This is a genomic window from Paraburkholderia sp. D1E, assembly GCF_052682275.1.
On sequence record NZ_JBQYMB010000001.1, the window covers coordinates 8204209 to 8261879 of the forward strand.

Consider the following 57671-nt stretch of genomic DNA (forward strand, 5'->3'; position numbering starts at 1 on the left):
GGGTTCAGATGAAAGCGCACGATGGCGATCACGAACACCGGGAACAGCAGGTTCGCCGGGAACGCCGCGAGAAACTGCGCGATCGGCTGCATCTTCTCCGCCAGCGCCGGCCGCAGCCCGATCAGCACACCGATCGGCACCCAGATCACCGAGGCGATTGCGATCAGCAGCACCACCCGCAGCAGCGTGATGAGCCCGAGCACGAACACATGCCAGACTTCGTCGAGCGACACGCCGGTTCGCACGTAGGTGATCACGCGAAACACCACATAGACCGTGGCGACCAGCACCAGAATCGCCCAGGTGATGTCTCCGAGACGCGAGGACTTTTCGCGCTGTGGAATATGGAAGCGCGGGCCATGGAATACCGGCAACCGGAACGGCATACGCGCGGCTTTCGCAAACAGCCAGCCGAGCGGCACCAGCAAGCGGTGAATCAACCGGGTGCGGCGGATCAGGTCGAGCAGCCACGACTCCGGCGCATTGCCCGAGCTGGTGGTTTCCATGCGGAATTTGTCGGCCCATGCGACCAGCGGGCGAAACAGAAACTGGTCGTAGGCGAGAATCACGACCGTCATGGCAAGGATCACCCACCCGACCGCATGCAGGTTCTTATCGGAGATCGCCTGCGCAAGGTAGGCGCCGATACCCGGCAGCGTGATCGTATTGTTGCCGACCGTGATGGCTTCCGACGCGACCACGAAGAACCAGCCGCCCGACATCGACATCATCATGTTCCAGATGAGGCCCGGCATTGAGAACGGCACTTCGAGTTTCCAGAAGCGCTGCCATGAAGTCAGATGAAAGCCGCGCGAGACTTCGTCCAGATCACGCGGCACCGTGCGCAGCGACTGGTAGAAGCTGAACGTCATGTTCCACGCCTGGCTCGTGAAGATCGCGAAGATCGCCGCGAGCTCGGCGCCGAGCACACGGCCCGGAAACAACGCGAGGAAGAACGTAACCGTAAACGAAATGTAGCCGAGCACCGGCACCGACTGCAGGATGTCGAGAATTGGCACCAGCACGAGGCCGGCGCGGCGGCTCTTGGCAGCCAGCGTGCCGTACACCAGCGTGAAGGTCAGCGAAGCGACCATTGCCGCCAGCATGCGCAGCGTGGTGCGCATGGCGTATTCGGGCAGATTCGACGGATCGAGCGAAATCGCTTGAGTCTTGAGCGTCGACATCGGCGCCAGGGTCTCGTGGAAGCCGATCGCGGCCATTGCGATGATGCAGATGATCAGCGGAAAGGCGACGAAGTCCCAACGATTGGGCAGCACCCGCCATGCCGATGCATTGGCGGTGCGCTTCAGGTTGAAGCTGAAATCCATCAGACGCTCTCCCTATTCATACAGGCATTCAAACGCACCAAGGGGGCCGCGGCTTCGGCGCGGCGGTCTGAAATTTGGTCCGGAAAGCGGAAATCAGGCATGGCAAAACGCGTGTGCGCGGTAAATCGTTAGCGTTGGAGACACGTGGACCGGTGACGGATGTGTCCGTGGGCGAGCTGCCCGGGACCGCAACCGGCAAGCCGGGCTCCTGTCGCCGCAGGCGCCGCCCGAAGGCTGGCGGGCTTTCCTTGTTTTGGACGGCACGACACTACACCATCCTATGTTTCAGGCACAACCTTTCGCGGCAATTAGCGGCAAATAGCGCTGAACGCCCTGGCAATGGCCTTCGCCAGCCCCAGCCGGTGATGCACGAGTCATCGACTCCCGTGCGCCAGCCACTTTTCCCGCCATCGTGATCGCGGCCCGAGTCGCGTTTCAAACACCCGGAAAACCCGCGCTGCCATTCAGAAAGCTGACACGTTGCCGTTAAGAATCGGATGGACGCGGCGGGCGCACTTCGCATTCCCGCAATAACGGTGGCATCAAGCCCCATGACGGTTAAAATCAAGAGACGGCACATCTCTTCGCGGTTATGCCAGACCACCGCGCGGCCCACACCGAGGGCGTATCGCCGGCCGCTTCCGCAGGGGCGAAACAGCGCCAGCGCGCTGCCACGAATGAGCTAGTTGCATGTCACAGCCAGACGAATCAGAGGGTCGATGAACAGGACAACCTTGCGCCAGGCAACCGGACCGATCAGCTTCGTGCTGATCGTGCTCGTTTGCTGGTTCGTGGCTGGCATGGTCGCGGACCGGATGGTACAGCAAGAGCTGGACGCGGCCTTGCGCACGCAGCGGCAAATGTCCACGTCGATCGTCGACAACATGGCGGAGGTGATCGCCAGCGACCTCGCGATGTCCCGGGCCATCCCCGCAACCATGGCCGAAATGGACGTGATCCAGCACGCGCTGGTGCAATCCCAGAATTATGCCGCGAACAGCGCAGCGGCGGAACCCGCCTTACGCGCCGCGTTGTTAAAAGACCCGCAGATGAGCGCCGTGAGTGATTTCCTGCACGACGCGCAAGGCTTCTCCGGGCTCGACCAGGTCTGGCTCGTCAACGCCAACGGCATCTGCGTCGCTTCGAGCAACTCCATCAATCACCCGCTCGGCGCGGAACACTCCTTCGTCGGCGTCGACATGCGCACGCGCGGTTACCTGACGAATGCTCTGCTCGGCGCGTTTTCGGAAGCCTATGGCGTCGGCCGCAATACCGGCGAGCCTGGCATTTTCATCGCGGCGCCGGTGTACGCCGACGGCCTGCTAGTCGGTGTGGTGGTGGCCAAGGTGGGGATCGCGCGACTGCGCCACTGGGTCGCGCATGCAGGTACCTTCGTCGCCGATGAGAACGGCGTCATCATCATGGCGCACAACAGCGAACTCGAAGGCCACGCGCTGCCGAACTCGCGTGTCGCGCAGATGAGCACAACCGAACGCGTGACCATCTATCGCCGCGAAATCCTCCCCGACATACGGATTCAGGTCGACCCGCAAGTGCGTGAACAGGCGCCCTGGGTGCCCGCAAGCGTCGCCGGACAACTGTTCGGCATGAGCGAGCAACCGGCGCCGGCGCTATATCAGGCACGCAGCGGCTTGAATTCGGGGCTGTCGGCGCATCTGGTCGATCCGCTCGCGGCCTGGCCCGAACTGCTGCGCAATCACAAGCGCGATCATCTGCTGGTGTTTCTGACGCTGGCCGGCACCGTCGCGCTCGCGTGGGTGATCACCGTGTCGTACGTGCGCGAGCGGCGCCACCATCGCGCCACGCGCGATCTTGCGGAGCAATTGCAATCGGCCAACACCCTGCTCTCGGCCGAGGCGCGCCATGACGCGTTGACCGGCGCGCTGTCGCGGCGCTACTTCCTCGATCTGCTGCGCCGCGAGATCGAACATGCGCATACGGCCAACGAGCCGCTGTGCATGGCAATCGCCGACCTCGACCACTTCAAGCAGATCAACGACCGCTTCGGCCACGCCGCCGGCGACCGCGCGCTCGAACATTTCGTCGACACCTGCCGCGCCGAACTGCGCGGCTCCGATGCGGTTGGCCGGCTGGGCGGCGAAGAGTTCGGCTTGCTGCTGCCGGCCACGGACCTGGCCGGCGGCCGCGAAGTCGTCGAACGCCTGCGTCTGCGTCTGAAGGCGGTTCCTTCGCCGAAGTTGCCAGTCTCGGTGGGCTTGAGCGTGAGCATCGGCATCACCGAACTCTCGTCCGACGATCTGCCCGAACGCATCATGAGCCGCGCCGACACCGCGCTTTACGCGGCAAAGACAGGCGGCCGCGACCGCACCGAAGCGCTTCCGCCCGACGACACCGCACCGCCCGCGCGAACGGTGGCCACCGCCTGGTGACACCTGGCGATGCCTGGCGACACCAGGCAGTACGCCGGTCACCGCCGGAAACCCATGCCCGCCTCAGTGCCGTCAGTGCCCCGGTGAGTCAGGTAACTGACGCAAAGCCAGTCACAGCCTCGGGCGTCCCGTAACGAAGCAGGTATCATCAACCCTGACATTGAGGTTGCCGCTACCGCACTAACGGGAGATTCGCATGAAGGGAAATTTGGTCATCGTCTGTCGCGATCACGATGCTGACGCATTCGACCATCTGCTGGCCGAATACGGCGCGTTCCAGACGCGCTTGTCGTCGACCGCGTGGTATCTGAAACTGGCTGTCGCGCCGGAACTGATTCAGGAAGAGATACTCGCGCGTCTTGGCAAATACACCACGCACTACATCTTTGAAGCCGAAACGGTGACGTGGAATACCGTGGATAGTGACGCGGCGAATGCGTTGAACACGCTGTTTTCAGACTAGCGCAACGATTGCCGGACGCCGCATTCCGAACATTGCGTTCGGACGTCGCATTGCAGTATGGATATAGCGGGGCCGGCGCCTGCCGCCCTTGCCCCGCTCAACCTACCAGACGCTTTCCGAGATTGCCAGGACACGCGGCACCACTTCGAACGGAAAGCTCATCAAGACCCGCAAGCCACGGCCGCCGTGGTTGCCAATCTCCCACTCCCCGCCCGCACGCCGCACCAGACGCTCGACGATCGCGAGCCCCAACCCGCTATGGCCGTTGCCGCCACGTGCCGGGTCCAGCCGGACGAACGGCCGGCTGGCATTGATCAGGTCCTGCGCGGCGATACCGCTGCCGTTGTCGCTCACCGTGAGGGTGAAACCCTGCGCTGTGCGCGCCGTGGCAACGACGATCGGCGGTGCGCCGTAGGCATGCGCGTTGTCCAACAGGTTCGACAGGATCCGGTCGAGCGTCGCCGCCGGCAGCAGGAAACCGGGCCCCGCGTTGAGCTCGGTCCGCACGGTGGGCGCACCAGCAGCAACCGCACGGTAACTGCGGACCACGCGCTCGCACTGCGCGTCCACTTCGACCGCTTCGCTGCGATCGGCGCCGTCGTGCGCGAACACCAGAAACTGTTCGACGATATGCGTCATCGAATCGACGTCGCGCACGACGCCGTCGCGCATCTTCACTTCTTCCATCATTTCGGCACGCAGCCGCAAGCGCGCCAACGGCGTTTTCAGGTCGTGCGCGACGCCGGCCAGCATCACGGCCCGGTCGTTTTCAGTACGCGCCACTTCCTGAACCATCTGGTTAAAGCCGTGCGTCAACTGCCGCAACTCGCGCGGACCGCGTTCGGGCACCGGCGGCACGGGCAAGCCGCGGCCGAAGCGCGCCACCGCCTGGGCGAGCGAGCGCAACGGTTGCTGCAACGCCCACGCGGCAAAGAGCGCAGCCATCACCGCGAACGAGAAAATGATCGCGAGCCACAGTACCGTGCGATCGAGCGAACGCGGTGGGCGCAATGGCTGCACCGGCACCACGATCCAGCTGCGATCCGTAGTGGCGCGCACCCACAGCGTGGGTGGACGGCCTGGCTGGCCGACCCGCACTAAAGTGCCGGCGGGCATGCGATCGCGCACGTCCTCAATGAAACGTTCGAGCGGCGGCGGCAGTGTGGTGATATCCGGCGGCACGTCAGGGCTCGCCGGATCGACCAGCCTGACGCGTGACGGCAAGGGCTGATCCGGCGTACGGGCGACGTGCTGGCGCACCGCGTCGACGAGGAAGGTGGCTTCCTCGACTGCGTAGCGCGTTTGCAGCTGGCTGCGCTCGAGCCGCATCAGCGCGTACCACGCGAAATGCGACAGCAGCAGCACCGCAATGACTAGCAGCGCGAGGCGCCCGAAAAGCGAATCAATGGGCCGGCGCATGCTGTTCGCCATCCGGCACGAACACGTAGCCGCGTCCACGCACCGTTTGAATGAAGCGCGGCGTGGACGGGTCGGTTTCGAGAATGCGACGCAAACGCCACACCTGTACATCGATACCGCGGTCGGTGCCGTCGTATTCCGGCCCATGCAGCAGTTCGAGCAGGCGCTCACGTGTGAGCGTGCGCATGGGGTGATTGACAAAAATCTTCAGGAGCGCGAATTCGCTGCCCGACAGCGTGAGCGGCTTGTCTTCGAGATGCAGCGTGCGCGACTGGAAATCCAGCGTGAAGCGGCCGAAGTTGAACGGCTCGCGCTGCTCGGGCGCCGCCGCCGACGGCAGCGTGCGGCGCCGCCGCAGCACCGCCTGCACGCGCGCCAACAGCTCGCGCGGGTTGAACGGCTTGCCGAGATAGTCGTCCGCGCCGAGCTCCAACCCGACGATCCGGTCGACGTCGTCAGCCCGTGCGGTGAGCATGATGACGGGGATATCGTCGCCCGACGCGCGCAGCTTACGCAGCGCGGTCAGCCCGTCTACGCCGGGCATCATCAGGTCGAGCACGATCAGATCCGGACGCTCGCGTTCGAGTCTGCGCTCGAGCGTGCCCGCGTCGTGCAGCACCGAAACTTCGATGCCCTGACGGGCCAGATAGTCGCGCAGCAGATCGCGCAATTCGACGTCGTCGTCAACAACAAGTATTTGAGTAGCCATGGCATGAAGTTTAACGCGCAGCAGGAAGGGTTTTCGATTTCAGACGGCCCGCAAGGGTTACCGGGTGTTACGGTGAAAGGCGTACGTAATGGCCCGTAACAGCCGCATTAACCCACGTAACACAGCGCCGGGCGCAGTTCTCTACGCTGTGACTTACCGAATGCAGGCCGTCCACATTACCGGTTGCATCGTCGGCTATTCCATTACAGGGAGTCTTACATGTCCACCAAAAAAATGTCGCGCGTTCTCGCCGTTGCCGCCACTGCCCTCGCCATTGGCGCAGGCGCTGCCTATGCCGCACAACCCGCCGGTCACGGCGGCCCCGGCGGCTGGCATGGCCACTTCATGAAGGAACTGACGCAACTGCATGACCAGTTGAAGCTGAACGCGGATCAGGAAAAGCAATGGCAAGCCGCGCTCGACACGATGAAGCAGAACCACGAAGCCATGCGCGCCAACCATGAACAGATCAAGAACCAGATGAAGGCCGCGCAGCAGCAGCCGATCCTGGATCTGAACGCCATGGCCGCCGCGCACCAGCAAGTTGAGCAGAAAGACGCGCAACTGCATCAGCAAACCACCGACGCGTGGCTCAAGTTCTATAACGGCTTGAACGACCAGCAGAAGACTACCGTCAGCACCGCGCTGAAGCAGCGTTTTGCGAAGATGGAAGCGCGTCACGAGAAGATGCGCGAGCGCTGGGAACATCGCAAGGGCCCGGCGTCGGCGCCGGCTGCGAATCAGTAAGCGGTACGACGCAGGCGGAAGGCGGCCTGCGCGGCCGTCGTCCGAATGCAAAAACGCCACGGAAGGTCTTCCGTGGCGTTTTTGTTTGCGTACAGCTTGCGCTTCAGGCTGGGGGCTTCGTTGCGCCAGCAACTACCGGTAGCACCCGGCACCCGCCAACCATCGGCGGATGCATGAACGGCCGGTAACGGGCACTTCGCCGCGCTTATCCGTTGAGCGGACCGAGGTCGAACAGCAGCACTTCGGCGTTCTCGCCCTTTTCGAGCGTCACCAGATCGGTCTCACTGAGCCTGGCGGCGTCGCCGGCCTGGAGCGCTTCGCCGTTCACGGTCAGCGCTCCGCGCGCCACGTGCACATACGCCAGCCGGCCTTTCAGCAACGCGAACGCAGCCTGTTCCGCGCCGTCGATCAGCGCGGCGTAGATCGAGGCATCCGCATGAATCGTGACGGAGCCGTCCCGGCCGTCAGGCGAGGCGATCACGCGTAGACGCCCGCGCTTATCGGCATCGTCGAAGCGCTTTTCCTCATAGCCGGGCTGGTCGCCCGCACGTTGCGGGATCACCCAGATCTGCAGCAGGTGCGCCGCCTCGTCCTGCGATGCATTGAACTCGCTGTGCTGCACGCCCGTGCCGGCGCTCATGCGCTGCACGTCGCCGGGACGGATGGTCGAGCCGTTGCCCATGCTGTCGCGGTGCGCGAGCGCGCCTTCCAGCACGTACGTGACGATTTCCATGTCGCGATGGCCGTGCGTGCCAAAGCCCTGGCCGCCGGCGATGCGGTCTTCGTTGATCACCCGCAGCGGTCCGAAATGCACATGTTGCGGGTCGCGGTAGTCAGCAAATGAAAAGCTGTGATACGAGTCGAGCCAGCCGTGATTGGCGTGGCCGCGTTCGTCGGAACGGCGAATCTCGATCATGGGGATCTCCCGGAGAGTAAATAGCGATGCTCAGAATGTATGGGCGCGAAGCACGCTAAACAATCGGCAACAGCGCACCGGATCGTTTCATAAATCCGTGCAATCGGGCGCCGGTCGGGCGCGCGGTACTGCCAGACCGGCTGCTGGCGGCCGTTCTGGCAACACCGGCCACCTGTTCGTCGATCATCAGCCTGAATGGGCGCGTGCCAAGCGCAACCGGACCGCGACCCGGCAACGTCGCGCATCCACAACGCATGCACCCGGCCACCGGCAGGCAGCGGCGTCCGGCACTGGCGCCCCGCCCCTGTTCGGGTAAAATACCGCCCTTTTCGAGACGCGTGGGCGCTCAAGGTGCGCCGGCGGCCCCGGCAACCGGGCCGAGAGGGGGCAGCCACGGGTTTCAGCGCCAGCCAATTTCCCTCGAAAGCGTCGAAAAGACACCGGCGGGACCGAAGCGAACCCCATACGCGGCGCGACAATTTTGACCGCCTAGAATAGCGACGGCCGGCCATGAGCCGGCGGTCGTCGAGATCGGCACACCACGACGATCAGTTTGATCCAGGAGAAACATGAAGAAGGCCGCACTGTGCGTGGCGCTTGCCGTCATGGCCACCAGCGCGATGGCGAAAGAATGGAAAACCGTGCGCATCGGGGTGGACGCCAGCTATCCGCCGTTCGAATCGACGGCGGCAAGCGGCCAGGTCGTCGGCTTCGACGTCGATTTGACGAAAGCGCTGTGCGCCAAAATGAACGTCAAGTGCGTGTGGGTCGAGCAGGATCTGGACGGGATCATCCCGGCATTGAAGGGCAAGAAGTTCGACGCGATCGTGTCGTCGCTGACCGTCACGGACAAGCGCCGCGAGCAGATCGATTTCTCCGACAAGCTGTTTGACGCGCCGGCCCGCATGATCGCCAAAGCCGGCTCCCCGCTGCTGCCCACGGCCGAGTCGCTGAAGGGCAAGCATGTCGGCGTCGAGCAGGGCTCGACTCAGGAGGCCTACGCCAAGGCGTATTGGCAGCCCAAAGGCGTGACCGTGGTGTCCTACCAGAATCAGGATCAGGTGTACGCCGACATCGCGTCGGGGCGTCTCGACGCTGCGTTGCAGGACGAATTGCAAGCCGACGCCGGGTTCCTGAAGACGCCGCGCGGCAAAGGCTTCGCCTGGGCCGGCCCGGAAGTGAAAGACCCCAAGACCATCGGTGAAGGCACGGCCATCGGCCTGCGCAAGGACGACGTCGAGCTGAAAACGATGTTCAACCAGGCGTTGGCGCAGGTGCACCAGGACGGTACGTTCAGGAAACTCGAGAAGCAGTACTTCGACGTCGATATTTATCCGGGTCATTGAGATGGTCACGAACTCGGGGCTCGCCCGCATGGGCTTTCCCGAGGCTTCGTAATACAGTCGCAAGAGATTCAAAAACAGCTTCAACCCCGATTCAGAACGAGAGTCGAAAAGCGCGCTGCAAGACCGGCAACGGTCATGCAGTCATGATTTGCACAGCGGTGCGCTGTGCGCCGCAGGAAACGGCGAGCTCAGGCTCGCGGCAAACGCGGTGCAGAGCTGGCCGCGTCTTTCGCGGTACGTCACACGCGTATCGTCAAGGACCCCATATGTTCCTTCAAGGCTACGGCCCGCTGCTTCTTAACGGCACCTGGCAAACCGTCAAACTGGCGGTGTTGTCGCTGGCGTTCGCTTTTGTGCTGGGCCTGCTCGGCGCGGCGGCGAAACTGTCGAAGAATCGCTTGACCTATAGTGTCGGCACTATCTACACGACGCTCGTGCGCGGCGTGCCCGACCTGGTGCTGATGCTGCTGCTGTTCTACAGCATCCAGATCTGGCTGAATAACCTGACCGACCTGCTCGGCTGGGACCAGATCGACATCGACCCGTTCGTGGCCGGAGTCGCGGTGCTGGGCTTCATCTACGGCGCGTACTTCACCGAGACGTTCCGCGGCGCGTTTCTCGCGGTGCCGCGCGGCCAGCTCGAAGCGGGCTCGGCCTACGGCATGAGCAGCTGGCAGGTGTTCTCGCGAATCATGTTCCCGCAGATGATGCGCTTCGCGCTGCCTGGCATCGGCAATAACTGGCAGGTGATGGTGAAAGCCACCGCGCTGGTGTCGATCATCGGTCTCGCGGATGTGGTCAAGGCCTCGCAGGATGCGGGCAAGGGCACGTTGCGGTTCTTCTTCTTCACCCTGCTCGCAGGGGCGATCTATCTCGTCATCACCACAGTGTCCAACTTCGTGCTGATGTACCTCGAAAAGCGTTACTCGACCGGCGTACGAAAGGCGGATCTATGATCGAGATCATTCAGGAATACTGGCGCAACTATCTTTATAGCGACGGCTACCGCCTCACCGGCGTCGTGATCACGCTGTGGCTGCTGGTGGTGTCGATCGGACTCGGCTTCTGCCTGTCGATCCCCCTCGCGGTCGCGCGCGTGTCGAAGAAGAAGTGGCTGGCCGGCCTGGTGTGGCTGTATACGTATATCTTTCGCGGCACACCGCTCTACGTGCAACTGCTGCTCTGCTACACCGGCCTGTACAGCCTCGAGATCATCCGCAATCACGAGCTGACCAACGCGTTCTTCCGCGACGGCATGCATTGCACGCTGCTCGCGTTCACGCTGAACACCTGCGCGTACACCACCGAAATTTTCGCGGGTGCGATCAAGGCCACGCCTTATGGTGAAATCGAAGCGGCGCGCGCGTATGGCATGTCGTCGTTCACGCTGTACCGGCGCGTGATTCTGCCGTCGGCGCTGCGCCGCGCGTTGCCGTACTACAGCAATGAAGTGATCCTGATGCTGCATGCCACCACCGTCGCGTTCACCGCGACCGTGCCGGACATTCTCAAGATCGCGCGCGACGTGAACTCGGCCACGTATCAGTCGTTCAATGCATTCGGCCTCGCCGCCCTGCTCTATCTGTTGATTTCTTTTGCGCTCGTGTGGCTGTTCCGCCGCGCGGAGCGTCGCTGGCTCGCTTACCTGCGGCCGCAAGGCAAGTAATTAAAAAGGGCACTGCGCCCCCAAGCAAGTAAGCCCGCCAAGGATCCCGATGAACACCAAGAAGCAAAAGCTCTTCGTTGACGAGCTTCACAAACAGTACGGCGACAACGAAGTCCTCAAGGGCGTGTCGCTGAAGGCCAACGCCGGCGACGTAATCAGCGTGATCGGCTCGTCCGGCTCGGGCAAGAGCACGATGCTCCGCTGCATCAACTTCCTCGAACAGCCGAACTCCGGGCGCATCTTTGTCGACGGCGAAGAAGTCCGCACGCAGATCGCCAGGAACGGCGCCTTGCGCGTGTCCGATCCGAAGCAGTTGCAGCGCGTGCGCACCAGACTGTCGATGGTGTTCCAGCACTTCAACCTGTGGTCGCACATGAACGTCCTCGAGAACATCATCGAGGCACCGGTCAACGTGCTGGGTCTGAAGCGCAAGGAGGCCGAAGAGCGCGCGCGTGAATATCTGGAGAAAGTGGGCCTCGCACCGCGCCTGGAAAAGCAGTACCCGTCGCATCTGTCGGGCGGCCAGCAGCAACGTGTCGCGATCGCGCGCGCGCTGGCCATGCATCCGGACGTCATGCTGTTCGACGAACCGACTTCCGCACTCGATCCCGAACTGGTCGGCGAAGTACTCAAGGTCATGCAGACGCTCGCCGAAGAAGGCCGCACTATGATCGTCGTCACCCATGAGATGGCGTTCGCGCGCAACGTGTCGAATCACGTGATGTTCCTGCATCAAGGCCGCGTCGAAGAAGAAGGCCACCCGGACGAAGTCTTCAGGAACACGAAGAGCGAACGGCTCAAGCAGTTCCTCTCCGGCAGCCTCAAATAAGACTGTCGTACAGCCTGGTATTTGGGTTGTAGTCAAAGTAGCATTACAAGGCGCTTACGAGCGCCTTTTTTACTTCGCTCACCTGTGCATTCCGGCGGTTCTGGCCTCGAAAATCGGCTTGAACCACGCCCAAACCACCCTCTTCCCCCCTTACTCTGCCGCATTTGAAGCGTCAATAGTGGCAATCCTTAACGTTGCTCGTCCCAATCCGTGATTCCCTTACGGCATAAGGGTTTCCCGGCTTTTTAGGGACGTTGTAACGCTTCCTCGCGCACATTCGTATTGCAATTTGGAGACACCGGCCCAGGTCGGTACTAATTTCTTCTCCCAGTCAGGGGTATTTTTGATAAATTAGTAACCAAAGTAGCAAAACAAAGTTCATTAAAAGTAGTTTCACTTCAAAGCAACAGAGGAGAACCGGTCGGCGAGGGATCGGCATGACGCAAAGAATAGCCCGTTGAGGCTATCCGTCACGGCAGGAGACCCAATCCACCCGCTAATCTCCCTGGTACCGATTTCTGTTCGGCGCGCTTGCGTCCGAACACCATTCGCAGTACTGGGTTTCACTTTTTGACAGGGTATGGAGGAGAAGATGAAGAAAGCTTTGCTCGCCGCTGCGCTAATGACAGCCGGTGTAGTTGCTCACGCCCAAAGCAGCGTGACGCTGTACGGCCGCCTTGATGCTGGCCTGGAATACATGTCGGGCGTTCCGCAAGGCGTCGGTGCAAATGGTCAGGCAACTGGCAGCACGAACCGTTTCAAGGCAGAAAGCGGCGACTGGGGTACCAGCCTGTGGGGTATGAAGGGCGTTGAGGACATCGGTGGCGGTAACAAGGTCCTGTTCCAGTTGGAAGGCTCCTTCAACACGATGAACGGCACGGGCCCTGGCGGCGGCGGTCTCTTCAATCGTTGGGCGACGGTCGGTATGTCGAACGACGCATTCGGTACGCTGTTGTTGGGTCGCGAACTCTTCATCTCGAATGGCGTGTGGGACTTCGATCCGTTCGGTCAGTCGAACTGGTCGTCGGCGTCGCTGGTGCGTGGCCGCAATTGGCCGCAATCGAGCAACAACATTTCGTACCAGTCGCCGAAGGTCGCAGGCTTTGACTTCTACGGTCAATATGCCCTGTCGAATGCAACGAACTGGAACGGCAACGGCACGACCGCTCAAGGTCGCGAAGCTGGCGCACAGGTCACTTACACGAACTCGCTGTTCCAGGTTCGCGGCCTGTACGACGAAATCCGCAATCCGGGTAACGGCGTCCTGTACGGTCCGGCTGCTGCCACTTCGGCCAATGCGGCTAACATCTCCACCGGCATCTTCGCGGCATCGCGCGAATACTCGGCTCTCGTGAACGTGTTCCTCGGCCAGTTCAAGATTCAGGGCGCATACCAGGCTGTCCGTTCGGCAGGTGCGACGGGCGTTCTGCCAGGCCAGCCGACCACGCTCGATCACGAATGGGGCGGCGTGACGTGGCAAGCAACGCCGGCTGCAGCGCTGATCGCAGCGGTCTATCACGTCAACGGCAACAATGGTGCAGGCAATGCGACGATCTACACGATCGGCGGCTCGTACAACCTGTCCAAGCGCACGCTGCTGGATATCCAGATCGCTACGGCACGCAACAGCAAGAATGCTAACTTCGGCCTGAATGCTGACAATGCCGGCACGTCCACCGCAACGGACAACCCGCTGCCGGGTCACAGCCAGTCGGGTGTGTATGCAGGTATTCAACACTCGTTCTAATCGAACGGTGTGCCCCGGGGGGACTTCCTTCGGGGCGTAGTAACGAGTTCTCCAAGAGAATCTTTTTCACGCTGCTGCGAGAGGCGCGTATCGGTGCGATGTCCGAAAGGGTATCGCACCGTTTTTTATTTGTGCGCGCGGTTTTGCCACCGCCCCGGCGCACCTGATCGGTGCGCGCGTTGCGCGGGTGCCAATACCAGCGCTTTAACTCTGTGTTTTAACAGTGCGGGTCGAACCGCTCAAACCGCGGCTTCGTTTTCCTCGCCCGTACGAATCCGGATCACGCGCTCAACGTCCGCGACGAAAATCTTGCCGTCGCCGATCTTGCCGGTACGCGCCGCGCCGATGATCGCGTCGATCACCTGATCGCACTGGTTGTCCGCGACAACCACTTCGATCTTCACTTTCGGCAGGAAGTCGACCACATACTCTGCACCACGATAGAGCTCAGTGTGGCCTTTTTGCCGGCCGAAGCCTTTGACTTCAGTAACGGTCAACCCCGTGAGGCCGACTTCAGCGAGCGCCTCGCGCACTTCGTCGAGTTTGAACGGTTTGATGACTGCAGTGATGCGCTTCATGGCGGACCTCGTCTCGTGATTGGAAGGTTGAAAGGGAAATGGATGATTTTTATTCTACGCCGCGCCGGATGCGTTGCGGCGATCCGGTGGGTCGGCGATCCGACGCGCGCTTCCGGGCTGCCTCGGGTAAGTCCGCAGCAGCCGTTCGCTTCTCACTGAACCGGTTCGGTGTAGCGCGACGTAATCGGATACCGCCAGTCGCGACCAAACGCGCGATGCGTGACGCGAATGCCGATCGGCGCCTGACGGCGTTTGTACTCGTTGATCTTGATGAGGCGCGTAACGCGTTTCACGTCGTCGACCGCGTAGCCCGCCGCGATGATTTCCGCCAGCGAGCGGTCCTCCTCCATGTACATGCGCATGATCGCGTCGAGCACTTCGTACGGCGGCAAGCTGTCCTGATCGGTCTGGTTATCGCGCAGTTCGGCCGAGGGCGCGCGCGTCAGAATCCGCTCAGGGATAACGTCCTGCTTGCCGAAGGTGGTGGCCTGATTGCGGTAATGGCACAGCTTGTAGACCAGCGTCTTGGCGATGTCCTTGATCACCGCGAAGCCGCCGGCCATGTCGCCGTAGAGCGTGCAGTAGCCCACCGCCATCTCGCTCTTGTTGCCGGTGGTCAGCACGATCGAGCCGAACTTGTTCGACAACGCCATCAGCAAGGTGCCGCGAATGCGAGCCTGAATGTTTTCTTCCGTGGCGTCTTCGGCGCGGCCCGCGAATTCTTCGGCCAGCGAGCCACGGAACGCGTCGAACATCGGCGCGATCGCGATTTCGTCGTAGCGTACGCCGACGCGGCGTGCCATCTCGGCGGCGTCGGTGGTTGAAATGTCCGCGGTATAACGCGACGGCATCATCACCGCGCGCACGCGATCCGCGCCCAGCGCGTCGCACGCAATGGCCAACACCAGCGCCGAATCCACGCCGCCCGACAGGCCGATCAGCGCGCCCGGGAAACCGTTCTTGTTGATATAGTCGCGCACACCCATCACGAGCGCGGCGTACACCTGCGCTTCGAGCGTGAGCTCCGGCGCGATCGCCGTGGGCACCGGCTTGCCAGCATCGAACTCGACAATCGCGTTGCCTTCCTCGAACTGCGCCATCTTCGCGACCAGTTCGCCCTTTTCATCGAGCACGAACGAGCCGCCGTCGAACACCAGTTCGTCCTGCGCGCCGACCATGTTCACGTAGACCATAGGCAGGCCGGTCTCGCGAATCCGCGCCCGCAGAATGTCGAAGCGCACGGCTTCCTTGTTCAGGTGATACGGCGAGCCGTTCGGAATCAGCAGCACTTGCGCGCCCGCCGCCTTCGCCATTTGCGCCGCCGACGCGTGCCACGCGTCTTCGCAAATCACCACGCCGTACTTCACGCCGTCCAGTTCGAACACGAACGGCTTCGGGTCGGAAGCGAAGTAGCGCTTCTCGTCGAACACCTCGGCATTGGGCAAATCCTGCTTGCGATAGGTGCCGGCCACTTTCCCGTCCACGATCAGCGAGGCCGCGTTGAAGGTATCGACCGGCGGGACGCCGCGCTCGATCGGCGCGTTTGCATTACCATGGCCGTGCGCCGCATCGCGCAGCGGATGGCCGACGATCACGTGCAAGCCCGCGAAGGGCTTCAGTTGCGTGGCCAGATCGGCGAGCGCAGCCGCACTCGCGGTGTAGAACGCGGGACGCAGCAACAGATCTTCGGGCGGATAGCCGGACAGCGCGAGTTCAGGTGCGATCAGCAGCTTCGCACCATCGTTGTGCGCAGCGCGCGCGGCAGCGACAATCTTCGCGACATTGCCGGCGAAATCGCCGACGGTGACATTGATTTGAGCAAGAGCGATTCGGGTCTTCATGGCAGGATCGACAGGCAAGCCAGACAGCTTGCAAGCACCGCGGCTGGTTAGCTCGACGGCAACGGACATCGGATAAACGAACGACACATCGCACCACGCATGGGTCGCTCATTGGGAACAGTCACACAGATTGAACCAGGAACGCTTTGATTATCGCACGGGCATTCTGGCGTCACCCTCCGAGGTAGACGCCGCGGAATGGAATGCCCTCCTCGCGCAGCAATCTCAACCCACGCCGTTTCTGCGGCACGAGTTTTTGAGCGCGCTGCACGCGACCCGATGCGCGGTCGCCGATACCGGCTGGGTGCCGCAATTCGTCACGCTCACCGACCCACGCACCGACAAGCTCGTGGCGGCCGCGCCCGTGTATCTGAAGGGACACTCGTACGGCGAATATGTCTTCGATTGGGCCTGGGCCGATGCGTACAAACGCAACGGCCTGCCGTATTACCCGAAGCTGCTGTGCGCCGTGCCGTTCACACCGGTGCAAGGCAACCGGCTGTTGTCGGCGGATACGCATGCCCTCCGGCATCTGGCGGCCACGCTGATGGCGTTCGCCGAGCAAGCCGACGTGTCTTCGCTGCACGTGCTGTTTCCGACCGAAACGGAAGGTGCTGCGCTGACCGACATGGGCATGATGCAGCGCGAGGGCGTGCAATTCCACTGGCTGAACGACGGCTATCGCGACTTCGACGATTTCCTCTCCACGCTCGAACAGAAGAAGCGCAAGAACATCCGCGCGGAGCGCCGCAAGGTTCAGGAGGCCGGCGTGACGATGCGGCGGATTCGCGGCGAAGATATCCAGGACGCCGATTGGCGATTCTTCAGCAAGTGTTATCGGCAAACCTACCGCGAGCACTTTTCGAGTCCGTATCTGAACCTCGATTTCTTCCGGATGATCGGCGCGTCGATGCCGGAAAATCTGCTGCTGGTGATCGCCGAATACGAAGGTAAGCCGATCGCCAGTTCGCTCGTGGTCTATCAGCGCGACGAGAAAACCGGCGGCACGCTGTACGGCCGCTATTGGGGTGCGCTCGAACATGTGCCCTGCCTGCACTTCGAAACCGCGTACTATCAGCCGCTCGAATTCTGCATCGAGGAAAAGCTCGGCGCATTCGAAGGCGGCGCGCAGGGCGAGCATAAAATGGCGCGTGGGTTTTTACCGACTGTGACGCGCTCGGCGCATTGGCTCGCGCATCCGGCCTTCGCCGATGCGGTCGGCCACTTCCTCAACAACGAAAAGAACAGCATCCACGCGTATGTGGACGAGCTGCGCGAACATAACCCGTTCAAAGGCTAAAAGCGTATCCATGGCGTGGTTTCTGTATCTGCTCGAATGCTCGGACGGCAGCGTCTATACCGGCATTGCCACCAACGTGCAGGCGCGCTTTGACAAACACATGAGCGGCGAGGGCGCGCGCTATACGCGTTCACGCAAGCCGGTGCAGGTATTGGCGTCGTTCGAGTTGGCGAACCGTTCGAGTGCGTCAAGTGCGGAATATTGGGTCAAGCGTTTGTCGCCGTCCGAAAAGCGGGCGCTGGCGGGGGGGCTGCGTACGCTCGAGTCGGTGCTGCCTGAGCCCGTACCTGCTGGCGGCGAGGACGCGGAAGAACAAACCAGCGCGTCCTGACAGCATTTTGGCTTCCTCCTGGCGAATTGGCCTCCGCTCACGTATTCGTTTCCTTTAACGCGTTCGCAGTGCAACTGCGCGCAGCCAGGCGGCTGGATACGCTGACCCGCACCACCTAGCCCCTCGCCTCCCGCATCCGTTCAGTCAGTAGCCGATGCATCAGCGCGATTTCCCCCACCGCATCCGCCTCCAGCGATGTCAACTGCTCTCGCACAGGCAGATCGCGCCGTATCGGCCGCAAGGTTCGGTTCAAGGCCGCCTCAATATCGGCACTCGTGGCGGCAAGCCACGCGCCAAGCTCATCGTGCATGCCGCGCCGGTTCGTACTCAAGCGCAGTTGGGTCGCCGTTCCCGCCATTTTTCGCAACACGCTCAGCACAGTCAGCGTCACCGTGTCGACCATCGAGTCCTCGAGCTTTTCGAGTCGAATGCGGCCGATTGCCTCCTCGGCGTTATTGCTGCCCAATCCGGCGGCTCGGCGCAAGCGTTCCATGTCCTTCTCGCTTCGGCCGGGAGATTCCAGTGCCGCCCTCAGATAGCCAAGATTCGCCCGCACCGCCTCGCTCAGATAGGCGCGATAGTCGACTTTTTCCCGCGTCGGCCACAGATAGAACGTTGCCAGCAGCGCCAATACGCAGCCGAGCACATTGTTGCCGAGTCGCGTCAGCGCATAAGCGAATTCGTTCGCGCCGGGCGTCGCAAAGTCGGCCACGAGCACAAAGGTCGGTGTCAGGAACAGAACGAACAGGCTGTAGCTGACGGGACGCAGCGCCATCGTGGCCACCACCAGCGGGAAAACCGCCAATGAAATGCCGAGCGGCGAATGAATCGCATAGCCGATACCGGCCGCCAGCACGCCCCCGACGATGCTCCCGGCAGCGCGCTCGATACTCCTCGGCCAGGTCGCGGCAATGGACGGTTGCAGGATCAGCAGCGTCGCCATGGTGGCCCAATAGCCGAAGGGAAGCCCGAGCGCCCGTATGACCAGAAAGCCCGCCGTCGTCGTGACGCCCACGCGGGCAGCGTGGCGCAAGCCGACCGACTGACTTGAGAGGTTCGCCTTGAGGGTCGACCACGTCCGCGTCAGCAATCTGGCGGCACTGTCCGACCATTTCAGCGGCTCAGCATACGTCGGCGCGAAATCGACCAGTTCGAAGTCCGACTTGAGTGTCACGGGTTCCATCAACGCAGATTCGAGCCGCCTTGCAAGGCGACGCAAACGGCGTTGCAGATCAGCGAGACGATTCCATTGCGCTTCGTTAGTGGCCGCGCCGATTCTGCGCAGCACCTCGCCTATCCCGGTCAACAGACGAGCCGCGCGTCTGACGTGACGTGCGTCTTCCGGGGGTTTTTCGCAAGCACCCGTGACCGCAATCAGATACGCAAAGAGCGCTTCACTTTCGGTTAGCAAGGCGAGGAGATTGCCATAGGTTTCCCGGCCGGCCGTTCTCGAGTCCGGCACGTTCGCCAGCGCCTTGCGCGAGCGCTCAAGCGTTGCCCGCGCATCGGCGCGAAACTTCGCGGCATGCGTGGCCCACTGTCCAGGGGCTGCGCGCTGCTCAAGCAGGCGCGCGCTGTCGAACGCGATGTCGGCCAGACGCAAGTACACCGCACGCAGCGAAGCGCGGCTCGTGCCGAACGGATGAATGCGCCAGACGGTCAGGCTCAGCACGACGGCGAACAGGCACCCGGCCAGGTAGATGCCGAGAAACGCCATGCCTTCCCGAATGTCGCGCATCGGCCGGTCGACCATGACGACACAGGCGGTCGCAGCGAGAATCGTCACCTGCGATGTCGCGGCCCCCCAGATCCTGCCGAACCCGCCGAGCGTTGTGAATATCAGAATGGCAAGCGCTGCAAACACGGTCCCTGCGCCTGACGCGAAGGCGGTCACGCCACCGCACACGGTCGACAGCAACGCAAAGCCCATCATCGAGGCGAAGCGCGCGCGGTTCGAGCCGGCCGCGTCGGCGAGACAGGTCCAGAAAGCGCCGATCGCCGCCCATGCGAAGACCGGGTCGTGCAGCAGATTCCCAAGCACCAGCATCGCGGTGGACGCGCAGGCGGCTCTCAGCCCTTCCGACAGATTGGCCTCGCTGGTCGAAAACGACACCATCCACACCGGCCGTCTGCGGTAGATCGCGGTGACGAGCGCGTACAGGCCCGCGTACAGGCGGCTCGACCAGCGCGGCGACGAAGGGTTGGACTTGCGATTCAGCATCCGGACAGTGGGCTCCCAAAAACGCACATTGGCGCTGCCTCAGCGCATTAATACGCCGACGGCAGGAAACCTGCTGCAGCCGCCGAATGATAAGGGTTAACGCGGAGATATAAAAATTCCTTCGCTTCACCCAGTCGATGCGTTGTGTCTATGCGCTGGAACGAGTGGACGTTCTGGCGGATAGATAGGCAAATGGGCAAATGGGAGATGGCCGGCAAATACGCATTGAACGCGGAGTGGACTCTCCGAAAACGCCACCCATGAAAAAACCGCGCGGCCCTTGCAGGCTCGCGCGGTTTTTATCGACCACCGGTACAACGCAGCTTACTTCTTGAAGTTCACCACGCCTTCGGTGATTTCCTTGTGCGCGGCTTCGATGCCCGCCCAACCCTCGACCTTCACCCACTTACCCTTTTCCAGCGCCTTGTATTGCTCGAAGAAGTGCTTGATCTGGTCTTTCAGGTATGCCGGAACGTCGTCGATCGACTTGAGATCAGCGGTCATCGGGCAGACCTTGTCATGCGCGACGGCGACCAGCTTGGCGTCGACGCCCGATTCGTCGGTCATTTGCAGCATGCCGAGCGCGCGGACGCGGACCACCGAGCCAGCCAGCAGCGGGAACGGCGTGATCACCAGCACGTCGACCGGATCGCCGTCGCCCGACAGCGTTTGCGGAATGTAGCCGTAATTCGCCGGATAGCGCATGCCCGTGCCGATGAAACGGTCGACGTGGAGCAGGCCCGTTTCCTTATCAGCTTCGTACTTCACCGGATCGCTTTGCGCCGGGATTTCGATGATGACGTTGAAATCTTGCGGAAGGTCTTTGCCTGCGGGGACGTGATTGAAGCTCATGAGCGCTCTCTGATCAGATGGAATTCGGAACACGGCGTGCGGCGCGTGAGTTCGATCGGCGTGAATCGTGAAACTCGCCAGAACGAAGTGCCGCGGCCGGACAGTGCGGAATACGCCATTATAGCCAATCGGCCGATGGCACCTCTGGTTGGATCAGCGCGATAATCGTCTGGCGTCTCTCGATTGTGCCTCTCGTTTGTGAACACCGCGTATCCGGACATCGGCTTGAATCGCGGCCTGGACATCGATTGCGCGACACCTCAAGGAGCATGCATGGAAGAAGCCCGGCATTTCATCGGCGGCGAATGGTCCGCTGCATCAGGCGGCGAGACGATCGCCGTGCTCGATCCATCCGACGGCCAGCCGTTCACCCGGCTGGCCCGCGGCACCGCGGCGGATATCGACACCGCCGTTCACGCCGCCCGCCGCGCCTTCGAAGGCGCATGGGGCGAGGCAAGCGCCGCCGAACGCGGCCGCGTACTGTACCGGCTCTCGATGCTGGTGGCCGCCCACCAGGAAGAACTCGCCCAGATCGAAGCCCGCGACACCGGCAAGCCGCTCAAACAGGCGCGCGCCGATTCGGCGGCGCTGGCCCGCTACTTCGAGTTTTACGCCGGCGCAGCGGACAAACTGCACGGCGAAACGCTGCCCTATCAGGCTGGCTACACGGTGCTGACGATCCGTGAGCCGCACGGCGTGACCGGTCATATCGTGCCGTGGAACTATCCGATGCAAATCTTCGGCCGCAGCGTCGGCGCGGCGCTCGCCACCGGCAATGCGTGCGTCGTCAAGCCGGCGGAAGACGCGTGCCTGTCAGTGTTGCGCGTCGCCGAACTGGCGGCCGAGGCGGGTTTGCCAGCCGGCGCGCTGAATATCGTCACCGGGTTTGGGCATGAAGCGGGCGCGGCACTCGCGCGCCATCCCGGCATCGATCACATCTCATTCACCGGCTCGCCTGAAACCGGCAAGCTCGTGACGCAGATGGCCGCCGAGAACCACGTGCCGGTCACGCTCGAACTGGGCGGCAAATCGCCGCAAATCGTTTTCGCCGACGCGGATCTCGACGCGGCCTTGCCCGTGCTGGTGTCGGCGATCGTGCAGAACGCCGGGCAAACCTGCTCGGCGGGCAGCCGCGTGCTGATCGACCGGGCAATTTACGAGCCGCTGCTCGACCGTCTCAGCGGCGCGTTCCACGCGCTGCGGGTCGGACCGTCGCATGCCGATCTCGACTGCGGTCCGCTGATCAACGCGAAGCAGCAACAGCGCGTGTGGGACTTCCTCTCCGACGCGCAACACGACGGTATTGCGATGGCGGCCCACGGCGAAGTGATTCCCGAAGCGCCGGAAAGCGGCTTCTATCAGGCGCCCACACTGCTGCGCGACGTGCCGGCAAACCACCGCCTCGCGCGCGACGAAGTGTTCGGGCCCGTCCTCGCCGCCATGTCGTTCGCCGACGAAGACGAGGCGCTCGCGCTCGCCAACGGCACGCAGTACGGCCTGGTCGCGGGTATCTGGACGCGCGACGGCGCCCGTCAGATGCGCCTCGCGCGGCGCCTGCGCTCCGGTCAGGTATTCATCAACAACTATGGTGCCGGTGGCGGCGTCGAATTACCGTTCGGCGGCGTAAAGCACTCGGGCCATGGACGCGAAAAGGGTTTCGAAGCGCTGTATGGCTTCACGGTGTTGAAGACCATCGCGATCCGTCACGGTTAGGCCGGGTTAGTCAGGCACTCGCATTCCCAGCAGACAGCAACAAACGGCAACAAACAGACGTAGGCGCATCACCATCCACAACAAACAACGGAGACATCATGCGGTTGACAGGTAAAACGGCCATCGTCACGGGTGGCGGCTCGGGTTTCGGCGAAGGTATCGCGAAGACCTACGCGCGCGAAGGCGCGAACGTGGTGATCAACGATCTGAACGGTCCGGCGGCCGAACGCGTGGCGAGCGAAATCGCTCTCGCCGGCGGCAAGGCGATCGCGGTGACCGGCAACGTCACGCAACGCGAAGACTGGCAGAGGCTGCGCGAGGCCGCGCTCGAAGACTTCGGCAGCGTACAGATCGTCGTCAACAATGCCGGCACGACGCATCGCAACAAACCGGTGCTTGACGTGACGGAAGCCGAGTTCGACCGCGTCTATACGGTCAATGTCAAAAGCATCTACTGGAGCGTGCAGGAGTTCGTGCCGTATTTCCGCCAGCAAGGCGGCGGTGTTTTCATCAATATCGCGTCGACGGCCGGCGTCCGGCCGCGACCGGGCCTCATCTGGTACAACGGCAGCAAGGGCGCGGTGATCATCGCCAGCAAGTCGCTCGCCGTCGAGCTGGGCCCGGACCGCATTCGGGTGAACTGTGTGAATCCCGTTATGGGCGAGACGGGGCTGTTGTCGGAATTCATGGGCGTCGAAGATACGCCGGAAAACCGCAAGCGCTTTCTCGCCGGCATTCCGCTCGGGCGTTTCTCGACGCCGCAGGATATCGCCAACGCGGCGCTGTACCTCGCCTCGGACGAGGCGGAGTTCATCACCGGCGTGTGTCTCGAAGTGGACGGCGGGCGCTGCGTGTAAACGCCATGCAAACCAAACCATCCTGCACGGCTAGAATCGCGATCGACGGCGGTACTTCATTTCCACAAGAAAAAAGGAGACACCATGGCTAGTCCCGCAAATCCGCTCCACCACCCCGGCGCGGGGGCGCCACCTTCAACGTTCGAAGAGGCGACCTACCGCAAGGTCACCTGGCGGCTCGCGCCGCTTCTGATGCTCTGCTACGTGGTCGCGTATCTCGACCGCGTCAACGTCGGCTTCGCCAAGCTGCAAATGACCACCGATCTCGGCCTGAGCGACGCGGTTTACGGATTCGGCGCGGGGATTTTCTTCGTCGGCTATTTCATCTTCGAAATTCCGAGCAACGTGATCCTGCACAAAGTGGGCGCACGCGTGTGGATCGCGCGGATCATGGTGTCGTGGGGCGTGATCTCGATGCTGACCATGTTCGTCACCACGCCGGCCATGTTCTACGTCATGCGCTTCCTGCTCGGTCTCGCCGAAGCGGGCTTCTTCCCCGGCATCATCCTGTATCTCACCTACTGGTATCCGTCGCATCGTCGTGGCCGCATGACTACCTGGTTCATGACCGCCATCGCGTTGTCCGGCGTGATCGGCGGCCCGGTGTCGGGCTATATCCTCAAGAGCTTCAACGGCATGAACGGCTGGCATGGCTGGCAGTGGCTGTTTCTGCTCGAAGGGATCCCCTCGGTGATCGTCGGGATCATGGTGTTCCTGATGCTCGACGACCGCGTCTCGAAGGCCAAGTGGCTCACCAGCGAAGAGAAGGAATTGCTCGAACGCCAGGTGTCGGCCGAAGAAGCCACCAAGCACGACATGCCGATTCGTCAGGTGCTCACAAGCGGCCGCGTACTGATGCTGAGCCTCACGTATTTTTCGTTCGTGATGGGCCTGTATGGCGTGAGCTTCTGGCTGCCGACCATCATCAAGGCGACCGGCGTGACAGACTCGTTCATGATCGGCCTGCTGTCCGCAATTCCGTTTGCGGCGGCGGTGGTCGCGATGGTGTTCGTATCGCGCAGCGCGGACCGCCTGCGCGAGCGGCGCTGGCATATCGCATTGCCGGCATTCGCCGGGGCGATTGGCCTCGTGCTCTCCGTGGTATGGGCGCACAACACGGTGCTGGCCATGGCTTCGCTCACGCTCGCGACCATGGGCATCCTGACCACCCTGCCGCTGTTCTGGAGTTTGCCGACGGCGATCCTCGCCGGCACGGGCGCGGCAGCCGGCATCGCGATGATCAATTCGATCGGCAATCTCGCGGGCTTTCTCAGCCCGTACGCGGTCGGCTGGTTGAAGCAGGCAACGGCCGCAAACGACTCCGGCATGTATATGCTGGCGGCGTTCATGATCCTCGGCGGTTTGCTGGCGGTCAGTGTGCCTGCGAAGATGGTCAATAAGTGAGGCGGCTCGCTTCGTGACGTAACGCAGGAAGCGCCGGAAGCGCCGTCAAACACCGCTCGTCACGAGCCATGAGTCGCGGGGCGCGAACGCCGGTTCACGTAATACGCTCCACGCATCACAAACGAAAAAGCCCTCGGCGTCCATCGTCGGGGGCTTTTTTCCATCTACTGCAGCACGCGATCAAACAAACGCCGCAGCGATCAAAGCATCAAACGATATTCATTGCCAACGCGCTCTCACGATAATGCTGGCTCGCCTTATCGGAGTCACCGAGCTGTTCATGCAAACGCGCCAACGCGCGATGCGAACGAATCTTCAGCGTCTCGTTGTCGGCCAGTTTCAGCGCGCGCTCGAGGAACGATTGCGCCTTGCCCCACAACTGCTGATGCAAACACAAGCGGCCTAGGGCGAACATCAGATCCGCGTCTTCCGGGCGATCCTTCTGCCACCCTTCGGCCTTCTGGATCAGCGGCAACGCGTCGCCCCCGGCCGTGTCCGGATAACGGCGCAGCAGACGCGCGTCCCAGTTCTGCGCCAGCGCTTCTTCGACGATCTTGCGTGCTTCCTGCGGACGATTCAGCGACACCAGCAGTTCAGCGGCGAGATCGGCGAGACGCGGCGAATGACGCTCAGTAGCCGACAGCGAATTCCACAACTCCAGCAGCGCATCAGCGTTATGACGCCGGTCGCGCAAGAGGTTTTCCGCCGCGAGCTGACGCAAACGCACCGCCACCGCCGGATGGATCGCTTCCCGTTTTTCCAGCGTCTTGACGAGCTTGAGCACTTCGCCCCAGTTCTTCAATTGCTGTTGCGCGCGCAACGTGATCTGCTGCGCGTGAATCCGCCGGGCGCCCTGCGACTGCATTTCGGTGAGCGCGGTCAGCGCGCCGTCCGCGTCGCGGCCGTCGGCACGCATGTCGGCGGTGGCCATCAGGCGTGCGTCCTGCCAATCGGCTTCGTCGATCTGGGCGAGCCATTCGTCGCGCCGCGCATATTCATGCATGCGATGCGCCGCGGTGGCCGCGATCAAACCGGCCGCACCCTTGTTGTCGCCATTCGTGAGCGAATCTTTCGCGGCTTTTTCAGCGCGCGAGAAACGCCCCGCGTACAGATTGCCGATCGCGTCACGCAATGCAGCGTGCGCCTTCGCGACACGCGCGCGCGCGCGATAGGCAGCCACGCGCTGTGGCATGCGCCAGATATTGCGCACGATGCGCAGCAGCGCATACAGCAGGATGAACAGCACCACCAGCCCGACCACGAACAGATTCAACGAGATGTCGACGCGGTACGGCGGATAGATCAGCAGCACCTGCCCCATGTCGAAGCGCCCGACCACCGCCAGCACCACCGCGATGGCGAACAGCAACGCGAGCCATAGAAGTCCCCGGATTGCCATGATTAGCCTCGGCTCCGGTATTGATTGACGGCCTGCAGGCTGGTGTTCAGATTCGGCAGTTCAACTGCGGCCGAGCCTGCATCCACCTGCTTGACCAGATCGGCCACGGTCTGCGTTTTCTTCGACGTGTTGTCGAAGTAGCGCGTGAGCGCCGCTTGCGCCGCCTGCAGGTCGGACTTCAGCGTGGTCTGGTTGCGCGAGAGCAACGCAAGCCGCGCCGACAGCAAACGCAGCTTCAGATTCTCTCGCACAAAGTAGCCTTGATCGGGCGTGACGAGCATGGCGTCGGCGTTGTCGATACGGCGTACTTGCACGAGACTCGTCAACTGCTGGCCGATGCCGGTCGTGACTTCACGCCACCACACTTTCCAGCGCGGCTCGCCAGTGGCCGCGGCCACCTTTGCCGTGTCGGCCCAGGTGGCGGCCTTCGGCGTGGCATGGGCAATCGGCGCTTCGCCAGAGAGCGGCAGGCTGTCGACCTGGTCGATCGCATTGTCGAGCTTGATCGCCATACCGGTCAGATCCGTGGAAGGCGCGGCCTTCAGCTTGTCGATGTCTTGCGCGATCGCCTTGCGGACGGTGACGGCCTGCGGGCTATCCGAGGCGGCGAGACGCGTGTCCGCGCTTTGCAGCGCGAACAGCGCGAGTTGCGTATTGCCGGTGAGCTGCAACTGCTGGCTCGCGGCCGACAGCATCTGGCCGACCTCAGCCATCGTCCAGTCGTCGCGATTGCGGGCGAGATCGGTGTATTGCTGCTGCAGCGCCTGCTGCGCGGTTTGCGCGTCAGCGAGTTTGCCTTCGAGTTGCGCGACCTGCGAGTCGGACTGATGCACCGTGGCCAGCGCCTGATCGGTCTTGACGCGCAGTTCGCTGGTCTGCGCGTCGTTCGCCTGCTGGCGTTGCACGAGCTGTTGCTCGGTGCGCTCCACCTTGCGATTGAGCGCGTAGCCGCCCACGCCCGCCGCACAAGCAATGATCACGACGACAAACCACAGCAGCGGTCCGCTCGCGCTGCGGCGCTTTTGCGCTTCGTAGGGCGTGAAGGGTGGATTCGGCGGCAACGCGCTGGTTGCGGCCGGCTGGGGTGAAGCGTTCGTGGATGCGTTCGTTTCAGTCATGCGTGATTTAGCCGGTGAATGAGCCGGGTTGGACGGTACCGGTTGAACAACGGTCGGGACGGCGGCAAGCAAGGCGCGGGCAATGCGATCATCGCCCGCACCGGACACCGTAATGCTATCAAAACCCAATGCCCGCGCGGTCTGCGCGATACGGGGATGCGGCGTGACCAGACTGGCGCGCTTCAGTTGCGCGATTTCGCCGGCGGTCAGATGCTCTTGTGCGAGTTCATGCAGATTGCGCACACCTTCGGAACTCGTGAGCAACCAGGCGTGCGGCTCGCCGGCAAGCAATGCGTGCACGCGTGCCCAGCCGCCGATCGACGGTTCCGGTACGAGGCGCCGATAGGCCGCAACCGTCTCGACTTCGGCGCCTGCCTCGCGCAAGCGGTCGGCGAGCCATTCGCGGCCGCCGTCGCCGCGCACGATCAGGACGCGCTTGCCTTCGAGCGCGCCCGCGCCAAGCGCGGTATCGATCGCCGCGAACAGGCCTTCGGAATCGAAACGCGCCGTATCCTCGTCGGCTACGGACGGCGGGCTGATGACGTTGTACGCCGGCGCCGCGACGCCGTGGCGCGCCAGCGCCTGCACACTGCCCGGCCCGACTACACCGATCGGCAGCGCGTGCGGCCAGATCGCATCGCTCTTGGCGAACGCGTGATCGACCGCATTGGGCGAGACGAACACCACCAGTGCATAGCGTTCCAGAGAGGCCAGCGCTGCGCGCAACGGCGCTTCGTCGGTGACAGGCGCGATGTCGATCAGCGGAAAGTCGAGCACGGCAATGCCCGCCGCCGCGAGTTGCGCGATCATGTCGTTCGACTGACCGGCCGGTCGCGTAATCACGACCGTGAACACCGCCTTGCCGGCGGATGAGGATGCGTTGCCCGGGGTATCGGCCGCCATCACTCGCCGGTCGCCGCGCTATCCGCGGCCCCTGCTGCGGGACCGCTGGCCGTGCTCAGCGCGCGGACGATTTCCATCGCGCCTTGCTGTTCGAGTGCGCTCGCCACTTCCTGGCCGAGCGCGATAGCACGTTCGACGGTGGGCGCCGGCGCCGATGCCTGCGCGCTCAAGACACGCTGGCCGTCAGGGGTAGCGACGATGCCGCGCAGATGCAGCGCGCCGTCATGCCAATGCGCATAAGCCGCGAGCGGCACTTCGCAACTGCCGCCGAGGGCGCGCGAGACCATCCGCTCAGCTTCAACGGCCGCAGCCGTATGTTCGTGATGCAGCGGCGCAAGCCATGCCGCGAGGTCCGCGCGATCGGCGCGAATCTCGATGCCGAGCGCGCCCTGACCGGCTGCGGGCAAGCTGTCTTCGGGATCAAGCAGTGCGCGGATGCGCTCGCCGAGACCCAAACGCTTCAAGCCGGCTGCCGCCAGAATGATCGCCGCATAGTCGCCGCGATCGAGTTTCGACAGGCGCGTGTCCAGATTGCCGCGCAACGGCCGCACCACAAGGTGCGGGTAACGCATGCGCAGCATGGCCTCGCGGCGCAGGCTGGAGGTGCCGACCACGGCGCCGGCTGGCAGCGCGGCAAGCGAGTCGTAATCGTTGGACACCAGCGCGTCGCGGGGATCTTCGCGTTCCATGATGGTGGACAGCGCAAAGCCCGCGGGCAATTCCATCGGCACGTCTTTAAGCGAGTGGACGGCCAGGTCGGCGCGGCCGTCGGCCAGCGCGGCTTCCAGTTCCTTGACGAAAAGGCCCTTACCACCAACCTTCGACAAAGTGCGATCGAGAATTTGATCGCCACGTGTCGTCATTCCGAGGATTTTTACGTCACAAGATGGATATAATTTGTGCAGCGCACATCGCACATGCTCCGCCTGCCACATGGCAAGGCGGCTTTCTCGCGACGCAATCACAAGCGTGTGGGGTGGCGTAGAAAACGTCTCGGTGTTCATTAGCTTGCTGATCGAATGACGGGATGTAATAACAATCAATGTTAGCACGCGACCCCGTGTCTCAAAGCACAGCGGAGCGCCGTGCCGGCACGGTATCGATGGAGGAGACGGGCCTCGCGCAGCGCGCGCCTGCCCCATCCCAGCCTGTTCAAGCACGGTCGTTCGCGCACCGGGGCGTGGCATGCGGGATGATGCAATGCGGCGCAACCTGCCCCGGGTGCCTGGCGTGCATGCAATGCGCGTCACGCGGCTCGTGCGTTTTGCGCACCATGCGCGCGGCCACCTCTCCGGCGTATTGCCATCGGCGCATACCGTTTCGCGCAGTTCACGTTGCAGTTCATAGAGCAGTTCCGCAGTAGCAGTTCATCACTCAACAGACCCTGGCTTCCCTGAGGAAACCCATCGTGACGTCTTCCGGATCGGCGCGCCCTGCCCGCCGCAACACTGCATCGCCCAATGCTCAAGCGGCCGACGCCGCCACGGCACCCGCCGCTTCTGCCTCCACAACAACGGCTGCCCAGTCCACACCGGCCAAACGCGCCGGCAAAGCGGCCACGGCAACCCAGGCCGCTCATATCGCCAAAGCCACCAGGTCCGCCAAAGCCTCGTCGCCCGCCAAGGCGGACAAGGCGGTGAAGACGGACAAGGCGGTGAAGGCCGTCAGGACAGGTAAGGCGACGCAAACCGCGAACGCGGCCCAGGCGCTGAAACCGGCCAAAGCCAAGTCCCCGAAGGTTAAGGTCGTCGTGAGCGAAGCCGCGCCGCAAGCCGCCAAAGCGCCCAAGCTGCAAGCCGTTTCACAGAATACGGTCGTGCCCGCGTCGAAAAGCAGCGGCCGCACGCGTGAGGACAAGGACCATCCGCTGTTTCAGGACATCCGCTATCTGGGACGCCTGCTCGGCGACGTGCTGCGCGAACAGGAAGGCGACGCGGTATTCGACGTCGTGGAAACGATCCGCCAGACCGCCGTGCGTTTTCGCCGCGAGGACGACAACGCCGCCGCGCAGACGCTCGACAAGAAACTGCGTTCGCTGAGTCCGGAGCAAACGGTCAGCGTGGTGCGCGCGTTCAGCTACTTCTCGCATCTTGCGAATATCGCTGAAGACCGCCACCGCAATCGCCGCCACCGGATTCACGCGCTGGCCGGCTCCACCTCGCAACCGGGCACCATGGCGCATGCGCTCGAACGGCTCGTCGAAGCGGGTGCCGCTGCAACGCCGGTGCTGCAGCAGTTCTTCAACGACGCGCTGATCGTGCCGGTGCTGACCGCGCACCCAACAGAAGTGCAGCGCAAGAGCATTCTGGACGCGCAGCACGACGTCGCGCGCCTCCTGGCCGAACGTGATCAGCAGTTGACCAACCGCGAACGCGCGCATAACGAAGCCATGCTGCGTGCAAGCGTCACGTCGCTCTGGCAAACGCGGATGCTGCGCGATTCGCGGCTGACCGTTGCCGATGAAATCGAAAACGCGCTGTCGTATTACCGCGCGACCTTCCTCGAAGAAATTCCGGCGCTCTATGCCGATATCGAAGAAGCGCTCGCCGAACATGGCCTCGCGGCGCGTCTGCCGCCGTTCTTCCAGATGGGCAGCTGGATCGGCGGCGATCGCGACGGCAATCCGAACGTCACGGCCGAAACGCTCGAGCACGCGATCACCCGCCAGGCCGCGGTGATCTTCGAACACTATATGGAGCAGGTGCACAAGTTGGGCGCCGAGTTGTCGGTGTCGAACCTGCTGGCCGGCGCAAGCAACGCGTTGAAAGAACTCGCGGCCGCCTCGCCCGACCAGTCGCCGCACCGTACCGACGAACCGTATCGCCGCGCCTTGATCGGCATGTACACACGGCTCGCCGCAAGTGCGCGCGTGCGTCTCGGCGAAGGCAGCGTGCCGGTGCGCAGCGCGGGCCGCGGCGCGGCACCGGTGCGCGCCAAACCGTACGGCGACTCCGCCGAATTCGTGCGCGACCTGCATGTGCTGATCGATTCGCTCGCCGAACATCATGGCGCGCCGCTCGCTACGCCGCGTCTGTCGCCGCTCGCGCGCGCCGCCGAAGTGTTCGGCTTCCATCTGGCAAGTATCGACTTGCGCCAAAGCTCCGACATCCATGAAGCGGTGATCGCCGAGTTGCTGAAACGCGCGGGCGTCGAAGAAAACTACGCGTCACTCTCCGAAGAAGACAAGCTCAAGGTACTGCTCGCCGAACTGGCTCAACCGCGCCCATTGCGTTTGCCGTATGCCGAGTACTCCGATCTCGTGAAGAGCGAACTCGGCGTGCTCGAAGAAGCCCGCATCACGCGCGAGAAGTTCGGCGCGCGCGCGGTGCGCAACTACATCATTTCGCACACCGAGACCGTCAGCGATCTGGTCGAAGTGATGTTGTTGCAAAAGGAAACCGGCCTGCTGCATGGCCGTCTGGGCGACGCGAACGATCCGGCGCGAGCCGGCTTGATGGTGATCCCGCTGTTCGAGACGATCCCCGACTTGCGCAACGCGCCGCACATCATGCGCGATCTGATCGCGCTGCCAGGCGTCGACGCACTGATTGAACATCAGGGCAACGAGCAGGAAGTGATGCTCGGCTATTCGGACAGCAACAAGGACGGCGGCTTCCTGACGTCGAACTGGGAGTTGTACCGCGCCGAACTTGCACTCGTGTCGCTGTTCAACCAACGCGGCGTGACCTTGCGCCTGTTCCATGGACGCGGCGGCACGGTTGGCCGTGGCGGCGGTCCGACCTATCAGGCGATTCTGTCGCAGCCGCCGGGCACCGTCGACGGCCAGATCCGTTTGACCGAGCAAGGCGAAGTGATCGCCAGCAAGTTCGGCAATCCGGAAATCGGTCGGCGCAATCTGGAAACGGTGGTGGCCGCGACGCTCGAAGCCTCGTTGTTGCCACACGGCAATGCGCCCGCGCAACTGCCCGCCTTCGAAGAAACGATGCAGCAATTGTCCGACGCGGCGATGGCGTCGTATCGCGCGCTGGTCTACGAAACGCCGGGCTTCAAGGAGTATTTCTTCGAGTCGACGCCGATCTCGGAGATCGCCGAACTGAACATCGGCAGCCGTCCGGCTTCACGCAAGTTGCAGGACCCGAAGCAACGCAAGATCGAAGACCTGCGCGCGATTCCGTGGGGCTTCTCATGGGGCCAATGCCGTTTGCTGCTGACCGGCTGGTACGGTTTCGGCAGCGCGGTGGCCGCGCATCTGGACAGCGCACCGAGCGACGCCGAGCGCACCCGCCGTCTTGCGCTGCTCAAGAAAATGCACAAGACCTGGCCGTTCTTCGCGAACCTGCTCTCCAACATGGATATGGTGCTGGCAAAGACCGATCTCGCGGTGGCCTCGCGCTACGCACAGCTCGTGTCCGACAAGAAGCTGCGCAAGCACGTGTTCGACCGGATCGTCGCGGAATGGGAGCGTACATCGAAGGTGTTGTCGGAGATTACCGGCAAGAGCGAACGGCTCGCGGAGAATCCGTTGCTCGCGCGTTCGATCAAGAACCGTTTCCCGTATCTCGATCCGTTGAATCACTTGCAAGTTGAATTGCTCAAACGTCACCGTGCGGGCGATACCAACGCGCGCGTGCGGCGCGGGATTCATTTGAGCATCAACGGGATTGCGGCGGGGCTGCGTAATACGGGCTAAGCCAGCGGTTGCAGTTGGTTTCGAGTCTCAGCCGGATAGGGTGAACTAACCCGCGTCCGGCTGAGATTGATGAAAAAAAGAAGCCGGACATGGGTCAGTTGACCGTGCCCGGCTTCAGTTTTTCCGGCGCGGACCGAACCCGGCACCGTTGCCCCGAAACGCCCCCCGGGATCCTGTGCATTATTCGCCGCCGAGTCGCACTTTGCTCACGCGTTGCAACTCGCCGCGTCAACTCATTGAGCCTCGACCATCAGCGCGTCGAGCTTGAACGAGCCATCTTCCTGCACGTCGAAATACTGGCGCACCTCATCGGGCGAATTGCTCCACAGCGAGCGAATCGCCACCACACGCGGCTCCGGCGTGCGCATGCGCGCCACCCACGAGCTGAACTCGATCGCGATGCGCCAACGCTCGCGAATCGATGCCTTGAAACCAGCCGCTTCGAAGAATGCAATCCATTCGTCAGCGCGGTAATCGCGGATATGCGAGCCATCGCGCAATACTTCCACTGCCTGAATATGCGTGTCGAGCAGCGGATGATCGGCGCCGGCGATGTCGATGAACAGCACTTTGCCGGCCGGCTTCAACACGCGCCGCACTTCGGCCAAGGCAAGCGGCACGTCGTGCCAGTGATGCGCGCTCATCCGGCTAATGATCCAGTCGAACGAATCGTTTTCGAACGGCAGCGTTTCAGCCGCGCCCTGTTGCGTGCGGATGTTGGTCAGGCCGCGATCCTTCGCCGCGCCTTCGACCGTCGCCAGCATTTGCGGCGCGATGTCGTACGCGACCACTTCTTTTGCGTGCGGCGCCACCGCGAAACTCGCGTGACCCGCCCCGCAGCCCATGTCGAGCACCTTCGCGTCCGGCGTCACGGCGATCGACGTGGCCAGCGTCTGCAGATCGGCGCCGGTGGCATGCGTCTGACTCGTCAAATACGCGGCTGCGGTCGAGCCGAAGGCGTCGGCAACTTGATCGTGGTGCTTCATGGAAGGCTCCGGTTATCTAGGTGGGCTTGGGCTGGGCTTGGGCCAGGTTGGTCTGGACGGCACTGCACCGCTCCAGCCGTTACAATAGAGCCCGCCGTGTACCAGTACAAGTTAAGCGATTATTCTGGTATCAATAACACCACCCCCACACTGCCCCCTTCCACGCGCTGCCTGACAAGAATGACCACGCCGTCCTCCGCCGACAACCCGCCGCCGCTCGACGCCACGCCTGCCCGCGCGCTCGGCGATTTCATCCGCGCTCACCGCGAACGGCTCACGCCGCAAGCGCTCGGCCTGCCGCCGGGCCCTCGCCGGCGCACGCCCGGCTTGCGCCGCGAGGAGGTCGCGCAGCTGTGTGGCGTGAGCCCGACCTGGTACACGTGGATCGAACAGGGACGCCCCGTCTCCGCTTCTGCCGAGGCGCTGGCGCGGATTGCCGTCGCATTGCAACTGTCGCGCGCGGAGCGGGCCTATCTGTTCGAGCTGGCCGCCCAGCGCGACCCGGCCGAGCCCGATCCGGCCGCCGCCGACGCGCCCGCCACCCTGCTGGAAACGGTGCAACTCGTGAACGCGCCGGCTTACGTGCTCGACCGGCAGTGGAACGCACTCGCCTGGAACGCGCGCGCCGCCGACCTGTTCGTCGGCTGGCTGGACGGCACGCACGACCGTAATCTGCTGCGCTACACCTTCACCGAACCGGCCGCCCGCGCGCTGATCGTCGACTGGGAAACGCGCGCGCGGCGCCTCGCCGCCGAATTCCGCGCCGACTCGATCCGCCATCTGAACGACGCCCCCACCCGCGGGCTGATCGACTCGCTCACCACCGCCAGCGACGCGTTCGCCCGCTTCTGGGCGTCGCAGGACGTGGGCGGCCGCGAGGGCGGCCGGCGCGAATTCAATCATCCGCGCGACGGCCGCATCGTCTACGACCAGATCACCTTCAAGCCCGCCCATCGCGAGGATCTGAAGCTGGTGGTGCTGGTGCGGGAATAGCCCAGTGTTAAAATCACCGTCTTTCTTCGCTTCGGCGGCGCCTTTGCACTGATGCAAACGCCGTCAGCCTCTTCACCGCTCGCTCAACTGCCAAACACCATGACGTCCCAACTGCACAAAAAAGGCGAAGCCTGGTCGGCTCGCTTCTCGGAGCCGATGTCGGAGCTCGTCAAACGCTACACGTCGTCGGTTTTCTTCGACAAGCGTCTGGCGCTCGTCGATATCGAAGGGTCGCTCGCGCACGCCTCGATGCTGGCCGCGCAGAAGATCATTGCCGACGACGACCTCGCCGCGATCCAACGCGGCATGGCGCAGATCAAGGGCGAAATCGAGCGAGGCGAGTTCGAGTGGCAACTCGATCTGGAAGACGTCCACCTGAACATCGAAGCGCGTCTGACCGCGCTGATCGGCGACGCCGGCAAGCGCCTGCACACGGGACGCTCGCGTAACGACCAGGTCGCGACCGACATCCGTCTGTGGCTGCGCGGCGAAATCGACCGCATCGGCGGCCTGCTGACGGAATTGCGCACGGCCCTGCTCGACATGGCGGAAAAGAACGCGTCAACCATCATGCCGGGCTTCACGCACCTGCAAGTCGCGCAACCGGTCACGTTCGGTCATCACCTGATGGCTTACGTTGAAATGTTCTCGCGCGACGCCGAGCGTATGGTGGATTGCCGCAAGCGCGTGAATCGTCTGCCGCTGGGCGCAGCCGCTCTGGCCGGCACCAGCTATCCGATCGACCGTCATGCTGTGGCGAAGACGCTGGGCTTCGACGGCATCTGCGCGAATTCGCTGGACGCGGTGTCCGATCGTGACTTCGCGATCGAATTCACGGCCGCGTCGGCACTGGTCATGACGCACGTGTCGCGCTTCTCCGAAGAACTCGTGCTGTGGGTCAGCCCGCGCGTGGGCTTCATCGATCTGGCCGACCGTTTCTGTACCGGTTCGTCGATCATGCCGCAGAAGAAGAATCCGGACGTGCCCGAACTGGCGCGTGGCAAGACGGGCCGCGTGAACGGCCATCTGATCGCGCTCCTGACCTTGATGAAAGGCCAGCCGCTCGCGTACAACAAGGACAACCAGGAAGACAAGGAGCCGCTGTTCGACACCGTCGATACAGTCGCGGACACGCTGCGCATCTTCGCTGAAATGGTCGCCGGCATCTCGGTCAAGCCGCAAGCCATGCGCGACGCCGCGCTGCAAGGTTTCTCCACAGCAACCGATCTCGCCGACTACCTCGTCAAGCGCGGCTTGCCGTTCCGCGACGCGCACGAGGCGGTGGCGCTAGCGGTTCGCGTGTGTGCCGATCGCGGCTGCGATCTGGCCGACCTGACTCTGGAAGAAATGCGTCAGGAACTGCCGAACGTCGCGCATCTGATCGGCGAAGACGTGTTCTCGTATCTGACGCTCGAAGGTTCGGTGGCGAGCCGCAACCATCCGGGCGGCACGGCGCCCGAGCAGGTGCTCGCGGCGGTCAAGGCTGCGCGGGAAGCGTTGAAGTAAGGCCCGGCGCGCGTGAGCGCGTCCGGCAACGCGTGCCTTACAGGCCGCGTTGCCGCAGGCATCGCTGCAAGCACCAGGCGGCACGCGAAGACAAAGGCGAACTCATCAACGGGTTCGCCTTTTTCGTTTTCGAGCCCGGATTGATTGATTGCGCGAAAGGTCGCGCAAAAAAAAGAAAGCCCGCACGAAGCGGGCTAAATGAAAGACTTCCACCGATGCCTCTCGAAAGAGGCCACTGAAGTGTAGGCTCGTTTTGGCCGCGGACCAATCCGGCTATATTTCAGCCTATTACAAGCGTGCGAACCGCACGGCGCGGGTGAACGACAATTGCATCCTGGCGCTTTTTGACTACCATCAAGTTAGATCCTGTCTGAGTGCTTTCCACGACGATGCTCACCCGCACGCGTCACCTTCACCGCTTGACCGGACGCTTCGCTCCCCGCGTTGGCACGTCCCTGTTGCATGCACGTGGCGTGACTTCGGCGTTGACGGTGGTTTCGGTTTTGGCGCTCGCAGCCGTGGCAGGCTGCACGATCACGCCGCCTCAACGCCCGCTCATTATCGCGCCGGCTGCGGCTCTCAACAGTGCCGCGCTCGATCAGTACCGCAGCGAGGTCGCCAAACGCATCATCGAACGCAGCCCCTCCTATGTGTTGCACGGCACGCCGCAAGCGATGCTGCGCTCGCTGGTCGTGGTGTCGTTCACGGTGAATAGCAATGGCGAGGTGCTGCAGTCGTCGGTGTATCGCACCAACGGCGACGACGAAGCCGAAAGCACCGCACTCGCCACCTTGCGACGCGCCTCGCCGCTGCCGCAGCCGCCCGGTAAATTGCTGAACGGCCGTGGCCAGCTCGAACTGTTCGAAGACTGGCTGTTCAACGACAACGGCAAATTCCAGTTGCGCGAGTTCGCCTCGCCGCAAGCCCAGACCATCGACTGAACGCGGTGCCAACACAGCTTCAAATCGACAGGACGCGAAGCCAGTCTTATCCGCCTTGCTGCGCCGCGCCCGCGCTCGTTATAATTTTCCGATTCCTCAAAGCCGGATCCCTCCGGCACGGCTCACGCCGCCCGCGCCGAGCATGGCTTCAACCGCCAGCGAGACGCGCCGAAGCGCACGAACTTAAACAAAGATGCCGCTTGACCACGCGCCGCCCGCATAAAAAAAGTACGGCGTCCAACGGCATCACGACATAGGGAGACCCTGCATGTCCACTTCGCCGATTTCCGCGGCCCAACCCAATGCGGCTGGGCAGAACAGCAGCGCGCGAATTATCTTCGCGAGCTTCATCGGCACCGCGATCGAGTTCTACGATTTCTACGTCTATGCGACCGCCGCGGCGCTCGTCATCGGCCCGGTGTTTTTCCCGCATGGCTCGGCGACCGCCCAGGCTTTGTCGGCTTTCGTCACGTTCGGCATCGCGTTCGTCGCGCGGCCGATCGGCTCGTTCATCTTTGGTCATTTTGGCGACCGGATCGGGCGTAAATCGACGCTGGTGGCTTCGCTGCTGGTGATGGGGGTGTCGACCACGCTGATCGGCTTCGTGCCGGGCTATGACTCGATCGGCAGCCTTGCGCCGATCCTGCTGTGCGTCCTGCGTTTCGGCCAGGGCATCGGCCTTGGCGGCGAATGGGGCGGCGCGGCACTGCTCGCCACCGAGAACGCGCCGGCCGGCAAACGCGGCTGGTTCGGGATGTTCCCGCAACTGGGGCCGTCGATCGGCTTTCTGGCGTCCAACGGTCTGTTCTTCGCTTTGGCGTTGTCGTTGAGCGACGAACAATTTCGCAGTTGGGGCTGGCGCGTGCCGTTCCTCGTCAGCGCGGTGCTGGTCGCGCTCGGCTTGTACGTGCGCCTGAAAATCGCCGAGACGCCGGCGTTCAAGGCGGCCATCGAACGCGAGGAACGCGTGAAGGTGCCGATCGCCACGCTGTTCTCGCAGCACTGGCTGCCGACCCTCCTCGGCGCGCTGGCGATGGTGGTCTGCTACACGCTGTTCTACAACGCCACGACGTTTTCGCTGTCGTACGGTGTGTCGGTCCTGCATATTCCCCGGCCGACTTTCCTCGGCATGCTGTGCATCGCGGTTGTGTTCATGGCGCTCGCCACGCCGCTGTCGGCCTGGGCGAGCGACCGTTATGGCCGCAAACCGGTGCTGATCGTCGGCATCATCGCGGCGATCCTGTCGGGTTTCACAATGGCGCCGTTGCTCGGCAGCGGACAGACGCCGCTGGTGCTGCTGTTCCTCGTGATCGAACTGTTCCTGATGGGCGTGACTTTCGCCCCGATGGGCGCGCTGCTGCCGGAACTGTTTCCGACTAATGTGCGCTATACCGGTGCAGGCGTGTCGTACAACCTCGGCGGGATTCTCGGTGCCTCGGTCGCGCCGTATATCGCGCAGGTGCTGGCCGCGCACGGCGGACTGCCGTGGGTGGGCGCTTATGTGTCGATTGCGGCGGCCGTCAGCATGATCGGTGTGCTGTGCATGCGTGAAACGCGCGACACACATTTGATGTGAAGGAGCGAAAGGCGCGCTGGTAAATTCCCTGCCTTGCGCGTCTTTTTGACTTGCCTATACTCGAATTAAATAACCCTATGGCAGGCAGGGAGGCTCTGATGAACATTCATCTTCACAACGCGGACATCGTGATGATCATCGCGTTGGCGTTGCTGTGTTCGCTGCTGCTGGCACTGCGCTTTCGTCCCGCAACGTGGAAAGGCATCGTCGTGGAAGCGCTGGCCGCGAACGCGGCTGCCATCGCCGCGGTGATCGCCTTCGAAATGCTGCTCGCCTGAGCCGTCGGCTGGAACGCTGCGGCGCCCCGGTCGGGCGACGCAGCGACGGAAAGCGGCCTGACGTCATCTGAAGCGGTTGCGCGGCTGCCGCGTGCCTCTGCTGGCAAACGAAGAAGCGGCAGCCGTCAGAAAAGGCCCGGCGCCATGCCAGGGCCAGGCGCGTGCCGCAAACCATTACCGGTAGTAGTAGCCGCCGTGATGGTAGTAACCGCCGCCCCCGTAGTAATAGCCAGGCGCCGGCGCAACGATGCAGCCTCCGAGCGCCGTTGCGAGCAACGTGCCTGCGATCAGGGTCAGAATCAAGCGTTTCATATTGTTCTCCTTCGAGTCAGATTCATTCGAGCCGAAACCCCGAATGACTCGATTGAACACGACCCTGCCGCGTGCGAACGTTGCCATTTGTAAGGGAACATCACTGAGGTGTTACACGTCCCTACCTCAAAAGGCGGCCGCGCCCCAAGCATGGCAACGACAGATTCACGTCAGACGAAAACACCACCTATACTGCTTTAAGCATGCGGGTTCCCTCCAAGCCCTGCCCAGGGCGGGCGCGCGGATCAAGGCGCGAATAGCAGGTATGGGGTAGGCGCTTCCATGCGCCATGGATAAGTCAAAGGCCACGCAAAAGAAAACGCGTGTAGCCAATTAGGCACTCAACGAAAAGCGACAGATTTAACAGGCGTGTAATGCGCGATGTTTATCCAAACGCTGAGAGTGGCCATAAAGAGTGGCGGCGGGACGCGGGTGAGCGGCACACGAATCTGCCGGCATTCGCACGGCATGCCTCGATGAATGCACTATTGAACTCGACCGCCCGCGGACGGTCTCTTTAGAACCGAGCCGGCCACTCGATGTGGCCGCTCAGTGCATCAATCCGTTCATGAGTCAGTTTGTTCATTGCAACGATTCCTCTTCGCCCGTAGTTCCCCGACGCGGGCGTTTTTCGAGGCGTTCCGTGGCAGCGCTCGTTTGATTGGGCGACTGTGCGTCGCGCCTCTTTTCTTTTAGCCAAACGATTGCGCGAAAGCGCGAGGAAGCTGCGCTCAGGCTGTGGCCGATCCATGCTGCATGACGACGGCGCGTGGCTCGCTGTGCACGTAATCGATCGCTTCCAGTGCTTCAGCGATCGGCGGCACCGAATGGCCGTCGCCGATCGAAATCGAGCGGAACGGCGCTTCAATGCCGCAATGCGACGGCGAGGTGGCCACAAAGATCATCACCGTGCGCTTCTGCAATGCATGCGCCAGATGCACGAAACCCGTGTCGGTGCCGACCACCAGTGCGCACGCGTCGATCATCTGCGCGATTTCGGTCACGCTTAGCTTCGGCAGGACGGTCGAACCCGGCACCTCCGACGCGATTTGCTCCGCCTCGGCTCGCTCGCCTTCCGAGCCCCACGGCAACACCACTTGAAAACCGCGCTGCGCCAACTCGCGACCGACCGTCACCCAATGGGGCAGCGGCCACTTCTTGTCGTCTTTGGAGGTGGCGTGAAACAGTGCTGCGACCGGCGCGCTGTTAGCCGCGAACGGTGCAACGGCCGGTTCAGGCAGGCGCAGATTGTAGATGGCGGGGCCTTCGACCTCATATCCCAGCGCCTCGCCCGCACTGATACGCATGCCGTGCCATGCACTGCACTGCACTGCGGACGCGGGCCGAAGCGCCCGGTATAGGCAAATGCAGCGCCCCGTTCTCCCAAATCCTGGGACTGGTAGCCAATACGCTTCGACGAGCGTGCCAGAAAGGCGATGATCGCGCTCTTGTACACGCCGTGGATGTCGATGATGAAATCGTAGCGGTAGGCGCGTAATTCGGCGATCGACGCCGCGATTACCCTGAAATCGCCCCAGCGGCGCGCTTTCTTGAAGCGGCGCAGCGGCGCACAAAGCACGCGGTCCACGCTCTCGCTCCAATGCACCACTTCGGCGAATGCCTCGTCTGCGGCCCAGTCCACTTCGACGCCGGGAAACGCGCGTTTGATATCGGCGACGACGGGCAACGCCTCCACGATATCGCCGAGTGAAGTGACCTTGACGATAAGGACTCGCTTCATTGAGGACCTGTTAGTTGTTCCAACATCAAACTATTTTAGCCGACGATTAGAATAATCATCGCCAAACGCCGCAGTAGGCCACGCGCGCCATTAATACAACGCGTTACGTTGACCACTTTACAAACAAGCTTTTTACTATATTTCAAAATACTTTCATACAGTTATGACAATGCGGCACGCTTTATAATCCACCCTTTGCGCCAGCACATCGTCATGTCCCGGGCATTTCTTCCCCTCTCTTCCAGCATCGTGCGGCGCGCCAGACGCCTGTGGCGGCAATATGGCGTCTTCTGGCTCGGCGCGATCGCAGTCGGCCTGGTAGCGGTACTCTATGCAAGGCTGATCGACTGGGGCTACGGCGAATTCCGCGCAATGCAGCAACAGCACGTGTGGGCGCCCTTGATCGTCACGCCCGCGGTCGCGGCGCTCGCCGTCTGGCTCACGCGCAAATTCTTCCGTGGCGCCGAAGGCAGCGGCATTCCGCAAGTCATCGCCACCTTGCATTCCAAGCCCGGCGAATTCGGCGCACGGCTGCTGTCGTTCCGGATTCTGTTCGGCAAGATCGCCGTGTCGTTTCTGGCGATTCTCGGCGGCTTCACGATCGGCCGCGAAGGGCCGACCGTGCAGGTCGGCGCGGCGCTGATGTTCAATCTGCGGCGGCTGTACCCACGCTCGAACGCGCAGATCGAACGGCAACTGGTGCTCGCGGGCGCGGCAGCGGGCTTGTCCGCGGCGTTCAATACACCGCTGGCGGGGATCGTGTTCGCTATCGAGGAACTCACGCGCAGCTTCGAGGCCCGCGCGAGCGGCGTGCTCATTACGGCGATCATCATCGCCGGTGTGATCGCGCTCGGACTGAACGGCAACTACACCTATTTCGGCACCATCCAGATCGGCGCGCACTTCCCCGACCTGCTGGCGGTGGCCGTTCTGCTCACGGCGATCGTTACCGGTATGGCGGGCGGCGTATTCGGCTGGCTGCTGCTGAACACTGCACGCTGGATTCCAGCACCGCTGCGTCAGTTGCACGGCGAGCGGCCAGTCGTATTCGCCGCGCTGTGCGGTTTCGTGATCGCAGTGGTTGGCCTCATCTCCGGTGGCACGACCTTCGGCAGCGGCTATGCCGAAGCGCGCGGACTGCTCGACGGGCACGAGCACCTGTCCGTGTTCTATCCGTTTCTGAAGATGATCTCGATGGTCGGCTCGTATCTGCCGGGCATTCCGGGTGGCATCTTCGCGCCGTCGCTGTCGATCGGCGCGGGCTTCGGCAATCTGCTGCATATGGTGTTCGGCTCGATGCAATTGCCGATGCTGATCGCCCTTGCGATGGTGGGCTATCTGGCCGCCGTCACGCAGTCGCCGATTACGTCGTTCGTGATCGTGATGGAGATGATCGATGGCCATGCACTGGTGATTTCGCTGATGGCCACCGCGTTGATTGCGAGCCGCGTGGCGCGGTTCTTCGCGCCGCCTTTGTATGAGTCGTTGGCGGAGCGCTATATGGCGCCGCTGCCGCATCCGGCCCCCGCACCGGTGCCGGAAGTCCCCGAAGTCGAAGCGCCCGAAGCAGTGGTGGTCGACGAGATCGACGGCGATGCTCCCGCTGAAGACGGCGCTCCGCGTCAGTAGACAACAACCCCCGGCGCGCGCAGATAAAGCGGCCGCGCCGGCACAACTACGCAGCCGGCCAGCATGACCGCCAGTACGGCGATCAGAAGCAGATTCTTTTTCATCATGTGTTCCTGTGAAACACAGGCAAGCGCGACGCCAAGCACGTGGGCGACGCCCGTGTCGTCAAACTGATGGGAGCGGCACGAGCGGGATCAACCACGCCGTGCCGCACACTGCTGAAGCCTGTCGACTTACGCCCAGTGACCCTGGACCCAGCGATAGTTCGGGCCGTGTTCGACCCAATGACCCGGCACCCAGTGGTAGCCGACACGCTCGGCCTGCCAGTGACCCGTGACCCACACATAGCGGCCATGGTCCCAACGCCAATGACCGTGATCCCACACATAACCGACGCGCGGCGCCGGCACGGCTTCGTAACGCACAGCCGGCGGTGCGGACGGCGCGATCACAACGACTTCCTCGGCCGAAGCGGATGCCACAGCGGAAGCGCCAGCAGCGATCAGAACAGCGTTGGCGATCAGCAAGCGAAAGGTCTTGTTCATGTTTTCCCTCTGTAGTTGGACACCGAATACGGCGTTATCCGTTTAATGCGCGAGGGGACAAAAACGCTGACTGCGCTCGTGTAACGGCACACGCTGAAGTGCAACGGATTATTTCGCCATGCATTTCGACGGGCGGCCCGGCAACGTGCGAAGGTGTGCAGGCCGTACACGGCGAAGCAGCGCGTTCGAGCAGAAGGGAAGGACGAAGGGGCAGACAGCGCGTAGAACCCGCATCCGCGCGTCAAATTGAACAGCAGAAGAAACAGCGAGAAGACAGCGCTTACGCGCCCCACCTCGTCACGTCACATCGACGAAACGAAGTAGAGCGCGCAGCACGCTATGCGGAACCAGCCTGCGGTATTTCGATCTTGACCTCGAGCACTTCGAGGTCGTCCTGACGCTCGAGGCTCACGCGAATATCGTCGTTGGAGATCTTCACGTATTTTGAAATCACGGCCACCAGTTCGCGTTGCAACGCAGGCAGGTAATCGGCAGGCGCATGGCCGCCGGCGCGCTCGTGCGCGATGATCAACTGCAGGCGTTCCTTCGCTACCGACGCGGACTTCTTCTTCTCGCCCAGCAAAAACGAAAGAATCGACATGACGTGCGCTCCCCTTACTTGGTGCCGAAGAGGCGCTGCAGCAGCCCTGGCTTCTGGTAATCGGTAAAGCGAAGCGACTTCTGCTCGCCGAGGAAACGCGACACGACATCTTTATAGGCTTCGGCGACATCCGTACCGTCCAGGTGCACAGCCGGCAGCCCCTGGTTCGACGCATGCAGCACCGCTTCCGATTCCGGGATCACGCCGATCAGGTCGATGCGCAGGATTTCCTGGATGTCGGTGAGCGACAGCATCTCGCCTTCGCTCACGCGCTTCGGGTTATAGCGGGTGATCAGCAGGTGTTCCTTGATCGGCTCCTTGCTTTCGATCGCGCGCTTGGTCTTCGACGACAGGATGCCGAGAATACGGTCCGAGTCGCGCACCGACGAGACTTCCGGATTCGTCACGATCAGCGCCTCGTCGGCGAAGTGCATGGCGAGCAGCGCGCCCGATTCGATACCGGCCGGCGAATCGCAGACGATGAATTCGAAGTCCATCGCGATCAGGTCGTTGATGACCTTTTCAACGCCTTCCATGGTCAGCGCGTCTTTGTCACGCGTTTGCGAGGCCGGCAGGATGAACAGGTTCTCGCACTTTTTGTCTTTGATCAGCGCCTGGTTGAGGTTGGCTTCGCCCTGGATCACGTTGATCAGGTCGTACACCACGCGGCGCTCGCAGCCCATGATGAGGTCGAGGTTACGCAGGCCGACGTCGAAGTCGATCACGGCGGTTTTGCTGCCACGCAATGCGAGGGCCGATGCAAAACTCGCGCTCGTGGTCGTCTTGCCCACGCCACCCTTGCCCGAAGTCACCACAATGATTTTTGCCATTACCCTTACCTTGTGTTCGTCAAATTCGTCAATTATGTGCGGCCATATTTGCCGTGGAACGCCGCGTGCCGTGACTGTTCAGGACAGCGCGCGCTTCACGTCGATCAGGTGAGCCGCAGCGGTTCAATCATCAACTTTTCTTCTTCGAGCCAGATCTGTACCGGCTTGCCGAGCACGTCGGCCGGCAGCGGGTTCTCGGTCGTACGATAGATACCCGCGATCGAGATCAGTTCCGGTTCGAGACACGTGCAGAAAATGCGCGCGTCGTGATTGCCCTGCACGCCGGCCAATGCCCGGCCGCGCAGCGGCGCGTAAATATGGATGTTGCCTTCCGCGATCACTTCCGCGCCGTAGCTCACCAGACCGAGCACGACCAGATCGCCCTTTGCGTAGATGCGCTGACCCGAGCGCAACGGCTTGTCGACCACCATGGTCTGCGACGACGTGGCGAGACGCACGGGCTCGGCAGCAGGTGCCGGTTCGACCGCGGCGGCCGTGGCCGGGGTGCCGCTTTCCGGGCGCGTGCCGGCCGGGGTGAGCGCTGCGGCCTCAAACAGATCGGCCGGCGGCGTGGCCGTCGCGGCGGTGGCCGCCGGTACTGCAGCAGCGGCATTGGCGCCCTCCTCGTCGGCTGACTTCGCGGCAGCGCCGCGACGGTCGCGCGCTTCGAGCAAGGGCAGCGCGGATTCGGCCGCCCACGCCTGCTGTGCATTGGCCACCACGCCGACCGGGCGCATCCGCACGCTGTCGAGCAGTTGCGCGATCTCGGCGAGCGGCACGCGTTCATTCTCGGCGAGACGACGCACGTCGATCGCGACGACGTCGTTAGCGAAAAATTCGGGGGTCGCTTCGAAGCGCCGGGTCAGTTCGGCACGCATCGCGTCGAGGTCGGTTGTCTTGACCACAAACAGGAGCGTGTCGACAGAGCCGCTGCGGAGTTCGAAAAAGGGCGATTTCTTGGGCGACATAGCGTTCGGCAAAAAATTTTGCGTATTTTACAGGCGTCCAGACGAGCAGCGAGCTTTTTTGCCGAGAGAGCACGCCGCCACGGCCTGAATACCCATGGCGTGGCCACGCCTCGGCCATTCAGGCCGCGCTTAGGCCGATTATTCGGCCATGAACGCTGTAGCGACGCGGATGGGACTCGAGCGGCATGCTGACGCGCCGCTCGCGGGATCACTGCTGAAATACCTGCGACGTGGTCGGCACGTGGCGCACCAGCAGGCTTTCGGCCTGCTCGGGCGCACGCGCGACGCGCCGATGTTCGCCGGTCGGACCGAAGCCGAGCGCCTCGTAAAAGCGCATCGCATTGCGGTTGGCGTCGGCGACCCACGCGTAGATTTCCGTGGCGCCTTCGCCGGCAAGCCAGCCACTGGCGGTGTCGACCAGCAACTCGCCGCCGCGCAGATGACGCACGGCTGGCGCCACCCACAACTCGCAAACGAACGCGCGAGGCGCCGCGGTATCGTCGAAATAGGCTTCGATCAGCCCTGCCGGATGACCCTCGGTGTAGAGGATGAAACTGGTGGCGATAAACGAAACAGCGTGTTCGGTAGCGGTGGCGTCGAAACTGGCGGCATCCGCAGACAACGCGTCCTCTAGCGTTTCGCCGAAGGCATAGGGCGCCTCCCGCAGTGACGCAGTACGGAGTTCGCGGAAAACGGCGCCCTGATCAGCGGCGATACGGCGAACGGTCAATGACGGACTCATGCAGACGAAAACCCCTTGAAACCCTAAGGCGTAGCTTTAACCGAACCGGCGCGCGAGTCAAATCCTTATTTACCGGATCGGACTGCGGCGCAGACCCAAGCTACAGGAGCTGCGCACCAATGGCACAGCATTTCGCGCACCCACCGCCTTGAAAAGCCGGTTCGTGAGGCGCGCAGACCACCGCCTTCAAGGCGCTTCGTAGTCGCCGGTGCCGTCCGGCCACGGCGTAAGCAGCTCGTAGCCCTCTTCGGTCACGGCGATCATGTGCTCCCATTGCGCCGACAACGAACGGTCTTTGGTGACCACCGTCCAGCCGTCACGCTGCACCGTGGTGCCGGCCCGGCCCGCATTGATCATCGGCTCGATCGTGAAAACCATGCCCGGTTTCAGACGCACGCCCTGCGCCGGCTGACCGTAATGCAACACTTGCGGGTCTTCGTGATAGACACGGCCGATGCCGTGCCCACAGTAATCGCGCACGATCGAGAAGCCGTCGCGCTGCGCAATCTTCTGGATTGCATAGCCAACGTCGCCAAGCGTAGCGCCAGGCTTGACCTCACGGATGCCGGCAAGCATCGCCTCATAGGTCGTGTCGATCAGCTGGCGCGCCACCGTGCTCGGCTGGCCGACGCAATACATGCGGCTGGTGTCGCCGAAATAGCCATCTTTGATGATCGCGACGTCGATATTGATGATGTCGCCATCTCTCAGGATTTCGCTACGGTTGGGAATGCCGTGGCACACCACCTGGTTGACGGACGTGCAGACCGTCTTCGGAAATCCCAGATAGCCGACATTTGCCGGAATCGACTTTTGCGTATTGACAATGTAGTCGTTGCACAGTGCGTCGAGCTCGTCGGTGGAGACACCGGCCTTGACGTGCTCGCCGATCATCGCCAGTACGTCGGCCGCGAGGCGGCCGGAAATGCGCAGCTTGGCGATGTCGTCGGGAGTCTTGTAGGTAATGGCCATGAATTCGGTCGGGGTGAGTCGATGTTGACGATCGGCCAATTGTACAGAGGATCGCCGGACAGCCTCCGCTAGCCGGGCCGGGCCTGCTCCCCGGATGTTTTCCGCCTTGACGCCAGGCGATGTGCAGGAGCCGGCAAAACAGTGTCAGTCGGCCCCATGCTGCGAGCGCACAAAGAAATCTTTTGCGAGGTTTGCATCTGGCAGCGTATTCGCTCCGTAAAGTCGGTTGAGGACTCGCTTCTTCTCCCTTCATCGTTTAGTTCTTCTCTGAAGAACGGGGCCCTCTTTTGCGTCCGCGATTTGCGTACGTGCATCGCGTGAGTAGCCGTTGTCCGCGCGTATGCGTCGCGAGTCCGCGGCATTGGCAGCGAACCATCTGAGGAGCATCGCCATGTCGGAGTCCAGCAATAAATCAGCAGAACTTATCGATGTACTTGACCGCCGGGTTGAACGACGCCTGCAACGCAGACAGTTTTTCCGCAACGCTGGCGGCCTGGGTCTAGGTTTGGTCGGTGGCACGCTGATCAGTGCGTGCGGTGGCGGTTCTGGCTCGAGCGTGTCGGCAGCCAGCGCACCGACCGATGCGGAGATTCTGAACTTCGCGCTGAACCTGGAATACCTCGAATCGCAGTTCTATACGTATGCGACGTCGGGTTCGGGGCTGGCCGCGAGCATGACCACCGGCGTGGGCACGATGGGCATGGTGATCCCGGGGCAGCAAGTGCCGTTCCAGGATCCCGTGGTGCAGGCCTACGCGAACGAGATCGCCAACGACGAACGCGAGCACGTCAACTTCTTGCGCTCCGCGTTGGGCAGCGCAGCGGTGGCGATGCCCTCGATCGACATCGGCGGCACCAATCCGAACGGTGCGTTCTCGAATGCGGCGCGCGCAGCGGGACTCGTCGGCGCGGGCGTCGCCTTCAATCCGTATGCGAACGACAATAACTTTCTGCTTGGCGCATTCATCTTCGAAGACGTCGGCGTGACGGCCTATAAGGGCGCCTCCCCGCTCATCACCAACAAGACCTTCCTCGAAGCGGCAGCCGGCATTCTCGCGGCGGAGGCGTATCACGCAGGCCTCGTACGCACGGTGCTGTTCTCAAAAGGCGTCGACACGGCGAGTATCTACACGGCCGCCAACGCGATCTCCGCCGCGCGCGACAGCCTCGACAACAACGGCCACGACGACCAGGGCATCACCGGCGCGACGGCCGGCTCGTCGAACATCGTGCCGCTCGACAGCAACGGGCTCGCCTTCAGCCGCGGCTATGGCAACGTGCTCAACATCGTGTATCTGACGAGTTCGGTGGCGACCAAGGGCGGCTTCTTCCCGAACGGCGTGAACGGCTCGCTCAATATGAGCGCCTGAAGCACCTCACGTGCAGTGCCAGTTGCACCGGCAGCGGGTTGCCGCGATGACGATCGCGCTCACCCGTTGACCGGCCTTTATCCGCATTGCCTTGAACGCTTGAAGATGGACAGGAGCAGTCATGGACGAAGCGATGAGTCAGGCCGTCGTGCCTCAGACCCTCACCGAGCAGACCTGTTTCGACATCCGCGAGGCGCTGGCCGGACGGCGCCGTGGCTTGCGCACGATACTGCCTTTCGTGGGACCGGCGGTGGTGGCCTCGATCGCATATATGGACCCGGGCAATTTCGCCACTAATATCCAGGCGGGCGCCGGCTACGGCTATACGCTGCTCTGGGTGGTAGCGGTGGCGAACATCGTGGCCATGCTGTTTCAGTCTTTATCCGCCAAGCTTGGGCTCGTGACCGGCCGCAATCTCGCCGAGTTATGCTGCTCGGCACTGCCACGCCGTTGCGTGCGCGCGATGTGGGGCATCAGCGAAATCGCGGCAATGGCGACCGATCTCGCGGAATTCGTCGGCGGCGCAATCGGCGTTTCATTGCTCACGCATCTACCGATGATGCCGAGCATGCTGATCACCGCTGCCGTCACCTATGGCTTGCTGCAGTTCGAGAAGCGTGGCTTCCGCCCGCTCGAACTGGCGATCGCGGCGCTGATCGGCGTGATCGGGCTGTCGTATCTCGCCGAATTGCTGATTGCGCCGGTGCATTGGCCGTCAGTCATCAGGCACACGTTCACGCCGAGCATGCCCGATAGCAATGCGTTGACGATTTCCGTCGGAATCATCGGCGCAACCGTGATGCCGCATGTGCTGTTTCTGCATTCGGGCCTCACGCAGAATCGCGTGAAGCCCCGCAATGAAGGCGAACGCACCAGGCTGCTACGGTTCTCGAATATCGAGGTGGTGGTTGCGCTCGGCGTCGCCGGGCTCATCAACATGGCGATGGTGATCATGGCGGCGAGTGCGTTTCATGCCGGCCATGCGGAAATCGCCAGCATCGAAACAGCGTGGCGCACGCTCACACCGCTGCTCGGCGGCGCCGCGGCAGGTCTCTTTCTTGCAGCATTGATCGCATCTGGCGTGTCGAGTTCGGTGGTCGGCACGATGGCCGGGCAGATGATCATGCAGGGCTTTGTCGGCTTTCATATCCCGGTGTGGGTGCGGCGGCTCATTACGATGGTGCCGGCCTTCGTCGTGGTTGCCTGCGGGGTGGATGCGACGCGTGCGCTGGTGCTGAGCCAGGTGGTGCTGAGCATCGCGCTGCCGGTGCCGATGATCGCGCTGGTGTGGTTCACGTCACGTGGCGATTTGATGGGCCGCTACCGGAATCGCCGCTCAACCACGATTGCGGCGGTGACCGGCACGGTCGTCGTGCTGGCACTCAATATCGTTCTGCTGCTGCAAGTGGCCGGCCTTATGTCGTGACCGCTGTTCCACTCTTGCCGGCTAACTGAGGCTAAGCGCAACCGTTGCCCGCCAGGCAATTGTTTATGCAAGGTCGGCGCGCGTGCCTCTGCACGCCTTACTGCGCCACGCCGAGCAGCTGTTTGCGCAAAGCAGGCGCACGCATATCAGTCCGTCGCCGCGAGCACGAACTGCATCACATCCGTACGTCCTTCGTCGAAGCCGGCTTCGCAGTACGCCAGATACAGTCGCCACGTCCGCACGAAAATCTCATCGAAGCCTTGCGTGTGAATCGTATCGAGCTGTGCCTCGAACCCGCTGCGCCAGCGGCGCAGCGTCTCGGCATAGTCGCGTCCGAACGTCAACGACGTACGCGCCGCGAGCTTGCCACGCCGTGCCGCTTCGATAAAACGCTGCGGACTCGGCAACATGCCGCCTGGGAAAATGAATTCGCGGATGAAGTCACTGGTCGCGCGATAGGCGGCGAAGTGCGAGTCGTCGATCGTGATGGTTTGCACGAGCGCGCGGGCGCCGGGTTGCAGACGCTCGCGCAAAATGCGGAAGTAGGTCGGCCAGAATTTTTCACCAACGGCCTCGAACATTTCGATCGATACGATGCCGTCGTACTGACCGCTCAGCGTACGGTAGTCGCGCAATTCGAGGTGCACCCGGTCGCTCAAGCCTGCTTCGCTCACGCGCTTCTGGGCGAATTCGAGTTGCGCTGGCGAGATCGTTACGCCGTGCACATGTATGCCCTGGCGCGCCGCGTGCATCGCAAAGCCGCCCCACCCGCAGCCGATTTCCAGAATTCGCATGCCTTCGCGCAAACCCAACGTATCGATAATGCGTTGGTACTTCGCATGCTGCGCGTCCTCGAGCGACTGATAGAAATTGCCCTCGAACACCGCACTCGAATACGTGAATGTCGAGTCGAGCCACTGCGCGTAGAAGGCGTTGCCAATGTCGTAGTGCGCGTGAATATTGCGGCGGCTGCCCGACCGCGTGTTGGGCCTCAGTTTATGACGCAGCCCGTACCAGAGTTGCGCGAGCCAGCCGCCGTAGACTGTGCGCTGCAGCGCCCGCTCATTGCGGATTGCAACGCGCAGCAATGCGGCCAGATCGGGCGTATCGACCCAGAACGAACGCCATGCATCGGCGAAACCGATATCGCCTTTGCGCAGAATCGTGCCGCACGCACGCCAGTCGCGCAATTCCAGACGTGCACCCGGTGCCGCGTGCGGATCGCCGAACACGCGCTGCTGACCGTCGGGCGTGATCAACACCAGATGCCCAACCTGAATCCGTTCGAGCAGAGAGAGGAACAGACGGCCCGACGCGGGGACGGTTCGGTGCCCGCTCAGGGTTCTTGAAAGCGCCATGGCTGATCTCCTCAATCGGACGAAATGGGGCGTGCAGCAACGGACGGCTGGCCGGCTGCGGCGTGGTCGGTGGGTGCGTCGGCCGCGCGGCCCGGCGCGGGGTTTTTGCCGTAGAACGGCGCTTTTTTTATAGCGAGGCACAACGCCTGCCAATGAATTCTTGCGACGACACCGACGCTCAACAGCGGCTGACGGATCAGCGCGGCGAGCGCTGTCGAACGCGTTAAGGGCTTCAAGCGGCCACCCAAAGCCGTGCGGATCAGCAAACCGTCAGCGTCTTCGTAGTCGATCGAGACCAACGCATGGTTCGGCGTCTCTCTGACGCGAAATTCGTAACTCCCCTCGACACGGCAAAACGGCGAGACGTGCAGCACTTTGCGGCATTTGAGTTCCGTTTCAGCCGTGATGGGTGCATTGCCCGCACCGCTCAGCAGATAGCTGTGTCGATCGCCGAAGGTATTGCGCACCTCGGCCAGCAGCGCACGCAAATGACCGTCGCGGTCGTGGCAAAACCAGAAACTGACCGGATTGAATGCATAGCCGAACACGCGCGGAAATGCCTGCAACCAGACCTTGCCGTCCGCTTCTTCAATACCCGCCGCTGATAGTTGTGTGCGCATCCATGTGGCGAGATCGCTGCCGTCGCGCGGTCCGTGGTCGCGTTGGTGAAGGCTGAGCGGACGCCAACGGTCGATGCCGAACCAGTTGCTATCGAGCGACGTAAGACGATCCAGATCACAGCGCACGTAGAACACCGGATACGTAAATCGATGATGCTTTGGCCGCAGACGCTCGTGCATCACCTGGCCCATCAAAAGCCACGCGGCAGGATCGACGTTGGCGCGCGCGGGATTCATAGCGTGGCCCATGCCGGCGACACGTCGAAATCGGCGGCCACGCGCAGTGCCGATTTCAGACCGTCCTCGTGGAAACCGTAACCCGTCCATGCGCCCGCGAACCAGGTGCGATGCCTGCCTTGCAGCGACGGCAGACGGTGCTGCGCGTCGATGGCGGCCAGATCGAACAGCGGATGGTCGTAGACGAAGCGGCGCAGTTCGGTGCCCGGCGCCGGCTGCGTCACCGGATTGAGCGTCACGACGAGCGGCGTCTTGAACGGCAGCGGCTGGAGTTGATTGACCAGATAACTGACACACACCGGATGCGTGCCGTCGACGCCACGGTTTCCCAGATAATTCCACGCCGACCACACGCGCTGACGACGCGGCAGCAGATTCGTATCCGTATGCAGCACGGCGACGTTCGGCTGGTAGCGCACGGCGCTCAGTACGCTGCGCTCCTCCTGATCGGCGTCGTGGTCCAGCAGGCGCAGCGAAGTCGGCGCGTGAGTGGCGAGCACCAGCGCGTCGAAGCGCTCCGTGCCCTTGTCCGTGAACACATCGACGCCATCGGCATCGCGCCGCACGCCTCTAACCGCAGCATCGACTCGGACGTCGTCGAGCGTGCCGACAATACGGCGTACGTATTCGCGCCCTCCTCCAACGACCGTCTTCCACTGTGGCCTGCGGTTCACCTGGAGCAGCGCGTGATTCAGGCAGAAGCGAAGGAACGTGGTGGCCGGAAAAGCGAGAATATCGGCGGTCGCGCTCGACCAGATCGCCGCGGCCATCGGCAGCAGGTAGTGGCGCTGGAACGCGCCGCCGTAGCCGCCGGCCGTCAGCAGTTCGCCCATCGACACGCGCGTTTCTATCGCGAGTTCGAGATTGCTTTGCGCACTGCCGTTGAAACGCATGATGTCGCGCAGCATGCCGATGAAGGTGGGTGAGAAGAGATTGCGACGTTGCGCGAACACCGTGTTCAGGCTGGTGCCGGCCCATTCGAGACGGCCCTCGTCGAACGAGACCGAGAAGGTCATTTCGCTCGGATGCGACTCGACGCCCAGTTCGGCAAACAGCGCGATCAGGTTCGGATAGGTACGGTCGTTGAAAATGAGGAAGCCAGTGTCGACGGGATGCGTGTGGCCCTCGAGGGTAACGTCCACGGTATTGGTGTGACCGCCCGCGTAGCCGGCCGACTCGAACAGCGTGACCTGATGATTGCGCGCCAGCAGATAGGCACTGGCTAAGCCCGAGATACCGGCGCCGATGACCGCGACCCGCGAGCCGCGCGGTAGGGGCGAGGTCGGTGCGGAATGGCTCATGGGCGCGTCTCCTGGTCTCGGGGACGCGCGATCGGTTAGTTGGGTGCGGCGGGGGTTGCGCGTCCTTGAGGGGATTTACGCAGCGGGGCCTGAAATGGATGCAAATCTGGCGGATTTTTGGGCGGCGAACGCCTGCACGCGAACCCGGCAAGGTAGGGACAACCGGCTTGCGGCGTGCCCGCGTTGCCGGTCAGCGGTTTTTGTTCCTGCCAGGCACGAGGGCCCGGCAGGAAAACCTACCGCGTCAACGCACGGGAATGATCAGATGCTGGCCGATCAGGATGAGGTTGGGGTTTGGAAGGTTATTGCGCTTCTGCACGTCCACAAATCGTGCACCACTTCCCAACTGACTCGCGGCAATGGCATTCAGCGTGTCGCCGGAGCGGACCACGTAGGTCCTCTCGCCGCCAGTCGCAGCGGTGGTGAGCACCTGGTCGCTGATGAAATATTTACGCAACAGGTCCAGATACGCCGGCGACTGCTTGACCTTCGCGATCGCGGAGTTCAGGTAGATCAGGAGCGCGCTGTCTTCCTTGCGCACGCCGATTTTGTACGCGAGGTTGGAGCCGTCCAGCTTCGTGACCGCGAACGTCAGGTCGGTGCCCTTGATTTCCGATACGCCGAACGGATAGTCGTAGACGATAGCGTCGACCTGATGATCGTCCAGGAAGTGCGACATCCAGGACCGTTGCCCTTCAATGCTCGCATCCGACAGCTCGACGATTTTGCTGTTCGGGAACGCTTTCTGGACAAACGCTTTCACATCCGGGTCACCCTGCAGCACACCAACGGTTTTGCCCGCCAGATCGGCTACGGAGCGGACCGGCGAACCCTTGGCGACGATCAGCGAATAACCGAAGTCCTCGACATAGGGAATCGAATAGACGACGCCACTCGGCGTATTGTCAGGGAACGTCAGGCCGTCCATGGCGACGTCGACGACGGCGTTGCCTTGCTTGTCGGTTTTCGTCAGTTGATCCGGGACCGCGGGATACGTATCCACGCCGTGATGCGTATCGACCGTGATCGTCGGATGGTCGCCAGAGGTGAATTCCTTCTGTGCGAACAGCAGATTCGCGAAGTCGACGTTGAAACCTTGCGGCTTGCCGTTGTCTTCAGAATAAAACGGCCGCGATGGATTCTCGACGCTGACCCGCACGATGCCGTTGCTCAAGATCGACTTCAGCGTGTCCTTGTTGGCCACGAAGCCATCCGGATTGCTCGGGGCCGGCGTTTTGACATCGGCATTGCTGTTGTTGCCGGTGTCTATCCCGTTCACCGTAGCGGTGTCCTTGTCGGCGCTCTGGCCGTAATTAAGGGTTTTGAAGCCGCCTTCGTGGATATACCAACCGGCAGCCAGCAAGATCAGGAAAAGAATCGAACCCAGAATTTTCTTCATTATTTTTCGATCGAGTTGAATGGTCGAGCAGCATACGCCTGATTATTTGGGTGCTGCGGGCGAGCCAAGTTGCTGGGCGGGCGGACTGGCCGCGCTTACTTCGGCGGCGGCAGCCTTGGCTTGCTGCACTTCCGCACTTTCCATCAGCGACGTTTCCATTTCTGAAAATGCCTTGTTCACTGAGTTCATCACGGAGTCGAGCGCGGCATCCGTTTTGATTTGCGCGAAAGTGTCGCTGGATTGCATGCCGGCGATCTTGTTCATGCGTTGCGCGGATTGCGACATATCCCACAGTGCTTTGGCGCGATCGATTGCGTCGGAGAATCGCTTGAGTTCGTCTTGCACCTGCTTATAGCGCCCTTCGCGAAACGCGAGCAGTTTTTTCATCGTCGCGAGTTGAGTCTCGAAACGGTCCGCGTCTTCGGGATATTGTTTTTTGAACTGCGCGGTTTTGTCTTCGAAGTTTTTCACTTCGGTGCGGAAATCTGTGATGCTCTTCTTAAACCGCTCTGCGCCTTCCTGCTTTTCGGCCAATTCGTTGTAGAGCGTTTCGATCGGGTTCGACTTTGCTTCGTTCACGAACATCTTGACCTTCTGGTTCGCGAACTTCATGGCGAGAACAGGGCCGAAGTTGATCGCCGCAAGCCCGATCACCGCCGCGAGGATCAGACCGACCAGCCCTTTGACCAGCAGGATCGCGAGGGGCGCACCGATGGCGATGCACAGCCCGATAATCGACCACTTGATGACTTTGTATCTGGTGCTGCTCGTGGTCGTGTCAACGACCGAATTGCCAACTGACATGTGAATCCCCTTTTGAAGCTTGTTTTACAAAACCTGATTTTGCAAACTGCTCGGGACATCGTTGTGGCTGTGCATTTTCGGTCTGGCTTTTTGGGCTGACGCGAAAACGCTGTATGACTTTACAGGCACTAAGGCGGCGGGGGAAGTGTGTCTTATTTTTGCGGATGGTACGCGGGGAATGAGTATTCGAATTGCCATGGCAGTGGGCGCTGGCGTGGATCGAATTTATGCTCGCCTTTTCCCTGACAACTTTATAACGATATTTTTTCTGGTTGCTTTCAGTTGATTAATTCAACGCTCTGGCGGAAGCACTGCCGAAAAATCCATGCTTGAGCGAAGGATTTGCTTAATAGTTAATTAAGTGTGATCGAAATGGCTCGTACCATCTTCCCGCTCGCGACTTGGGCTTCCGCCAACGGCAGCAATCCGACCAGGGCTTCAGGGCATGGCATGGTTTGACCCGCCATCAGCCGGCCAACTAACGCCACAAGTTACTCGTCGTGCGGTGGGACGTTGATCAGCAAAAACCACAACACGGCTACAACGATAAAGACAGGGATCGAATGCACTTTGAAGTCTTCCGATGGAAATAACTCAAAGGGTAACGATTACGGCGCCCGATATGTGTTTCCGTAGGTATCGGGACATTACGTGTCATAAGTCTCAGGACCTGCACACCGTCGAATCGCTGCGCAGCGTACTTCGTTTGTATCGTGGTAACAAAGCGCAAGTTCGCAGCCGCAGCGAAAACCCTCAACGCGCAACTCTTTTCGTGGGCGGAAACGAAAACAGGCCCCGAAGGGCCTGTTTTCTAAATTTGGCGGAAAGGGTGAGATTCGAACTCACGGTACCCCTAAAGGTACACTGGATTTCGAGTCCAGCGCATTCGACCACTCTGCCACCTTTCCGGGTCTTCCAACTCACAACAGCGGGGTTGCTTAGCTGCTGATGAGTCAGATCCAAGCGGGTCGTTGCTTGGGAGAGAAAGATTATAGAACAGCTGAATCCAATTTCCAAGCCCCTCCTCGAGAAAATTTCGAAGAGACTTGGCGATCGGCAGCGGTATCAGTCAGGCATCAGCCGCACATCAATCAAGCCGCCGGCACTGCCAGCCGCTCCACCCCACCGATGTAAGGACGCAGCGCCACCGGCACCGTCACTGACCCGTCCGCGTTCTGGAAATTCTCCAGCACGGCCACGAGCGTGCGGCCAACCGCCAGGCCCGACCCGTTCAGCGTATGCACCAGTTCCGGCTTACCTTGCGCATTGCGAAAACGCGCCTGCATCCGGCGAGCCTGGAATGACTCCGTATTCGAGCAGCTCGAGATCTCGCGATACGTATTCTGCGCAGGCACCCATACTTCCAGGTCATACGTCTTCGCCGCCGAGAAACCCATATCGCCCGTGCACAACGTAATCACGCGGTACGGCAGTTCGAGTTTCTGCAGAATCGTCTCGGCGTGCCCGACCATTTGCTCCAGCGCGTCATACGACGCTTCCGGCGCGACGATCTGCACCATCTCAACCTTGTCGAACTGATGCTGGCGGATCAGACCACGCGTATCGCGGCCATACGAGCCCGCTTCCGAGCGGAAGCACGGCGAATGCGCAGTCAGTTTGATGGGCAGCGTGCCCGCTTCGACAATGCTGTCGCGCACCGTGTTCGTCAGCGAAATTTCCGACGTGGAAATCAGATACTGCGTGACCGTGTTCTCATCACCGCCCTTCTCGACGCGGAACATATCATCGGCGAACTTCGGCAGTTGGCCGGTGCCGTACAGAATCTCC

Annotated in this window: 47 protein-coding genes, 1 tRNA gene and 1 pseudogene (2 of these 49 only partly in view); 22 read left to right on the top strand and 27 right to left on the bottom strand. The window is 62.3% G+C overall.

The window, feature by feature from the left end; all coding sequences use genetic code 11:
• Window positions 1–1328, bottom strand: partial view of an ABC transporter permease gene (locus ACUN0E_RS36955; RefSeq protein WP_408238482.1) — the 5' portion only. It extends 424 nt beyond the left edge of the window; 1328 of the gene's 1752 nt are visible here — the first part of the coding sequence; the start codon lies at window positions 1326–1328; its stop codon lies beyond the left edge, outside the window.
• Between the two features lie 719 nt (window positions 1329–2047).
• On the opposite strand from ACUN0E_RS36955, the gene ACUN0E_RS36960 reads away from it, so the two are divergent.
• Together ACUN0E_RS36960 and ACUN0E_RS36965 are read left to right on the top strand one after the other, a co-directional pair.
• Complete coding sequence (locus tag ACUN0E_RS36960) at window positions 2048–3739, top strand: sensor domain-containing diguanylate cyclase (RefSeq protein ID WP_408238479.1); 1692 nt, start codon at window positions 2048–2050, stop codon at window positions 3737–3739.
• A gap of 196 nt (window positions 3740–3935) precedes the next feature.
• Window positions 3936–4202 (top strand): hypothetical protein, encoded by a 267-nt coding sequence (locus tag ACUN0E_RS36965; RefSeq protein WP_408238476.1) that lies wholly within the window; start codon window positions 3936–3938, stop codon window positions 4200–4202.
• 102 nt (window positions 4203–4304) lie between these two features.
• On the opposite strand, the gene ACUN0E_RS36970 is transcribed toward ACUN0E_RS36965, so the two are convergent.
• On the bottom strand, window positions 4305–5621 hold the full coding sequence (locus ACUN0E_RS36970; RefSeq protein ID WP_408238473.1) for an ATP-binding protein: 1317 nt from the start codon (window positions 5619–5621) through the stop codon (window positions 4305–4307).
• The gene (locus ACUN0E_RS36975; RefSeq protein WP_054035058.1) at window positions 5605–6330 is read right to left on the bottom strand and encodes a response regulator; all 726 of its coding nucleotides are present in this window, start codon (window positions 6328–6330) and stop codon (window positions 5605–5607) included. Before ACUN0E_RS36975 ends, ACUN0E_RS36970 begins: the two co-directional genes overlap by 17 nt.
• Before the next feature lie 219 nt (window positions 6331–6549).
• Here ACUN0E_RS36975 and ACUN0E_RS36980 point away from each other — a divergent pair, with 219 nt between their 5' ends.
• Window positions 6550–7077: a periplasmic heavy metal sensor gene (locus ACUN0E_RS36980; RefSeq protein ID WP_408238470.1), complete on the top strand. Its 528-nt coding sequence runs from the start codon at window positions 6550–6552 to the stop codon at window positions 7075–7077.
• Window positions 7078–7282: 205 nt separating this feature from the next.
• On the opposite strand, the gene ACUN0E_RS36985 is transcribed toward ACUN0E_RS36980, so the two are convergent.
• Window positions 7283–7993: a pirin family protein gene (locus tag ACUN0E_RS36985; RefSeq protein ID WP_408238467.1), complete on the bottom strand. Its 711-nt coding sequence runs from the start codon at window positions 7991–7993 to the stop codon at window positions 7283–7285.
• Window positions 7994–8562: 569 nt separating this feature from the next.
• Here ACUN0E_RS36985 and ACUN0E_RS36990 point away from each other — a divergent pair.
• The 5 genes from ACUN0E_RS36990 (at window position 8563) to ACUN0E_RS37010 (ending at window position 13581) form a co-directional block, all read left to right on the top strand.
• Window positions 8563–9339 carry an ABC transporter substrate-binding protein gene (locus ACUN0E_RS36990; protein WP_408332851.1) on the top strand — a complete coding sequence of 259 codons (777 nt, stop codon included), beginning with the start codon at window positions 8563–8565 and terminating at the stop codon, window positions 9337–9339.
• Window positions 9340–9605: 266 nt separating this feature from the next.
• Complete coding sequence (locus ACUN0E_RS36995; RefSeq protein WP_408332854.1) at window positions 9606–10295, top strand: ABC transporter permease; 690 nt, start codon at window positions 9606–9608, stop codon at window positions 10293–10295.
• Window positions 10292–11005, top strand: a complete 714-nt coding sequence (locus ACUN0E_RS37000; protein ID WP_408238458.1) for an ABC transporter permease — start codon at window positions 10292–10294, stop codon at window positions 11003–11005. The genes ACUN0E_RS36995 and ACUN0E_RS37000 overlap by 4 nt, the downstream gene beginning before the upstream one ends.
• 49 nt (window positions 11006–11054) lie before the next feature.
• Window positions 11055–11834: an ABC transporter ATP-binding protein gene (locus ACUN0E_RS37005; protein WP_408219276.1), complete on the top strand. Its 780-nt coding sequence runs from the start codon at window positions 11055–11057 to the stop codon at window positions 11832–11834.
• Between the two features lie 592 nt (window positions 11835–12426).
• Entirely contained in the window at window positions 12427–13581 is a 1155-nt protein-coding gene (locus ACUN0E_RS37010) for a porin (RefSeq protein ID WP_408511090.1), read from the top strand.
• A gap of 239 nt (window positions 13582–13820) precedes the next feature.
• On the opposite strand, the gene glnK is transcribed toward ACUN0E_RS37010, so the two are convergent.
• Both glnK and ACUN0E_RS37020 read right to left on the bottom strand, forming a co-directional pair.
• Entirely contained in the window at window positions 13821–14159 is a 339-nt protein-coding gene (glnK, locus tag ACUN0E_RS37015) for a P-II family nitrogen regulator (RefSeq protein WP_006048444.1), read from the bottom strand.
• A 152-nt stretch (window positions 14160–14311) separates the two neighbouring features.
• The gene (locus ACUN0E_RS37020; protein WP_445569720.1) at window positions 14312–16000 is read right to left on the bottom strand and encodes an NAD+ synthase; all 1689 of its coding nucleotides are present in this window, start codon (window positions 15998–16000) and stop codon (window positions 14312–14314) included.
• A gap of 130 nt (window positions 16001–16130) precedes the next feature.
• On the opposite strand from ACUN0E_RS37020, the gene ACUN0E_RS37025 reads away from it, so the two are divergent.
• Together ACUN0E_RS37025 and ACUN0E_RS37030 are read left to right on the top strand one after the other, a co-directional pair.
• Complete coding sequence (locus tag ACUN0E_RS37025; protein ID WP_445569721.1) at window positions 16131–17300, top strand: GNAT family N-acetyltransferase; 1170 nt, start codon at window positions 16131–16133, stop codon at window positions 17298–17300.
• A 10-nt stretch (window positions 17301–17310) separates the two neighbouring features.
• The gene (locus ACUN0E_RS37030; RefSeq protein ID WP_445569722.1) at window positions 17311–17631 is read left to right on the top strand and encodes a GIY-YIG nuclease family protein; all 321 of its coding nucleotides are present in this window, start codon (window positions 17311–17313) and stop codon (window positions 17629–17631) included.
• Between the two features lie 115 nt (window positions 17632–17746).
• Here ACUN0E_RS37030 and ACUN0E_RS37035 read toward each other — a convergent pair whose 3' ends face one another.
• Window positions 17747–19852, bottom strand: coding sequence for an FUSC family protein (locus ACUN0E_RS37035; RefSeq protein ID WP_445569723.1), 2106 nt, complete (start codon window positions 19850–19852; stop codon window positions 17747–17749).
• A gap of 324 nt (window positions 19853–20176) precedes the next feature.
• Window positions 20177–20704 (bottom strand): inorganic diphosphatase, encoded by a 528-nt coding sequence (gene ppa / locus ACUN0E_RS37040; RefSeq protein ID WP_445569724.1) that lies wholly within the window; start codon window positions 20702–20704, stop codon window positions 20177–20179.
• A 273-nt stretch (window positions 20705–20977) separates the two neighbouring features.
• Between ppa and ACUN0E_RS37045 the strand changes: the two genes are divergently transcribed.
• The 3 genes from ACUN0E_RS37045 to ACUN0E_RS37055 all read left to right on the top strand — a co-directional run bounded on the left by ACUN0E_RS37045 (window position 20978) and on the right by ACUN0E_RS37055 (window position 24678).
• Complete coding sequence (locus tag ACUN0E_RS37045) at window positions 20978–22417, top strand: aldehyde dehydrogenase family protein (protein WP_445569725.1); 1440 nt, start codon at window positions 20978–20980, stop codon at window positions 22415–22417.
• Window positions 22418–22515: 98 nt separating this feature from the next.
• Window positions 22516–23274, top strand: a complete 759-nt coding sequence (locus ACUN0E_RS37050) for an SDR family oxidoreductase (protein WP_445569726.1) — start codon at window positions 22516–22518, stop codon at window positions 23272–23274.
• An 84-nt stretch (window positions 23275–23358) separates the two neighbouring features.
• A complete protein-coding gene (locus ACUN0E_RS37055; protein WP_408238434.1) occupies window positions 23359–24678 on the top strand; it encodes an MFS transporter in 1320 nt (439 codons plus the stop codon).
• Between the two features lie 208 nt (window positions 24679–24886).
• Here the strand turns inward: ACUN0E_RS37055 and ACUN0E_RS37060 are convergent, their stop codons facing one another.
• Genes ACUN0E_RS37060 through hemC form a run of 3 tightly spaced genes read right to left on the bottom strand, consistent with a single transcriptional unit; the run spans window position 24887 to window position 29102 of the window.
• The gene (locus tag ACUN0E_RS37060; protein WP_445569727.1) at window positions 24887–26077 is read right to left on the bottom strand and encodes a heme biosynthesis protein HemY; all 1191 of its coding nucleotides are present in this window, start codon (window positions 26075–26077) and stop codon (window positions 24887–24889) included.
• Between the two features lie 2 nt (window positions 26078–26079).
• Window positions 26080–28098, bottom strand: a complete 2019-nt coding sequence (gene hemDX / locus ACUN0E_RS37065; protein WP_445569728.1) for a fused uroporphyrinogen-III synthase HemD/membrane protein HemX — start codon at window positions 28096–28098, stop codon at window positions 26080–26082.
• Entirely contained in the window at window positions 28098–29102 is a 1005-nt protein-coding gene (gene hemC, locus ACUN0E_RS37070; RefSeq protein WP_408238425.1) for a hydroxymethylbilane synthase, read from the bottom strand. Before hemC ends, hemDX begins: the two co-directional genes overlap by 1 nt.
• A gap of 404 nt (window positions 29103–29506) precedes the next feature.
• Here hemC and ppc point away from each other — a divergent pair, with 404 nt between their 5' ends.
• Window positions 29507–32749, top strand: a complete 3243-nt coding sequence (gene ppc / locus ACUN0E_RS37075) for a phosphoenolpyruvate carboxylase (RefSeq protein WP_445569729.1) — start codon at window positions 29507–29509, stop codon at window positions 32747–32749.
• Window positions 32750–32982: 233 nt separating this feature from the next.
• Here ppc and ACUN0E_RS37080 read toward each other — a convergent pair whose 3' ends face one another.
• A complete protein-coding gene (locus tag ACUN0E_RS37080; protein WP_445569730.1) occupies window positions 32983–33735 on the bottom strand; it encodes a class I SAM-dependent methyltransferase in 753 nt (250 codons plus the stop codon).
• A gap of 180 nt (window positions 33736–33915) precedes the next feature.
• Between ACUN0E_RS37080 and ACUN0E_RS37085 the strand changes: the two genes are divergently transcribed.
• The 5 genes from ACUN0E_RS37085 to ACUN0E_RS37105 all read left to right on the top strand — a co-directional run bounded on the left by ACUN0E_RS37085 (window position 33916) and on the right by ACUN0E_RS37105 (window position 39029).
• Complete coding sequence (locus tag ACUN0E_RS37085; RefSeq protein ID WP_445569731.1) at window positions 33916–34728, top strand: helix-turn-helix transcriptional regulator; 813 nt, start codon at window positions 33916–33918, stop codon at window positions 34726–34728.
• A 99-nt stretch (window positions 34729–34827) separates the two neighbouring features.
• Entirely contained in the window at window positions 34828–36234 is a 1407-nt protein-coding gene (gene argH, locus ACUN0E_RS37090) for an argininosuccinate lyase (RefSeq protein WP_445569732.1), read from the top strand.
• A gap of 389 nt (window positions 36235–36623) precedes the next feature.
• Complete coding sequence (locus tag ACUN0E_RS37095; protein WP_445570584.1) at window positions 36624–37175, top strand: energy transducer TonB family protein; 552 nt, start codon at window positions 36624–36626, stop codon at window positions 37173–37175.
• 268 nt (window positions 37176–37443) lie between these two features.
• Window positions 37444–38751 carry an MFS transporter gene (locus ACUN0E_RS37100; protein ID WP_408238410.1) on the top strand — a complete coding sequence of 436 codons (1308 nt, stop codon included), beginning with the start codon at window positions 37444–37446 and terminating at the stop codon, window positions 38749–38751.
• 98 nt (window positions 38752–38849) lie between these two features.
• Window positions 38850–39029, top strand: a complete 180-nt coding sequence (locus ACUN0E_RS37105) for a hypothetical protein (protein WP_408219227.1) — start codon at window positions 38850–38852, stop codon at window positions 39027–39029.
• A 174-nt stretch (window positions 39030–39203) separates the two neighbouring features.
• Here the strand turns inward: ACUN0E_RS37105 and ACUN0E_RS37110 are convergent, their stop codons facing one another.
• Together ACUN0E_RS37110 and waaC are read right to left on the bottom strand one after the other, a co-directional pair.
• Window positions 39204–39341, bottom strand: coding sequence for a hypothetical protein (locus tag ACUN0E_RS37110; protein ID WP_167363299.1), 138 nt, complete (start codon window positions 39339–39341; stop codon window positions 39204–39206).
• 731 nt (window positions 39342–40072) lie between these two features.
• A pseudogene (gene waaC, locus ACUN0E_RS37115) lies at window positions 40073–41082 on the bottom strand (lipopolysaccharide heptosyltransferase I).
• Between the two features lie 213 nt (window positions 41083–41295).
• Between waaC and ACUN0E_RS37120 the strand changes: the two are divergent.
• A complete protein-coding gene (locus tag ACUN0E_RS37120; RefSeq protein WP_445569733.1) occupies window positions 41296–42711 on the top strand; it encodes a chloride channel protein in 1416 nt (471 codons plus the stop codon).
• Between the two features lie 233 nt (window positions 42712–42944).
• Here ACUN0E_RS37120 and ACUN0E_RS37125 read toward each other — a convergent pair whose 3' ends face one another.
• From ACUN0E_RS37125 to map, 6 genes are all read right to left on the bottom strand, one after another.
• Entirely contained in the window at window positions 42945–43256 is a 312-nt protein-coding gene (locus ACUN0E_RS37125) for a YXWGXW repeat-containing protein (protein ID WP_325045780.1), read from the bottom strand.
• Between the two features lie 337 nt (window positions 43257–43593).
• Window positions 43594–43857, bottom strand: coding sequence for a cell division topological specificity factor MinE (minE, locus tag ACUN0E_RS37130; protein ID WP_028196771.1), 264 nt, complete (start codon window positions 43855–43857; stop codon window positions 43594–43596).
• 14 nt (window positions 43858–43871) lie between these two features.
• Window positions 43872–44687, bottom strand: coding sequence for a septum site-determining protein MinD (gene minD, locus ACUN0E_RS37135; protein WP_063495093.1), 816 nt, complete (start codon window positions 44685–44687; stop codon window positions 43872–43874).
• Between the two features lie 104 nt (window positions 44688–44791).
• Window positions 44792–45655, bottom strand: a complete 864-nt coding sequence (gene minC, locus ACUN0E_RS37140; protein WP_408238400.1) for a septum site-determining protein MinC — start codon at window positions 45653–45655, stop codon at window positions 44792–44794.
• 208 nt (window positions 45656–45863) lie between these two features.
• Window positions 45864–46397, bottom strand: a complete 534-nt coding sequence (locus ACUN0E_RS37145) for a GNAT family N-acetyltransferase (RefSeq protein ID WP_408238397.1) — start codon at window positions 46395–46397, stop codon at window positions 45864–45866.
• 186 nt (window positions 46398–46583) lie between these two features.
• On the bottom strand, window positions 46584–47369 hold the full coding sequence (gene map, locus ACUN0E_RS37150; protein WP_408238394.1) for a type I methionyl aminopeptidase: 786 nt from the start codon (window positions 47367–47369) through the stop codon (window positions 46584–46586).
• 391 nt (window positions 47370–47760) lie between these two features.
• On the opposite strand from map, the gene ACUN0E_RS37155 reads away from it, so the two are divergent.
• Both ACUN0E_RS37155 and ACUN0E_RS37160 read left to right on the top strand, forming a co-directional pair.
• Window positions 47761–48738, top strand: a complete 978-nt coding sequence (locus ACUN0E_RS37155) for a ferritin-like domain-containing protein (protein WP_408332904.1) — start codon at window positions 47761–47763, stop codon at window positions 48736–48738.
• A gap of 121 nt (window positions 48739–48859) precedes the next feature.
• Complete coding sequence (locus tag ACUN0E_RS37160) at window positions 48860–50164, top strand: Nramp family divalent metal transporter (protein WP_445569734.1); 1305 nt, start codon at window positions 48860–48862, stop codon at window positions 50162–50164.
• A gap of 146 nt (window positions 50165–50310) precedes the next feature.
• Here the strand turns inward: ACUN0E_RS37160 and ACUN0E_RS37165 are convergent, their stop codons facing one another.
• The 7 genes from ACUN0E_RS37165 to serS all read right to left on the bottom strand — a co-directional run.
• On the bottom strand, window positions 50311–51522 hold the full coding sequence (locus ACUN0E_RS37165; protein ID WP_408519601.1) for a class I SAM-dependent methyltransferase: 1212 nt from the start codon (window positions 51520–51522) through the stop codon (window positions 50311–50313).
• Between the two features lie 11 nt (window positions 51523–51533).
• Window positions 51534–52379, bottom strand: a complete 846-nt coding sequence (locus ACUN0E_RS37170) for a DUF1365 domain-containing protein (protein ID WP_445570585.1) — start codon at window positions 52377–52379, stop codon at window positions 51534–51536.
• Window positions 52376–53680, bottom strand: a complete 1305-nt coding sequence (locus ACUN0E_RS37175; protein WP_445569735.1) for an NAD(P)/FAD-dependent oxidoreductase — start codon at window positions 53678–53680, stop codon at window positions 52376–52378. The genes ACUN0E_RS37170 and ACUN0E_RS37175 overlap by 4 nt, the downstream gene beginning before the upstream one ends.
• A gap of 244 nt (window positions 53681–53924) precedes the next feature.
• On the bottom strand, window positions 53925–55079 hold the full coding sequence (locus tag ACUN0E_RS37180; protein WP_445569736.1) for a transporter substrate-binding and LysM peptidoglycan-binding domain-containing protein: 1155 nt from the start codon (window positions 55077–55079) through the stop codon (window positions 53925–53927).
• A 42-nt stretch (window positions 55080–55121) separates the two neighbouring features.
• On the bottom strand, window positions 55122–55883 hold the full coding sequence (locus ACUN0E_RS37185) for a hypothetical protein (RefSeq protein WP_408332913.1): 762 nt from the start codon (window positions 55881–55883) through the stop codon (window positions 55122–55124).
• Between the two features lie 818 nt (window positions 55884–56701).
• A tRNA-Ser gene (locus ACUN0E_RS37190) sits at window positions 56702–56791 on the bottom strand.
• Between the two features lie 183 nt (window positions 56792–56974).
• Window positions 56975–57671: the 3' portion of a serine--tRNA ligase gene (gene serS / locus ACUN0E_RS37195; protein ID WP_445569737.1), read on the bottom strand. It continues 599 nt past the right edge of the window; the window shows 697 of its 1296 coding nt (coding positions 600–1296); the start codon falls outside the window, past its right edge — the gene reads right to left on this strand; the stop codon is at window positions 56975–56977.

What these genes read in the sequence shown, in the direction of transcription:
- ACUN0E_RS36960 (WP_408238479.1), top strand. Translation starts at nt 2,048, where the DNA reads ATGAACAGGACAACCTTGCGCCAGGCAACCGGACCGATCAGCTTCGTG.
- ACUN0E_RS36965 (WP_408238476.1), top strand. Translation starts at nt 3,936, where the DNA reads ATGAAGGGAAATTTGGTCATCGTCTGTCGCGATCACGATGCTGACGCA.
- ACUN0E_RS36970 (WP_408238473.1), bottom strand. Translation starts at nt 5,621, where the DNA reads ATGCGCCGGCCCATTGATTCGCTTTTCGGGCGCCTCGCGCTGCTAGTC.
- ACUN0E_RS36975 (WP_054035058.1), bottom strand. Translation starts at nt 6,330, where the DNA reads ATGGCTACTCAAATACTTGTTGTTGACGACGACGTCGAATTGCGCGAT.
- ACUN0E_RS36980 (WP_408238470.1), top strand. Translation starts at nt 6,550, where the DNA reads ATGTCCACCAAAAAAATGTCGCGCGTTCTCGCCGTTGCCGCCACTGCC.
- ACUN0E_RS36985 (WP_408238467.1), bottom strand. Translation starts at nt 7,993, where the DNA reads ATGATCGAGATTCGCCGTTCCGACGAACGCGGCCACGCCAATCACGGC.
- ACUN0E_RS36990 (WP_408332851.1), top strand. Translation starts at nt 8,563, where the DNA reads ATGAAGAAGGCCGCACTGTGCGTGGCGCTTGCCGTCATGGCCACCAGC.
- ACUN0E_RS36995 (WP_408332854.1), top strand. Translation starts at nt 9,606, where the DNA reads ATGTTCCTTCAAGGCTACGGCCCGCTGCTTCTTAACGGCACCTGGCAA.
- ACUN0E_RS37000 (WP_408238458.1), top strand. Translation starts at nt 10,292, where the DNA reads ATGATCGAGATCATTCAGGAATACTGGCGCAACTATCTTTATAGCGAC.
- ACUN0E_RS37005 (WP_408219276.1), top strand. Translation starts at nt 11,055, where the DNA reads ATGAACACCAAGAAGCAAAAGCTCTTCGTTGACGAGCTTCACAAACAG.
- ACUN0E_RS37010 (WP_408511090.1), top strand. Translation starts at nt 12,427, where the DNA reads ATGAAGAAAGCTTTGCTCGCCGCTGCGCTAATGACAGCCGGTGTAGTT.
- glnK (WP_006048444.1), bottom strand. Translation starts at nt 14,159, where the DNA reads ATGAAGCGCATCACTGCAGTCATCAAACCGTTCAAACTCGACGAAGTG.
- ACUN0E_RS37020 (WP_445569720.1), bottom strand. Translation starts at nt 16,000, where the DNA reads ATGAAGACCCGAATCGCTCTTGCTCAAATCAATGTCACCGTCGGCGAT.
- ACUN0E_RS37030 (WP_445569722.1), top strand. Translation starts at nt 17,311, where the DNA reads ATGGCGTGGTTTCTGTATCTGCTCGAATGCTCGGACGGCAGCGTCTAT.
- ACUN0E_RS37035 (WP_445569723.1), bottom strand. Translation starts at nt 19,852, where the DNA reads ATGCTGAATCGCAAGTCCAACCCTTCGTCGCCGCGCTGGTCGAGCCGC.
- ppa (WP_445569724.1), bottom strand. Translation starts at nt 20,704, where the DNA reads ATGAGCTTCAATCACGTCCCCGCAGGCAAAGACCTTCCGCAAGATTTC.
- ACUN0E_RS37045 (WP_445569725.1), top strand. Translation starts at nt 20,978, where the DNA reads ATGGAAGAAGCCCGGCATTTCATCGGCGGCGAATGGTCCGCTGCATCA.
- ACUN0E_RS37050 (WP_445569726.1), top strand. Translation starts at nt 22,516, where the DNA reads ATGCGGTTGACAGGTAAAACGGCCATCGTCACGGGTGGCGGCTCGGGT.
- ACUN0E_RS37055 (WP_408238434.1), top strand. Translation starts at nt 23,359, where the DNA reads ATGGCTAGTCCCGCAAATCCGCTCCACCACCCCGGCGCGGGGGCGCCA.
- ACUN0E_RS37060 (WP_445569727.1), bottom strand. Translation starts at nt 26,077, where the DNA reads ATGGCAATCCGGGGACTTCTATGGCTCGCGTTGCTGTTCGCCATCGCG.
- hemDX (WP_445569728.1), bottom strand. Translation starts at nt 28,098, where the DNA reads ATGGCGGCCGATACCCCGGGCAACGCATCCTCATCCGCCGGCAAGGCG.
- hemC (WP_408238425.1), bottom strand. Translation starts at nt 29,102, where the DNA reads ATGAACACCGAGACGTTTTCTACGCCACCCCACACGCTTGTGATTGCG.
- ACUN0E_RS37080 (WP_445569730.1), bottom strand. Translation starts at nt 33,735, where the DNA reads ATGAAGCACCACGATCAAGTTGCCGACGCCTTCGGCTCGACCGCAGCC.
- ACUN0E_RS37085 (WP_445569731.1), top strand. Translation starts at nt 33,916, where the DNA reads ATGACCACGCCGTCCTCCGCCGACAACCCGCCGCCGCTCGACGCCACG.
- argH (WP_445569732.1), top strand. Translation starts at nt 34,828, where the DNA reads ATGACGTCCCAACTGCACAAAAAAGGCGAAGCCTGGTCGGCTCGCTTC.
- ACUN0E_RS37095 (WP_445570584.1), top strand. Translation starts at nt 36,624, where the DNA reads ATGCTCACCCGCACGCGTCACCTTCACCGCTTGACCGGACGCTTCGCT.
- ACUN0E_RS37100 (WP_408238410.1), top strand. Translation starts at nt 37,444, where the DNA reads ATGTCCACTTCGCCGATTTCCGCGGCCCAACCCAATGCGGCTGGGCAG.
- ACUN0E_RS37105 (WP_408219227.1), top strand. Translation starts at nt 38,850, where the DNA reads ATGAACATTCATCTTCACAACGCGGACATCGTGATGATCATCGCGTTG.
- ACUN0E_RS37110 (WP_167363299.1), bottom strand. Translation starts at nt 39,341, where the DNA reads ATGAAACGCTTGATTCTGACCCTGATCGCAGGCACGTTGCTCGCAACG.
- ACUN0E_RS37120 (WP_445569733.1), top strand. Translation starts at nt 41,296, where the DNA reads ATGTCCCGGGCATTTCTTCCCCTCTCTTCCAGCATCGTGCGGCGCGCC.
- ACUN0E_RS37125 (WP_325045780.1), bottom strand. Translation starts at nt 43,256, where the DNA reads ATGAACAAGACCTTTCGCTTGCTGATCGCCAACGCTGTTCTGATCGCT.
- minE (WP_028196771.1), bottom strand. Translation starts at nt 43,857, where the DNA reads ATGTCGATTCTTTCGTTTTTGCTGGGCGAGAAGAAGAAGTCCGCGTCG.
- minD (WP_063495093.1), bottom strand. Translation starts at nt 44,687, where the DNA reads ATGGCAAAAATCATTGTGGTGACTTCGGGCAAGGGTGGCGTGGGCAAG.
- minC (WP_408238400.1), bottom strand. Translation starts at nt 45,655, where the DNA reads ATGTCGCCCAAGAAATCGCCCTTTTTCGAACTCCGCAGCGGCTCTGTC.
- ACUN0E_RS37145 (WP_408238397.1), bottom strand. Translation starts at nt 46,397, where the DNA reads ATGAGTCCGTCATTGACCGTTCGCCGTATCGCCGCTGATCAGGGCGCC.
- map (WP_408238394.1), bottom strand. Translation starts at nt 47,369, where the DNA reads ATGGCCATTACCTACAAGACTCCCGACGACATCGCCAAGCTGCGCATT.
- ACUN0E_RS37155 (WP_408332904.1), top strand. Translation starts at nt 47,761, where the DNA reads ATGTCGGAGTCCAGCAATAAATCAGCAGAACTTATCGATGTACTTGAC.
- ACUN0E_RS37160 (WP_445569734.1), top strand. Translation starts at nt 48,860, where the DNA reads ATGGACGAAGCGATGAGTCAGGCCGTCGTGCCTCAGACCCTCACCGAG.
- ACUN0E_RS37165 (WP_408519601.1), bottom strand. Translation starts at nt 51,522, where the DNA reads ATGGCGCTTTCAAGAACCCTGAGCGGGCACCGAACCGTCCCCGCGTCG.
- ACUN0E_RS37170 (WP_445570585.1), bottom strand. Translation starts at nt 52,379, where the DNA reads ATGAATCCCGCGCGCGCCAACGTCGATCCTGCCGCGTGGCTTTTGATG.
- ACUN0E_RS37175 (WP_445569735.1), bottom strand. Translation starts at nt 53,680, where the DNA reads ATGAGCCATTCCGCACCGACCTCGCCCCTACCGCGCGGCTCGCGGGTC.
- ACUN0E_RS37180 (WP_445569736.1), bottom strand. Translation starts at nt 55,079, where the DNA reads ATGAAGAAAATTCTGGGTTCGATTCTTTTCCTGATCTTGCTGGCTGCC.
- ACUN0E_RS37185 (WP_408332913.1), bottom strand. Translation starts at nt 55,883, where the DNA reads ATGTCAGTTGGCAATTCGGTCGTTGACACGACCACGAGCAGCACCAGA.